A 56,878-nucleotide genomic window follows, 5' to 3' on the forward strand; every position below is an offset into this window, starting at 1 on the left:
GCAGGCTGGTCAGCGGCTCGACGTCGTCCTCGAGAAGTCCCTCGTTGCTGATCGACCGCAACAGCGTCCGGCACGCAAACACCCCGAACACGTTGACTCCGACGATAAGAAGTACGCCACAGATAGCCAGCACGACATCGGTCGCAGCCAGCCGCGCTCCCAGAATGACGATTGTCGCGGTGGCGACCACCCACATGAACACCAGCAGGCGAATCGAATGGAACAGCGAGATGAAACCGCCCAGGACGGCAAACGCGGTTGATCCCAGCAGACCGACCAAGGGATCGGTCTGCACCAAGCTGGCAGCCGCGATGCAGATGGCACCGGTAACGACGCACGTTTCCGACGCGACCCGTGAGGGCCAACAATTTCTCAACCACACCGCGGCCATCACGAGGCAGCACACCGCGACGCCACTGGCCACTGCCCGGCCCAATAATCCAGAGGGGCCGACGGGACTCATCATCAGAAGCGAGGGAATAGCGCCGCCCGCGATAATCACGACGGCGATCACTCGACACGTTCTTGCTTGCGCACCCCGCGCCGCTAGAAACGCTGTGAGCCAGTAGTAGTGATCGCGGCTGCGTTCTTTGCGCCCGCCTGTGGTCAGCACCGGTCACCCCTCATGGATGACACCCGGGACCACGGCATTGGCCAATGTTAACGCCTCGCGAACAGTCGTGAGGGTCGTAGCTGACGAAGATTACGTGCACCTCACGACCATCCTGAGTTGGCGCAAATTCGCCGCGTTGCCTGGTTTGGTTCGGCCCGGGGAAAGAGCCACTCCAGCAAGGGGAAACAGCCGCGTTCCGCCGCTTGCTAGATGTGCGCACAGACACTGATTGCATCAATGCGTTAACCGTCCGCTACGCAAGATGATCGCCGTCAAAATTGCCCCGATGAGAAACAGCACACTCGCGATGTGAAAAGCCACGGTATAGCCGTGGATCGCGCCCGCCGCCGCGACAGCGGGTGTCGGCGGTTGGTGGTGGTGAATGTAGCGGTCCAGCACTGTCGTGAAGATCGTCGACAACGCCGCAGTGCCGACCGTTCCGCCGATCTGCTGACTGGTGTTGACCATGGCCGACGCGACACCGGCGTCCTCCGTGGCGACTCCGCTCGTCGCGGTGGCCACCGCCGGCGAGAACGCCATGCCCATGCCGAGACCCAGCAGGATAATCGGGCCGAGAATCTCGCGGGTATAGGTCGCATCGACACCGAGCCGGCCGAGCCACGCCATACCTGCTGCCGCCACGACCATGCCGGTCGGGATGATCGGCCGTGGCCCCACGCGGCGCATCAACACAGTGTTCGCCAAAGCGGCGGCCAGGCCGATGCCGGCGGCCATCGGCAGGAACGCCACGCCGGTGGCAAGCGGGCTGTAGAGCAGATCGCGCTGCATGAAGTACGTGAGAAACAGGAACGCCGCGAACATCGCGCAGAAGGTGACGGCAATGGTCAGGTAAGCGCCACCGCGGTTGCGATCGGCGACGATCTGAAGAGGTAATAGCGGCGCTTGTACCCGCATTTCGACGACGACGAACGCCAGGATCAGAACCGCTGACGCGGCGAGCATTGCGACGGTCAGCGGCGCGGTCCAACCGTCCGTTTCGGCAGTTGACAATCCGTAGACCAGACAGAACAGGCCTCCGCTCGCGCATATCGCACCGGGCCAGTCGAGCCCGACCCGGCGCTGTCGCGGCGCGGCTCTCACGACGAAGAACGCACCGATCGCAGCGGGTAGCGCCAATGCGATGTTGATGTACAGGCACCACCGCCAGGACAGCCATTCCGTCACCGCACCGCCGAGCAGCAATCCGACGACGGCGCCGCTGGCCGCGATCGCCGAGAACACGGCGAATGCCCTTGCGCGATCCTCAGGTTCGGTAAACGTGATGTTCAGGGTGGACAGCGCCGCCGGGGCGAGAATCGCGGCGAACACGCCTTGGCCCGCTCGCGCGGCGATCAGGATCGCAAACCCACCGGCGGCACCACCCGCAGCCGACGCCGCCGCGAATCCGAGCAGTCCGATGATCAGCGTCCGGCGAACACCCACGCGGTCGGACAATCGGCCCCCGAGTAGCAGCAGGCTGCCGAAGGCCAGCGAGTAGGCCGTGATCACCCACTGCCGGCTCGCGATATCGAACCCGAGATCGTCCTGAGCAGACGGCAGAGCGATGTTCACGATGGTGATGTCCAGGACGACCATGAGCTGCGCCGCCCCGATGACGCCAAGAACCGACCACCTCCGAGTGGGTACCGAAGCTGCTGCCGGCTCCGACCCGCGTCGTGGCGGCCGCCATTCATCGGGACGACCGGAAAGTCGATGAGTCATGTTCTCCCTGTCGGCTGGCGGCGCAGAACGCCCGCGTCCGCGCTCATCCGACGACTGAGCTCGTGTCCCCTTGAGTGCCCGCACGCCGCAGCCGGGCAGGCCGCAGCCTACGGGCAATCAGGAGTCGACATAGTTGATTCGGAAACTATTAGGCGGCCGGTGCAAGCACCACCGCCGAATTGTGTCCGCCCATGCCCAACGACGTTTTCAACGTGAGCGCACCGGGTTTCAGCGGTGTAGGGCCGTCCAGCAGCCGCGGATGACCTGGAGCCACCGTCGGCGGTGCGGGCACGGTCCCGTGGTCGTAACCGAGTGCGGCCGCTGCGAGTTCCACGGCTGCCGCGGCTCCCTGGCAGTGCCCGACCATCTGCTTGATCGAGTAGATGCCCGGTGCGCCACTCAGGATCTCATCGACAATCCCGGCCTCCGCGGTATCGCATTGCTGGGTGCCTGGTCCGTGAGCGTTGAGATAGGAGATCTCGTCGGTGGAGGTGTTCGCCGCACTCAAGGCGTTCCGGACGCACGCGTCGACATAGGTGCGCCCGGGGTCGACTGATGTGAGGTGGTGAGCGTCATGTGTCATGTCGCCACCGAGCATCTGGACGTAGGGCCGCTCGGCACTTCGTGACAAAACGAACGCGACGGCCGCTTCGCCCGCCGGGAACCCCCGACTGCCTTCTTGGAACGGGCGGCACGCGTCCAGTGGTTCGACGTCGACCACGCCGACACCGAGGCGCACGAAATGCTCGACGTTTTCCGGTGTCAGCGACAAATCCGTCGATACGAACACCACGTCGTCGACGAAGCCGCTGTCGAGCCACATCTTCGCGGTGATCAGCCCCGCGTTGCCCGACGAGCACATCGCCGAGACGTTCATCGCGGGCCCGTGGAAGTCGTATTCCTGCATCAACATCGACACCGGCGTCGACGGCATCAGGGTCAGGTAGTCACGAATCCTGCGGTGCGCCGCATCCTTGAGATAGAAATCGCGCCAGCCCTCGACCTCTGAAATCACCACGGCGTGCAGGAGGCCAACCCTGCGGCCTGGCACCCAGCCCCGCTCGGCTGCGTCGGTCAGGGCTTCGCGGGCGGCGCCACGCATCGCGCGCGAGAACCTGCTGAGCCCATCGAGTGGATTTCCCTCATCGGAAACCTGCGCGACCCAGGCATCCTCATCACCCCGCGAACCAAACCCACCAACCAGTTTTGCGGCAGGCTTGCCGCTCAGCAGGCCGTTCCACAGCGGCTCGGTGCCCCAGCCGTACCCCGTGACTGCACCGATTCCGGTAATGGTCATCGGTCCTACCATGATTTGTCGCCTTTCTGTTTGGACATTGCTGAGAAAGTTCCCTTTCAATTAACGCTTATTCAGCCGGAGTTGACCAGGCAAAATGTCACAGGTGGGACAGTTGGACCAGTGAGGACGCATGGGGTTAAGCTGCGTGAACCGCCAGCTAACTTTGAAGTGAGGGCCGTGGATGGCGCCCGGGGCTGACGACGCGGGCACGAGCGACGCGTCGCCCTTACCGCTCGATCCAATCGAGGAGCGGTTCCGGCGGCTGCTGGAACACAGCCCGGACCCGATGTGTGTCCACGCCGACGGGCGCGTGGTCTATGTGAATCCCGCCGGTGTCAGGGGAATTGCGGCGCAGAGCGCCGATGACCTGGTCGGCAAGATGATCACCGACTTCGTCCACCCCGACTCCATCGCACCGATGCTGGGCCGCATCGCCTCCCTTCATCAGGAGGGTGACAGCACCCCGGCGGCCGAAGCGGTGATGCTGCGCCTGGACGGCAGCCCCGTCGACGCCGAGGTCGTTTCGGTGTTGACGAGTTGGGACGGCAAACCTGCCTACCAGGTGATCTTCCGCGACCTGACGATCGAAAAGGCCGCAGAAGCCGCCTTGCGATATCAGGCTGCGCTCGTCACTCACGCCACCGACGCAATCGTCGCGACGACGTTAGCTGGCATTGTCACCAGCTGGAATCCGGCGGCCGAAGCGATTTATGGCAGGTCGGCGGCGCATGCACTTCAGCTGCCGATCAGCGAAGCGGTCGGCGCCGACGTCGATCCGGCCGCCGTGATCGCCGACGGAGGCGTCGAGCACGCGATCCATTACTCCGCCGAAGGTACGGCGCTAATCGTTCGGGTCGCCGCGGCCGCCATGGACGACGGTTACGTCCTCGTCTGCTCGGACCAAACGGCACTGCGACGCGCCGAGCGGCGGTTCCAGACCGTCGTGGACTCACTCGTCGAAGGCGTGGTGGTGCTCGACGCGGATGGTCAGCCCGAGTGGATCAATCCCGCTGCCCGCCGCATCCTCGGCCTCCCGTTCATCGGGAAGCTGCAGAGTTACGAAAACCTCTCCAAGGCGTTCCCGTTATTCGACGTCGATGGGAACGCACTCGAGGACTGGCATCCGTTCTTTGTGAGGTCACTGACCACTGGACTCGTACCTCGACACGTGATCGTCGGCTACGACCGATCCGACGGCGAGCGACGCTGGCTTTCGGTCAGCTCCCGCCTGCTCGACCCGTCGGAAACGGGCCAGCAGGCACTCCTCGCGTCATTCACCGACATCACCGACCAGCGCGACGCCCAGCTTCAGCTCAAACACCAAGCCCACCACGATTCGCTCACCGGACTTCCGAATCGCGCGTATGCCGAGGCACAGGCGACTCGGGCACTCCAGGCCGACCCGCCGACGCTGGCCGCGGTGATGTTCATCGACCTCGACAACATCAAGACCGTCAACGATGCGTTCGGCCACTACGCGGGAGACGCCGTGATCAAGACCGCCGCGCAGCGGTTGCGATCGACGCTGCGCTCCGAAGACTTGATCGCCCGCCACGGCGGTGACGAGTTCGTCGCGCTACTTTTCGGCAACGCCGACTACGCCGCACTGGAGCGCCTTGCCGAGCGCCTGCACGCCGCACTCGCCGCGCCATTGGACGTCGCAGGCATCGCGTGCAGTCTTACGGCCAGTATCGGCGTGACTGAGGTGGCGCCCGATGATCCGCGAGATGCGGCGGAGATCCTGCGTGATGCCGACGCCGCGATGTACAAGGCGAAGGTGTACCGCGCCACCACACATTTCATGTCGCCGTGAAACACGTCGGGCACCGACCGCCTTTCCTCCACTTAACTAACTAGGTTTACTCTGTCCCTAGCGTTCTGCAGACAGGGGATCAAGCATGGACCTCACGTGGTCGTCGGCCGATGCGGCCTTTCGCGACGAAGTGCGGGAATTTCTGGACGAGAAGCTGACACCGGAACTGCGCCGGGCCGGTCGCCTCATGACCAGCGTCTACGCCGATCACGAGGCGAGCATGGAGTGGCAGCGGATCCTGCATGAACGCGGCTGGGCGGCACCCGCGTGGCCCGTCGAGCATGGCGGCTGCGACTGGACCCTGACCCAGCACTACATCTTCAGCAGGGAATCCCAGCTGGCCGGAGCGCCGTCGCTATCACCGATGGGCATCCGCATGGTCGCGCACGCCCTGGTCAAATTCGGGACAGACAAGCAGAAGGACTTCTTCCTGCCCCGGATCCTCACCGGCGAGGTGTTCTTCTGCCAGGGCTACTCCGAACCGGAAGCCGGCTCCGACCTGGCGGCCCTGTCGATGGCGGCCGTCGACGACGGCGACGACCTCGTATGCACCGGAAGCAAGATCTGGACGACGCACGCCGGTGAGGCAAACTGGATGTTCGCGTTGGTGCGGACGTCGAAAACCCAGAAGAAGCAGCAGGGCATCACCTTCGTTCTCATCGACATGACGACGCCGGGCATCCAGATTCGGCCGCTCGTCATGACCTCCGGCGAGGAGGTGCAGAACCAGGTCTTCTTCGACGAGGTCCGCGTGCCCAAGGCGAACGTGCTCGGCAAGATCGACGACGGCTGGACGGTCGCCAAGTACCTGCTGGAGTTCGAGCGCGGTGGCGGCGCGTCGTCACCGGCCTTGCAGGTGATGGCCGACGAGATCGCCTCCGTTGCCGCCGATCAGCCCGGACCCGCGGGCGGTCGCCTGCTCGATGACGCCGCGTTCGCACGCAAGCTGGCCGACGCCCGGATCCGCACCGAGGTGCTCGAGATCCTCGAATATCGGGTGCTCGCCGCCGTCGCCGAAGGCAAGAATCCGGGTGTCGCGTCGTCGATGCTCAAGGTCATCGCGACCGAGTTGAGCCAAGCGCTGACCGAACTCGCGATGGAAGCGGCCGGACCGCGCGGACGGGTTTACCAACCGCACGCGACGTGTCCCGGCGGCCCGGTGACCGAATACGAGCCGCCCACCGACGGCTACGTGAGCGGTGACGAGTGGCAGGCGGTCGCGCCATTGCGGTACTTCAACGATCGCGCCGGTTCGATCTACGCCGGCAGCAACGAGATTCAGCGCAACATCTTGGCCAAAGCGGCTCTCGGACTTTGATAGGGGTCATCCGATGGACTTCAACTTGAGCAAGGAACAGGAACTGCTGCGCGACGGGCTGAGCAAGTTCCTGTCAACCAGATACGACCTCGAGAAGAGCCGCGCCGCGGCGAAGACTGGGGCCGGCTGGCAGCCCGACATTTGGCGTGGCCTCGCCAACGAACTCGGCATCCTCGGCGCCGCGCTGCCCGAGGATGTCGGCGGGATCGGCGGCGGCCCGGTCGAGATCATGGTGATCGCCGAGGCACTCGGGCATGCGCTGGCGGTGGAGCCCTACGTGGACACCGTCGTGGTGGCGGGCGGATTGCTGCACCGTGCGGGCGGGCCCGTGGCAACGTCTCTGCTCGAGAAGATCGTCGAAGGCAACGCGGTCGTCGCGCTGGCCGCGGCGGAGGCGTCGTCGGGCGAACGCTGGCAGGACGTGTCTACGACCGCAGAGCGTGACGGCGACGGTTGGGTCCTTCGCGGGTCGAAGATCGTCGCGATGAGCGCGCCGTTGGCGACGCATCTGCTCGTGACTGCCCGAACAGATAACGGGATCTCGCTGTTCGTCGTCGATTTGGAGGGGACTCCCCCGGGTATCGAGATGCATCCGTATCGCACTGTCGACGACCGGCGCGCCGCCGACATCGTCTTCGACGGCCTGCGCCTGCCGGGCGACGCGCTGCTCGGTGAGGACGGTCAGGCCTGGCCGTCGATCGCCGCGGCACGCGACGAAGGCGCGGTGGCCGTCTGCTCGGAAGCGGTGGGCGGCATGCGAAAGGTGTTGGCCGACACCGTCGAATACGCCAAACAGCGCCACCAGTTCGGACAGCCGATCGGCAGCTTCCAGGCGCTGCAGCACCGCATGGTCGACATGTACATGGAACTCGAGCAGGCTGTCGCGGCCGTCTACCTCGCAGTCCTCAACATCGAGGCCGAGGCCGAGGTGCGCTCGCGCGCGGTATCGGCAGCAAAAGCCACGATCGGGCGCGCCGCCCGCTTCATCGGTCAGCAGGCGGTGCAGCTTCACGGCGGTATGGGAATGACGGAAGAGCTTGCGATCGGCCACTACTTCAAACGGCTGACCGCGGTGCAGTTCGAGTTCGGCTCGACGGACTATCACGTGACCCGCTACGCAGAGCTCACCCGCTCCTGACGCGCGAACGTGGGTTACCCGCACACGTTCTGCGTTGAAAGTGTGCGGGTAACCCACGTTCGGCGCCGTTTCGTAGGGTGACTGCGTGAGTTCACGCGGATGGATGTTGTTCCTCGCGATGAGCATCATCTGGGGTGTCCCCTACCTGCTGATCAAGATCGCGGTTGAGGGTGTGTCGGTTCCGGTGCTGGTGTTCACGCGGGTGGCCGTCGGCGCCGCAGTCCTGCTTCCGCTGGCGTTGTCGCGGCAGACGGTGACGATCGTGCGAAATCATTGGAAGGCACTGGCGGGTTTCGCGTTCTTCGAGATCATTGCCGCGTGGTGGCTGTTGTCGGATGCCGAACGTCACCTCACCAGCTCGATGACGGGTCTGCTGATCGCGGCGGCGCCGATCATCGCCGCCGTGCTGGACCGTCTCACCGGTGGTGAGCGGCTGGGCCCCAAACGAATCCTCGGTCTTGTCGTCGGCATCGCGGGTGTCGCGGTTCTCGCGGGGCCGCACATCGGCGGCAGTAGCTGGCCGATCGTCGAGGTGCTGCTGGTGGCGACGTGTTACGCGATCGCGCCACTGATCGCCGCGCGCCATCTGGCCGACGTCCCGGCACTCCCGATGACCGCGGTGTGTCTGGGCTTCGCAGCACTGGTGTACGCGGCGCCGGCCGCCGCGACATGGCCAGCTGAAATGCCCTCGACCCAAGTGCTTTTAGCGCTCGCCGGCCTCGCCGTCATCTGCACGGCATTGGCGTTTCTCGTGTTCTTCGCCCTGATCCGCGAGGTCGGAGCCGCACGTGCGCTGGTGTTCACCTACATCAATCCTGCGGTGGCGTTGGCCGCCGGGGTGATCGTGCTGAACGAACCGCTCACATTGTGGAACATCGGCGCATTGCTACTCATCCTGATCGGGTGCGTGCTCGCTACCCGCCGCCACGAGGCTGCCGGCGTCGCTATTGAGCCGACGCAGCCTGCGCCGCGCTGAACTAGTTTTTTCGCGCCTGGTCGACGTACGCGGTGATCGCGTCGGTCAGCGCGCGCAACTCACGACTGACGTCGACCGGATCAGGCACCGCCATCGTCGCGACCATGGCGCCCATCAACGTCGTCCACACGAGATTGCCGACCGCGTCGGCGCGCTCGGGTTCGAGTCCCTCGGCGACATATCGACCAAGATCAGTGAGAGTCGCGAAGAGATCCAGCAGGTGGCGCTGGTCGACATCTGCCCGACTCGCGCGAGTTGCGATCAGAATCTCCAGTGCCGCAATCGAAGTCGGGCTGAGGAACGCCTCTGCGACCGTATTGACGAGGAGTTCGGTCCTCGCGCGCCCCACGCGCGTGCCCAATTTCGGCTCGACGTCTCGCAGTTTCGCCAACAGCTCGCTGAAGCCGCTGTCGACGACGGCCATCAGCAGGCCGTCGCGGTCACCGAAGTGGTACTGGATCACTCCCCACGTGACACCCGCGCGTTCGGTGATGTGTTTGGCACTTGCCGCGCCGAAGCCCTCCTCGAGTACGCAGCGCACGGTCTCGTCGATGACCACCGCCCGAGTGCGGTCCGCGCGAAGCTGCTTGCCGTTGGCGGGACGACGCGGTGTGACGTTGGAGGTCATGGTCGTCCAGATATTACGGCGGCAGAGGCGAACGCCGGTGAGACAAAGCGCTGCACCATCTGTCGTTCGACGACGGCGTCGTTGACGGGCCAGTACATCAGCGCAAGCACGATACGGACGATCCACTGGGCGGCTTGAGGGTCGTCCTCGGCGAGGCCGTTGATGTCACGGGCGAACCGCGCGACGACCGGAGAGTCGGTAAACCACGATATTTCCTGCGCCTTCACCGAGGTCATCATCAGCCGCCCCAGCGGATCAGAGCGAATCTCCCTGAGCGCCACCAAAATCGCGGTGACAATTCGTTCCGAACCCGTCAGATGGTCCGAGGCTTCGCGGACCGTGTCGATGATCCGGGCGGCGACGCGGATGAGGACGGCCTCACGAATTTCGTTCTTGCCGCCGGCATGGCGGTAGATCGTGGCGCGCGAGCAGTGCACTCGCGACGCGAGCGCGTCGACGTCGAACGCGTCCAGTCCCCCGCTGGCGATCATCTCGGTGGCGGCGGCATAGATACGCTCTGCAGCCGCGGTTCGGCGGTCGTCGCCCACCAGCCAGTCCGTGCGAGCCATGGAACGGATGATCTCACGTTGAGACAAAATCGATTGTGCATCTCAGGGAACCTGCTGGTACGGACTGCGGGGTGAGACAGCCCCTACGAACCCTCGCGACCTGGCGTTTCAACTTCACGCGTCGCCGTTGACGCGGTGAACACTGCACCTTCAGCCTGGAGAAATGACGGTGCAAGACGGCCAGCTTGGGCTGGCTTTGTTCGACGATGAGTACATCCAGGATCCGTATCCCCTCTACGAGCGGATGCACGCCGACGGCCAGGTACATGCAATCGGCGACTCAGGGTTCTATGCAGTCTCCGGTTGGGATGCCGTAAACGAGGTCATCGCACGGCCGGAAGATTTCTCGTCGAATCTGACCGCAACGATGACCTACGAGAACGGGAAGGTGGGCCGGTTCGCGTTCAGTGAGCTCGGCAGCGAGTTGCAAGCGCTGGCGACGGCCGATGACCCCGCCCACGCTGCCCACCGCAAGCTGCTGCTGCCGCAACTCGCCGCGCGGCGGATCAAGTCGGTTGAAGACTATGTCGGCGAGACCGAGGCCCGACTGTGGGACGAGCACGTCCACGACGGGCGTATCGAGTGGATGTCGGCGATGGCCAACCACCTGCCGATGATGATCGTCACCCGCCTCATCGGCGTCCCCGATGTGGACACCGAGCAGCTGATGCGATGGGGTTACGCCGGCACCAAAACGGTCGAGGGTCTGGTCAGCCAGGAGGAACTCAACGAGGCGGGCGTCGCTGTCATGGAGCTCGCCGTCTACATCAACGAGCACTTTCAACGGGCCGTCGACGACCCGCCGGACAATCTGCTCGGTGATCTCGCAACCGCTCGCGCCGCAGGGGATTTGACCGATGCGACTGCACTGAACATCATGGCGACGTTGTTCAGTGCCGGCGGTGAGTCCACCGCGTCGCTGATCGGGTCCGCCGCACACGTGCTGGCTTCACGGCCCGCCATCCAGCGGGAGGTTCGCGACGACCCGGATCTATTGGGAGCGTTTCTGGAGGAAGTCCTGCGCTTCGAGCCGCCCTTCCGGGGGCACTATCGGCACGTCGTCAACGACACTGCTCTTTTGGGGGTCGACCTACCCGCCGAGTCCCGCCTGGTGCTGCTGTGGGGCGCGGCGAACCGCGACCCGTCACACCTCCCCGATGCCAACGAATTTCGCCTCGACCGGCCAGGCGGCAAGGGACACATATCATTTGGTAAGGGAGCCCACTTCTGCGTGGGTGCCGCGCTCGCACGGCTGGAGGCGAGAATCGTTATCGGCCAACTCCTTGAGCGCACCTCATGGATCGATCCGGTCAACACCGGAAAGTGGCTGCCCAGCCTGCTGGTCCGCCGGCTCGAGAGGCTCGAGCTGGCCGTGAAATAGCCCTCAGAGTTTGAAGCGGCCCGCGAACCCGCGCAACGGCAGATCAGCGCTCGTGATCAGCCCCGGTGGCGCGTCGACCACCGACGAGATCGCACTCAAGGCGGGCATTCCAGTCACCGTCATGCCGATCGAAGCGAAGCTCGCCGGATCGGACAGATCAACTCCCGGCTTCGGGAAGATCATGTGCTTGTTGTACACACAGGGATCGCCTTTGATCTGAGTGATGTAGCAGCCCTTGATATCCCAACTCGGATCCGTGTGCGGAGTCATCTGCCATTCCAGGTGCGTCTCGACCCTGGGTACGCCGTCGACGATGCCCTGGTACTTGATGTAATTCCCGCCGAGCGAACCCTTCGGCAGCACGTACCAGCCGAGATCGACGTCCTTGGTGCACGCCCCCAGCTCAAAGCTGAACTTGACCTCGTCTAGTTTGAGGTCGAAGCAGTCCGCCATCATGAGGACGCTGTCCGCGAACACGCGGGTGTACTTCTCCAGCTTGGCTGGGATGCTCGGATCGTCCACGGGCAGGCCGTAACCGACCTCGATCCAGGTGTCCTTCGAGTGATGACACGAGACGTCGACGGACTCGATGGTGGTGACGTTCTCGATCTCGGCGACGTCGGCCGAGCACACGACTCCGAGGATCTGGTTCAGACCCGGATTCATCCCCGTGCCGTAGAAGGTGGATCCACCTTTCTCGCATGCCTCCCGGAGCAGCTGTGAGACAGGCTTTCCCGAGGGATGTGGATGGTTCGTGTCGCGATGCCAGCCGGTGATCCAGTCCGCGGTGGTGACGATGTTGATGCCTGCCTCGAGGACCCTGACGTAGAGATCCTCGTCGGGGAACACCCCGTGGAAGGTCAGCACGTCGGGCTTGGCGGCGATGATCTCCTCGATCGAGCCGGTCGCCGTCACCCCGTTGGGTGCCAGTCCTACAAGCTCGCCGGCGTCTTTACCGACCTTTTCCGGTGAATAGCAGTGCACACCGATCAGTTCCAGATCTGGCCGGTCGGCGATTCGCTTGATCATCTCGCTGCCGACGTTGCCCGTCGCGACCTGGAACACGCGGATTGCGCTCAATTCTTCTGCCCTCTCTCGGAAGCGGATTGGAGTTCGGCGGCGCTGCCGCCGAGGCCGTCGGGATAGAACTTCAAGGCCCACTTACGGATTGCGGTGAACCCCTCCTGCTCGGCATTCGCCAACGCGGGCGGATCCGAGTAGCGCTGGTGCTGCCAGATGTGGATGTCCTGGGTGAACTGCCGGATCACTTCGTCACCGAATTCGCGGGCCTTCAACTCAGTCCGTTCGTCGTCACGGCCCGGCGTCCGTCCGATGTACACCATGAAGCGAACGTCAGATGTGCGGTCGTCGACCGGTGTGACCGCGGAAATAGTCCGATTATCAATCATCCCAAAGCTTTTCGTCACCGCGATACCTAGACCGCCGTTGATGGCCTCGACCCTGCTCTTGACGTCCTCGATGCTCTGCCGGTCGTCGCCTTCAAACGTGATCGTGAAATCGACGTAGGAGACGTCGCCGTCGAAGTCGTGCCGGGTGAACACGGGCACGATTGGCGTCTGGTGGACGAACTTGAAGTGGGCGAAGTCGACGCCGTTCTCGAGGACGTACTGCGGGTGCAGCTCCAGCGCTTCGCGGTAGAGCCGCTGCTGCGGGTAGTAGTCGGCGGCGCTGCTGCCGTCGCCGAAACTCGCGAAGATGTCCGGCGCATCAAAATACGGATCGCGCCGTTCGATGTCGTGCCAGATGTACACGGACTCGTTGCGCTCGACGGTCGGATATGTGCGGATGCGCCTGCCCCGGTTCGGCCGGTCCTGATACGGAATGCACACGTTGCGGCCCTCGTGGTTCCACTGCCATCCGTGGAACGGGCATTGGATGACCTCGCCCTGGACATGACCACCGTGACCGAGGTGTGCGCCGAGATGCTCGCAGTACGCATCCATCACGGTGAGCTGACCGGACTCGGCCCGCCACGCGACCATCTCGGTCCCGAAGTACGTCATCCGGTGTACGTCGCCGATCTTGATCTCGTCAGACCACGCAACTTGGAACCAGCCGGTCGGCTTCATCGACAGGGGTGGCTTGGCCATTCGAAAATCATAAAACACTCAATGTAAAAATGCGACGGCGTCTGTCTGCCGCTCAGCGCGGTTTAATGGGCCGTGCCCAATCGAGTGCAGACCCTTCTCGGCGTCGACTACCCCGTCGTCCAGGCGCCGATGACGTACATCGCGCGTGCGGAACTGGCCGCGGCGGTCTCAGAGGCCGGCGGGCTGGGGATGATCGAGACGCTGACTCCCGAGGGCCGTGCGGACCTCCTACGGGTGCGCACGCTGACGGACCGCCCCGTCGCGGCCAACCTGATGATCCAGGGCTGGAAGGGCGACCCGTCCATCGTCGACACGCTGGCCGCGGCGGGTGTGCGGCACGTGTTCACCTCCGCGGGCGATCCGGCGCTGTTCACCGCCAGATTGCACGACGCGGGGATGACCGTGGTGCACGTCGTCGGATCGTTGCGTGCGGCGCTCAAAGCGGTCGACGCCGGAGTCGACGCGTTGGTCGTCGAGGGTGTCGAAGGTGGCGGCTTCAAGTCGGCGCTGGGGGCATCGACGATGGTGCTGCTACCGCTCGTCGCCGCCCATGTCGATCTGCCGATCATCGCCGCAGGCGGGATGTGCGACGCGCAGTCCGCCGCGGCATCGTTGGTCCTCGGCGCGGAAGGCGTTCAGATGGGCACGCGAATGCTGGCCAGCCGGGAGTCGTTGGTGCACAACAACTTCAAGGATGCGATTGTCGCCGCCAACGATGCGGGCACCGTATTGCTCGATATTCCGGGCAACCCTACGATGCGCGTGCTGCGCACGGGCCTGGCCGCACGGGTCGCCGAGCACGATCCGAGTGCGAAGCTGCTCGGCAAGGTCACCGAGCTCTACTTCGACGGTGATATGGATGCCAGCGTCGCGAACACCGGCCAGGTGTCATCTCGCATAGGCGATCTTCTGCCGGTGGCCGAGATCGTCCGCCAGACGTGGATCGAGATCGAAGAGGTGTTGGACGCGGCGCGATACCGCGCCGGTTAAGCGACGCTCTCGAGCAGACGCGGTCTGGTCGCGGCGTCCGCAGGAATGGCAGGGGTTGTCCGAGTCTTGCCGAGCCGCGAGGTCCGCGAGTGAAGTGCGATCAGAGAACCCGACCGAACGACACCCATCGGACCGGGACCCGCGAACCGTGCGATGCCTGATGCCCGCAACGCCAGACCTGCCTTCGCCTGGCGGTAACCGACCCTGATGCCGGCGGCGCACACGATCAGCAGACCGCCGAGGCCCGGCACGGCGATCGCGGCGAGAGCCGTCAGTGACGCGGGCACCAGGACCGAGGTGACCACGTTGTCGAGGAAGGAAGTGGTTGCGGAATCAACACCCGCCGGGGCCGGCGCCACACCGGACACAGTCATGTCGTTCTTCAAGCCGGTCGTCAAGACTCCAGCGGGGTTGGAGGCACGGATAACGGAGCCGAACAGCGGCGCCTCCGCGGTGGGGACGGCAAGCGGCGCCTGCGACGCCTCATGGCCGCGCAGCAGGACGTCGACGGGGATGCGCATCGTCGTCCCGGCAGCGCCCCCGCCGATCAGCGGCGGCTGGACGCCCCCAGGATTGACACCGAGCAAGGCGACCAGGTTCCCCGGCACCTTGGCAACCTCGACGACGGCTCCGACCACGCCGCCGACCACCACCGCCAGCGACGCGATGACGTCGGTGATCGGCGTATCGGACGACGGCAGATTTGCGAGTGTGAACCCAGCCTGCCCGAGTGCCTGCACCAACAGCGTGCCCGCGTTCGAGAACGGCACTACGACCGCCTTGGTGATCGGGTCCGGCTTGGTTTGATCCTGTCCGGTCGCGAAGGTGCTGTTGTTTCCCCCACCGAAGGGAGCGAACGAACCCTTATCACCCGCAGGTGTCGGCGCCACCGGTGCGGAATTCGATCCCGAATGCGGCGTGCCCGCGAACGACGGAGGTGAAAACGTTTGTGTCAGAGGCTTTTTCGCGACCAAGTCCGGCGTGAGGCCAAGCTCGATCTGGTCGAGATCCAACTTGGCAAAGCTGAGGTCAGGATCGTCTTTAGGTTTGGTGGACGTATTCGTCTGCGCTTGGAACGTTGAGGTCGGCCCGTCGGCCGGACCTATGGTCGTCGGCCCGGGGCCCAGACTTGTCGTCGTCGACCCCGTGGCCGAAACCGTGGTCGTCGGCCCGGTGGTGGTCGCGCCCTCGACCGAATCGTCGTCGGTCAACTGATTGCCGACGGTGCTGGTGGGACCGGTAGAGGTGGAGGAGGTCGTGGACGTGTCGTCGCCCGTGGTGGTGACCCCGGGGGTGTTGGTGGCCGCACCACCCGCGTCAGCCTGATCGGCGAAGGCGATTGCCCCTCCGCTGTTGCAGACAAGGAGGCCGATCGAAAGCGCGCAAACACCCGCCGCATTGCGCAGCTGCGTGGTGACGATGATGCCCTCCATTCAGCAAAATGACATGCTGATTCCGCAGGACATTGTCGCACAGAGATGCCTATGTGAACTAGAAATCTGACCCGCGGAACCTGGGCTGGTTCCGGCGCATCGTGCCTGCGTATGGACGCCGTGCTCGCACTCGATGTCCCTCCCACAGCGCCTGCCCGAGCGGACTCAACCGACCGCCCCACCAGCTCAGCCCCGCCACCAGCGGTTTTTCCGATTCGCCAGCTAATCGACAGCTGTCAACCATGCAGGTCAGTCCTTCATTGAAGTCGCGCGCCACCGGTCAAACATCGACACCGAAGAACTTCTTTTCGCGTAAACCTGTCCCCTTAAGTTTCGGTAGGTCGTCGCTTTACCCCCGTCAGCGGACCCCTTAATTCAAGATCGATCGTGATCGCAGTGGCGCCAACGCTATTCACAGACTGCATGTTGAGACCGGCGAGCAAATTAGCGCACTTGTCAGTTCGTCAACGGGGCCGCACGATTGTGCGGTGCCGCGCACCTCACGTGTACTCGTTCTCGGCTCCGGATTCGCCGGGCTATGGGCCGCCCTAGGAGCGGCCCGACGCCTCGACGAGCTCGGCGCTGCACAGGCAGCGGTGGAAATCACCGTCGTCAGTTCACGACCGTTTCATGACATTCGGGTCCGCAATTACGAGGCCGATCTGACTGCGTCCCGAATCCCGTTGCAGGACTTGCTCGATCCCGTCGGCATAAATCACATCACCGCCGAAGTGTCCGGTATCGACCCCGCGCGGGCCACTGTGAGCACCACGGACGGCGCGACATTGACGTACGACCGCCTGGTCGTAGCCCTCGGCAGCAGGGTCGCCAAGCCTGATCTGCCCGGACTGGCCGAGTTCGGCTTCGACGTCGATACCTACGACGGCGCGATGAGGCTGCAGGCACACCTTCGCGGGCTGGCCGACCGTGTGGCGGACCCCGCGAGCGCGACGGCAGTGGTTGTCGGCGCGGGGCTCACGGGCATCGAGACCGCCAGCGAGCTGCCGCGGATGATCTCGGATGCATTGGGGCCGGAGGCCACGCCGCGGGTGATCCTCGTCGATCACAACCCGCATGTCGGCTCGGACATGGGCGCGTCGGCTCGTCCGGTGATCGAGGACGCCCTCGCCGCCAACCAGGTCGACACGATGACGGGCGTCGGCGTCACCGCAGTCGACGAACGAAGCGTCACCCTGGCATCCGGGGAGGTGGTGGTTGCCGCAACGGTGGTGTGGTGTGCGGGAATGCGGGCCAATCCGTTGACGGCGCAACTCGGAGTGGAGTGCGACCGCCTGGGCCGACTGCCGGTCGACGACTACTTGAGGGTGAAAGGCGTCGACGGGGTATTCGCCGCAGGCGATGTGGCGATGGCACGTATGGACGACGAACACATGTCGGTGATGTCGTGTCAGCACGGTCGGCCGATGGGGCGCTACGCGGGTTACAACGTGATCGGCGATCTGCTCGGCGCGCCCATGCTGTCGTTGCGAATCCCTTGGTACGTCACCGTTCTCGACCTCGGCCCCGCCGGCGCGGTGTACACGGAAGGCTGGGATCGCCACGTCGTCAGCACCGGCGCGGAAGCCAAGGCGACCAAACAGGTGATCAACGGGGAACGCATCTATCCCCCGCTCACCGGCGATCGCGCGGCGCTGCTCGCCGCTGCCGCGCCGGAGTTGCAGGCCGCTCCCGCCTATGGGAATTGGCGGCCCGCCGCCGCAGGCGACTGACGTTCGTTATTTGCCCGTGCGCTCACGGTGTTTGCACCCCGGCCAGCAGCACGGCCGACGCTGACCTTCCTCGAGTTCCTCCTGGGTGCGGCGGATGCGCCGATCCCGGGTCTTCTCCTGTTTGGCGTCTTCGACCCAGCAGATGAACTCGTTGCGCGCCAGCGGCGTGATGTCCTTCCACGCGGCGAGCGCCGTGTCGTTGGCGATCAGCGCCTGGCGCAGGTCTGTGGGCAGCTTGTGCACCACCCCGCCGGGCACCCGCTGGCTACTCATGGGGCCACGATATCGAAGATCGCACTGAGACAGCGGGATCGCGCCAGTACAGTTCTGACGAGTCTTGTCAGGCAGCAGTGCCGGCGCCCGAACCGGCGCGGCGCCTAAAGCCACAAACGAAAGGTAGGCACCGTGAAGAAAACCGCTGTGGCCCTTGGCATTTCCATGGCTCTGCTATCCGGGTGCTCGTACGCCAGCGTCGGAGCCGGCGAGCAGGCCGTCGTCGTCGACGGCTATTGGATGATCCCTACCGATCCGGTCGTGAGAGGCTGCATCGAGCCGGAGAACTCTCAGAACGAGATCACGAACCACGTGTATCGCTATCCGGCTCGGCAAATCTCCTGGGATGCGACGGGCGATCCCGGTTCTGAGCGCGGACCCTACGTCGTGGTGTCCAACGCCAAAGCACCCGCGGACATGAACGTCCCTGTGGTGGTGACGTTCGATCTGACGACGGACTGCGAGAAGCTCAAGCAGTTCCATCGCGACTTCGGGACGAAGTACAACGGCTGGCTGAACGACGACGGCACGGTCAGCGACGGATGGGTCGAACTGCTGAACTATGTGATCGGACAACCGTTGCAGGACACGCTCAATGGTGTCGCGCAGAAGTACACATGGCAGCAGATCTGGAACGACGAACAGGCTCGCCTGGAGTTCCGCAATGCGCTCCTCACGTCGCTGCCGAACGCCAGTAAAGCGCGCACGAACGGAGTGGACTTCTTCACCAACTTCCAGGTGACGGTGCTCAAGCCGACGCCGGTCAACCCTGAATTGAAGGCCGCTATCGAGCGCGAACAGGCGGCGATTCAGAACGCGCAGGCAACACAGGCGCAGGGTGTCGCCGAGGCTGCCGCCAAGAAGGCCAAGGCGGAGGCCGACCTCGACGCGGCAATCGCCGAGACGAAGGTGGCCGAGCAGGAGGCGCTGAAGCGCGCCGCCGAGGTCAAGGGCTACCCGTCGGTCGAGGACTATCTGCGCGCCGAGGCGATCAAGCAGGGGCTCAACCCGTACCAGCCGACCTATGTTGTCCCCCAGGCAGGCTGACGCCGCGCGTCGCAAAGCCGGTTGCGTCACCGAGTGCCTATCCTCAGCGCATGGTCGACGCAACGGATCGCGGCCCAGTGTTTGACGGTCTGAAGATCGGCCGGCCCGCGACCGGCGCCCTGATTGACGCCGGATATCGCTCCGTCGCGGATCTGCCCGCGGATCTCGACGGACTGCTGGCCCTCCATGGCGTCGGCCCGAAGGCTGTGCGTGTGCTCCAGCAGGCACGGACGAGCTGAGGTGGGCGACTCGACTGAAGACCCCGTGGTCATCCACACCGATGGCGGATGCCGACCCAACCCGGGTCCCGGCGGCTGGGGGGCGGTGCTGCGGCACCGCCAGCACGTCCGCGAGATGTGCGGCGGCGAGCCCGGCATCACGAGCAACAACCGAATGGAGCTGACGGCGCCGATCATGGCGCTCGAGGCGCTCACCCGGCCGGTCGTCGTGCACCTCTACACCGACAGCACCTACGTCCGGAACGGCATCACCAAGTGGGTCCTCGGCTGGGAGCGGAACGGCTGGATTACCGCGGCGAAGCAGCCGGTGAAGAACGTCGACCTGTGGCAACGACTACAGGCAGCGTGCGCGCGGCACCGGGTCGAGTGGTTCTGGGTGAAGGGGCATGCGGGTATCGCCGACAACGAGCTGGCCGACGAGCTGGCCACCCGCGGGATGCACGAGGCGATGACTCAAGGCGCGGTCTGCTAACTTCCTGGCGTGATGTCCTCAGCTGCGCATGCAGTCGCACGGTTGTTCTTGCTGGCGGTTGCCGCCGTTGCCGGCATCGGCCTTCTCGCTGACCCGGTCAGTCAGACCCCGGTTCGGCTGGCCAGTGAGGCGAATCCCCTGGTCGGGGCGCCGTTCTACGTCAACCCGAACTCGGCGGCCATGCGGGCGGCGAACGCCGCCGAGCCGCCGAACCCGCAGTTGAGGGCTGTCGCCGACACTCCGCAGGCGTACTGGCTCGTCCCGGGTTCGTCGGCATCGACGGTTGCGAAGTACACCGGTGACGCAGCCGCCGCGGGCGCGATCCCCGTCTTCTCGATCTATGGAATCCCGCACCGCGACTGCGGCAGCTTCGCCGCGGGTGGCATGGGGTCAGGCGATGCCTATCGCGGGTGGATCGACGACATCGCCGGCCAGATCGGTGGCTCGCGCGCGGCGATCGTCCTCGAGCCCGATGCGCTGGCCATGGCCGACTGCCTGTCTGACGATCAGCGCCAGGAGCGCTACGACCTGATTCGCTATGCCGTCGACGCGCTGACGCGCAACCCGGCCGCGGCTGTCTACGTCGATGCGGGACACCTGCGTTGGCACAGCCCCGAAGAGATGGCCTCCAGGCTCAGCCAGGCCGGCGTCGAGCATGCTCGGGGCTTCAGCCTCAACGTCGCGAACTTTTTCACCACCGAAGAGGAAATCGGTTACGGCGAAGCGATTTCGGGCCTCACGGGCGGCAAGAACTACGTCATCGACACATCTCGCAACGGCAACGGAGCGGCGCCGGACTCACCGCTGCACTGGTGCAACCCGGACGGCCGGGCACTCGGAGTTGCGCCCACCACCGCGACTGCCGGTCCGCACGCTGACGCCTATCTGTGGATCAAGCGTCCCGGGGAATCAGACGGCACCTGCGACAAAGGCGATCCGCCCGCTGGCACGTTCGTGAATCAGTACGTCATCGAGTTGGCCAGTAACGCCGGCCGGTAGAGCATCGAGTTATGCTCTGGCGCTGCGTTGGCTGGCCACCTCTTGCCATGCTCGATGAACCGGGCAGTCGTCGAACCAGCAGGATGGCCCACGTCGCGACTCGGGTCCGGAACCGACGGTGACAACCCGGAAGTACGTCGGATGCCCGCGGTCGCAATCCTTGCCTGTGTACTCGTTTCGTCTTGCCACTGTCACCTCCTGAGCACTGCGCCTCATCGGGTGAGCCCGTGCAGTCACACGCAATACCCCGCCGGGTTGCGGGCAAACATGTATGCGCCGTCGCGCCGCCTTATCCGCTGAAACTGCGGAGAGATCGTGTTTTCGTGCGGATCCGCGATCTGTTCGCAGTCTCGCGCCTACCGCCAGTCCAAGATCGCAGTTGCCTGTTCGGGCTCGAGCTCGGCCGCCGCAGCACAGCCGAGGGCTGGGGCATCACGAGCAACATCTCACACCCCGGCGTCGCCCCGACCAGCCTTCTCGCGGCGCGCCCCGAGCTCGGACGGGCCGACGACACCATGGGTGTGCGATTGATCCGCTGGCTCTCGCTTCGAGGTCTGATCGTCGGGACGGTGGACAGCGCGCGGCTCCCGGCTCTGATGGCCGCTGTCTCGCCGGATGCGAAGGATGGCGTCTTCTACGGACCTCAGTGGCCCGGGAACGTCGGCGGCCCTCCCGGTGAGCAGAAGGTGTGGAAGCCGTTGCGCAACAACGAGAACGCCGCACGCATGTGGAACGTGTCGCAGGAACTCACGGGAGTCAGGTTCGGCTGACTACCGGTTCACGTCGACTCGTCCGGGGTGCTCGAAACGAGAAGCCATACGAGAGTGGCCAATCCGGTGAAGATGCCCTGCACTGCGAACAGGAACGCCAGATACTCGTGCCAGCCGGACAGCACGTCGTCACAACCCTGCCCGTCCCAGGGCAGCGTGGACAGTGCTCCGACGAGGCCAACTGCCAACACCGTCACGGTGGCCGCCGTGGCCGCGCGCTGGCCTGCATCGGTCAGCGTCCGGCGGAAATAGTTGAACTCGATACCGAGGGTGAGTAGGAGCACCGGCAGCACACCGACGATCTGCTGGAAGAACACCGGGCTGATCGCGCCCTCGCACAGCTGCGACAGCACCGCCATCTGTTGGGACACATCCATTTCGGCGACGAGCTCCGCGGTCGCCGCGTCGAGCGTCCGCATAGTGTCGACGTTGAAGTAGTCGACGTACGCACTCGCGGCGAGATAGCAGAGGTAGGTGCCCAGCACCAACGGCACAATCGCGCGCACCCGTTGCCAGTCTGTGGGCAGAGCCACCCGACGTGCCGTGCTGAACAGTGTGAGCGGGTCAGAGTTCAGCGACGCCGCCGTCGTCCAGCCCATGGCGACGGCGTAGAGAGTGGCGGTCACCACGTCGACCTGAATCGAATGCACGGGAAACAGCCGAAACACGTCGACGCCCAGCAGGACGATGACGCCGGCCCACCACCAGCCCCATAGCCGCGACGCGTCGCCATCGCCTTTGGTGATGACGCGCTTCATCAGTCCGACAACACCCAAGACCGCGGCGTCCACGGCGATCACCGCAACCCGCCACGCGGTCTGCCCGCCACCCCCGATGGCGGGGAACACCCCCGACACCACCTGCTCGCTGTAGGAGAACACGAACAGCATCAGGAAGACGACACCGAACACCGCTCGGTCCCCGCGTTGGCGCAGTGCGAGTTCAGTCACGACCGGGCCTCCACGGGGATGCGTTGATCGGGCGCGCTGACAACGAGCAGCCACAGCAGCGTTGCCAAACCGGTCGCGATGCCCTGGACCGCGACGACGAAAGTCAGATATTCGTGCCAATAGCCGAGCACGCCGCCACATCCACTGCCGACCCACGGCAGCGTCGACACCGCGAGCAGCAGCCCGATAGCCATCACGGCGACGGTCGCCGCCGCGGCGGCACGTTGAGCGGGCTCCTCGAGCGCGCGCCGGAAGAAGTTGAACTCCACACCGAGCGTGAGCAGTAGAAGCGGGATGACTGCGACGACCTGCTGGAAGAAGGCGGGACTCACGGCGCCCTCACAAAGGGTCGCGAACGCACCGAGTTGCTCGGGCAACGGCATCGCGGCGACTTCGGCCTCCATCTCCGGGTCCAACACGCGCACCGTGTCCAGATCGAAGAAGTCGTCGAACGCGGTGGCGGCGATATAGCAAGCGATGGTGCCGACCACCAAAGGAACTACGGCGCGTACACGCGCCCAATCGGTCGGTGCCGCGGTGCGTCTCGCCGCGCTGAACAGTGTGAGCGGATCTCCGTTGAGCGACACCATCATGAGCAGCCCCATGAGCATCGCCAAGGCAAGCGACGACGTGAGGTCGATCCACAACGGATGATCCTCGGGCAGCAGAACCAAAAACACGTCGATACACACGACGGCGGCAAACGAGCTCCACCACCACTGCCACAGTCGCGGTGAGTCACCGTCGGCGCGGGCGATGGCGCGCTTCAGCAGTCCCACCAGAGCCAACACCGCGACGTCGAATCCGACCAGTCCCAACAGCCAAGCCACGATTTCGTCGCGACCTGCCGCCTCCAGGATCGCGAAGACGTAATCCTCGCTGTACGAGAACGCGAACAACAGCAGAAGCACGACCGCCATCACGGCGCGGTCGCGCCGATGCCGGGTCAGTACATCGGAATGTTCGGTGTCGGATTCAGCGTCCGGTTCGACGTCCAACCGCACCACCCAACCAATCACCTTCGGGGAGGCGAAGACGACCTCCGGGTGCACTCACGCTAGTCGTATCGGTTCGCTCTCCCTTGGGTTTTGCGACGATATGGCAGACATCGCTGACCAGCGGTGGATTGGCGCGTGGACACCCGCCGGGATGGCGGCGGTGGACTGACTGTCCAGTCGCGTGTCGTCATCGACGTGCCGCACTCGCTCGCCCATCGGATGACGGATGACCGTCAGTGAATTCGCGCGCTACCGCCGAGCCCGATTTCGAGGACGCTGCCCGTGACGACACCTGGATCTGTGACCAGATAGAGCAACGCACGGCTCACATCCTCCGGTTCAATCCAGGGCTGCGGTATCGGATTTGCCCTCATCATCCGCTGCACCAATTCGTCAGGAACATCGTCGGCGCCGACGGGTTGCACCATCGGCGTGTGAACGGTGGTGGGGCACATGACATTCACGGTGATGCCCTCTTTGGCGACTTCTAACGCCAACGACTTCGCGAGGCCGATGACTCCCCACTTGGTGGCGTTGTACGGCGCCAGTTCAGGGATTCCCATTCGGCCACCCATCGACGAGGTCACGACGATCCGCCCGAAACGCTGCCGCCGCATGACGGGAACAGCGGCGCGCAGGGTATTGAATACGCCCGTCAAGTTGGTGTCCACGAGCTGGTGCCACATCTCGTCGGTCACGTGTTCAAGCGGTCCCGTGCTCACGACTCCGGCATTGGCGACGACAATGTCGAGACGTCCGAAGCTGCTTACGGTTTCCTCGACAGCGGCGGCCACCGCACCGGCATCGCGGACGTCCGTGGCGATCGAGAGACAAACGGAGCCGAGCTCCTCGACGAGCTTCACCGTCTCGCGGAGGTCATCTTCGGTGCCGAGCGGATAAGTCAGGTTCATCGGCCGGGGCGCATCCGCGATTACGACGATCGCCCCTTCGGCCGCCAACGCCAACGCATGCGCGCGACCCTGCCCACGCGCGCCGCCGGTGATTAATGCGACCCGGCCGTCCAGCACACCCATGCTCTAGTGAAGACCTTGCGCTCGGAGGTCAGCAAGCATGGCCGTGATCGTCGCGAGGATCTCCGCATCTGGGCTGTGGAAGCGCCTTCCCAGCCGCTGGACACCAGCGTCTATGCGCTGGAGAAGTGCGCGATAGGCGTCACCGGCGGCCTCCGCGTAGCCGGCGGCGGCCTCCGCCACAGACTGATCGGAGTACCGGGTGGATAGCGTGGCCAATTCGTGGGTCAGATCCTTGGCCTGCTCTTGCGCCTTCCCCGTGAGGCTGCGCGTGAAGTCGAGATCGGGCACGAACGGCGACTCGACGTCGTCAGCCAGTACCACTTCCAGCACGTGACAGATCTGGTAGAGCATGTCGATAGTGCTTTCGACAGACCAGATTTCGGCACGTAGCTCCGGGGGCGGAACGGGAATCGTCAACAGTTGAGTCGACACTTCGCCTCGCGCCCATCGCTCCATATTCACGGCGTGAGCCTCCCAGCGAGCGACTTCCGCTTCTGCGGCCTCTCTCGCCGCGGCGACCTCGGCCTCGGCGGCCTCGCGCGCGGCGGCCACGTCACCACTTGCCTGCCCACGCGCCGCTGCCACCTCAGCGGCGGTGTCCGAGCGCAACTTTTCCAACTCGCGGCGCACACGCTGGACGGCCTCCTCGCCCGTCGTCCGCTCGGTTGTCCGCTCGGTGCTCCGTTCGACGGCACGCGCCTCCGCCGCCCGAACCTTCTCTTCGGCCGCTGCCACCTCAGCCGCCGCAGCAGCGCGCACCCGCTCGATTTCGGCGTGCAGTTGCTGCACCGTCTGCTCACCGGCCGCGCGCTCGGTCGTCCGTTCGCTGCTCCGCTCAGCGGCACGCGCGTCCGCTGCACGAACCCTCTCAGCGGCCGCCGCCAGCTCAGCCGCCGCATCAGCGCGCACCTGCTCGATCTCGGCCTGCGCCTGTTGCACCGCCTTGTGGTCGGCCGCCCGCTCCGCCCTTCTTTCAGCGTCCTTGCGCTTAGCCTCAGCCTCCATCGCGCGGACCTGCTCACCCGCCGCCGTCGCAACGCGTGCTGATTCTCCGGCCTCGGCCCGAGCGAGTTTGGCCGCCGCCTCAGCGTCGAGCCGGCCCTGATGCGCTACTCGTGCCTGCTCCTCGGCCACCCGGCGCAGATGGTCGGCCTCGACGAGTTGCATCGCCAGCGACCGGCGTGGCACCGGCGGCCCGTTGCGTTCGCGATATTGGGCGAGTTCGCGCTCACTCATCCCCGCCAATGCGACTGATTCAGCCCTGGGATGCAACCCCAACCGCTCCGCGGCGGCGACCGACTCCGCGGCCGCGCGTCGCGTCAGTGCCGCCCATTTTTCGACGTCGAGGTCCTCGATGTGTTGGCGAGTGGTCGTCATCGGCGACGCCGCCCTCCACTGCCCGGCGCCACCGCAGCGGAAGGCGTTTCGGTGGAGGGGTTTTCAGCCGAGACAGTCGGTGGCGTGCTTAGTCTCTGGGGCGCCGGTGCAGGTCTATTCTCGCGCGTCCCATTGGGCGGCCGCGTGGTCGTTGTCCCCACGACATCCGAAACTGGACCGGCCTGCTGCGCCAGAACCAACAAGAGTTGCTCCTGATACACCGCCACAGCCTTGGCGAGCGTCTCGTCGCCGAGTCGCTCGGCATCACGGAGCAGCCCACCCAACAACTCCAGGGTCACCGCGGGCCCAAGGCCCAGGGTGGCACCCTCGCTCGCGGCCGGCTCTATCCCGGCGGTGTCAACCACCCATTGCCACCGCTCCCAAGCCAGGGCGCCTTCTGCGTCGTGACGAGCCTGTTCCTGACGACTTTCGTCTCTATCGCGCTGCTGTTCGAAACGCTGACGCGCGCGTCTCGACGCGTAGAGCACTGCGCACGCCGCGATAACCGCTGCCAACAGTGCCACGAGGCCGGCAAAGCCAGGCGAGACCACGAAGTCGCGTGCTGGTAGATCTCCGAGAATGCCTACTGGCGGTGCATGGTCCACCTAGTCAGTCTCGCACCCTGTGGTCACATGCCGTAACGGAGATTCGAAGCAACTCGTCGGGTCGAATGCCCACGAATGTGATCAACTTTGCTGGTCGCGTTTAAACGGTCCAGGAAGGGGCATGGGTGCATCATCGACCACGCAGGCCGGGAATCGGAGCCACAAGTTGAACGTCAGAAAATGCTTCCTTCTGGTGGTCACGTACCTGGCCGCGGCACTCCTGTTCGCAGCGAATGCTCCAGCTGAGCCACGGCAGAGAATCCCTGGAGCCGACGCCGCCATTGCCAGGGCCGAAAGTCTGCTCGGTACAGACGAATTCGGCATTTACGGATGTGAAGCTCTGGTGGCGCACGCATTCGGCGTGTCTCAGGCCGAATACGGTTGGGACGGCGCTGCGGAGACCATGTACCAAACGCTCCTGGAGCAAGGAAAGATCCACATGGACCGGAACCCGCCGCGTGGGGCGCTTGTCTTCAGCAGCGGATTCGTCGGTGCCCACATCGACATCGCCCGGGGCGATGGAACGTACGTGTCCGGCGGTGTTCAGGGCTTATCGCCGGGATACGGCGACGGGAGCAACATCCAGATCCTGCCCACTCCCAGTGTGGGTGACGACAACTACACCTACCGCGGCTGGAGTCTGGACTTCCCGAGGTCGGAGTCGCCTGAAGCGTCCCGCTAAGAGATGCGAGCGGGAAGGGCAACAGTTTCGCCCGCCACATCGATTGCGACCTTGCCGCGGAGTGCGTACGACCGCCTGTGTTCCAGGAGTTCGTGAGCCTCGCCCATTCGAGCGAGCGGAAGAGTCGCACCGATGATCGGTTTCACGAGACCGCGCTCGACCAGCGTGGTGAGCGCATCCAGCTTTCCTCGGTTCTGTCGCGTGAAGACGAAGTGATAGGCGGCGTTGCGGCCCCATGCCTCGATAAGGTTCTGCGGCTGCGCGATGTCGACGATGCTGACGACACGTCCGAAGTCGTTGAGTACCAGCGGGCTTCGGGTGAGCGCGTCGCCGCCAATGGTGTCGAAGACGACGTCGACCCCCTTACCCCGCGTCATCTCAGCCACGGCATCGACGTAGTCCGTCGACGTGAAGTCGATTGCCGCATCCGCTCCGAGTGAACGCACGAACTCATGGTCGCCGGCTTTCGCGGTGGTGATCACTCGCGCGCCGATCGCCGTCGCAACCTGGATCGCGATCGTGCCTACACCGCCCGCGCCGCCGTGGATCAGGATCGTCTCCCCCACGGTGAGCTGCGCTCGCGTCACCAGGGACTCCCAGACCGTTCCGCCGACGAGCGGCAGGCTCGCCGCCTCGAGGTGACTGAGGTTCTCCGGCTTCCGGCCGACGAGTTCGACGTCGGCGACGTGCTGCTCGGCGTACGAGCCGGGGCCGCCGAAGATCCGGGGCGTGTAGTACACCGCATCGCCGACGCCGAACTCGGTCACGTGGGATCCGACTTCCTCGATGACACCGGAGATGTCGTGCCCGATGATCGCCGGAAGCGGCACATGCTCCACGTAGTCGCCGCGACGGATCTGATAGTCGAGCGGGTTGACGGCCGTCGCATCCACGCGTACCCGGACCTGGCGGGGTTGGACGTCAGGTACCGGGACGTCGCGCAGCTCGAAAGCATCGAGCCCGCCAAAACGGGTGAGCACAACGGCCTTCATCGAATCAGTCATATCGGTGCTCCTCATCGTGATTCCGGGTGCGCGATGGCCGGGACGGGCGGTCTCTCAATGAACCGCGCGCACCATCCACGCATTCCGGCGGCGGCAATCGGAACTTTCGAGGATCGTGACAGCTTGCAGCGGTGTGCTCGTTCCACGAATGCTCGGTCGCAACCAGCTTGTTCGGGAACTGCCTGTTCAAATGGGTGGAGCTAAGGGGATTCGAACCCCTGACCCCCACACTGCCAGTGTGGTGCGCTACCAACTGCGCCATAGCCCCTTGTTGTGCTCATCGAAGTTACACCACCTGCGGTGGGCCTTCAAAATCGCTGGTCAGGGCACTTCACCCGAGCCCTCCGGCCCGAGCGGTCGAGGCGGTGTCGGCTCGGCCGGTGACCGATCGTAGGTCTCCGGGGCAAATACCCAGCCGATCGCCGCAAGGAAGAGGACCGCGCCGCTGACGCCGAAGGCCCAGCCGAACGACAGATGCTGGGCGATCAGGCCAACGACCAACGAGCCGCCGATCGATCCGAAGTCGACCATCATCTGGAAAAGGGCGACCGGTCCCCCGCCCCGGGACTTGTTCCCGACGATGTCGGCCACGGCCGCCTGCTGAGGCGAGATGAATATGCCCGTCGCCGCACCCGAGATGTACGCGGTCGCCAGAAAGATCACCAGCGACGTCGTCACCCCGAGCAGGCTCGTCGAGATCGCCGCGGCCATCAGTCCGACGACGAGCAGTTTGCGCCGCCCGATCCGGTCGGACAGATAACCGCTGGGGATCACCACCGAGACGTTGCCGATGGCGAACGTCGCCAGTGCCAGGCCCGCGATGCCGGTTCCCCGGCCGAGTCCCTCCACGATGAACAACGGCACCAGTGCGATCCGCAGCCCGAACGCCGCCCAGCCCGTCGCGAAATTGGACAGCAACGCAGCAAGGTAGGCGCGGTGCCGCAACACTTCTCGTAGCGTGACGGCAGGCTCATCGGATTCCTCCGGATCCGCCAGCGTGCTGCCCCGCAGGCTGAAGAACACCACCGCGGCCGCGATGAGCAGCGCCGCGCCGTAGATCGCGAACGGCGCCGCAAGGCCCAGCCCCGCGGTGAGGCTGCCGAGCACCGGTCCCCCGACCGATCCGATGAGGAATCCCGACGAGAACAGGCCCGCCACGCGACCGCGTGCGTCCTGCGGCGAGATCCGAATCATCAAGGCCAGCGACGACACGGAGAACATGGCCGATCCGAGTCCGCCGAGCGATCGAAACAACAGCAGCTGCCAATAGGTCTGCGCGAACGCACACACCGCGGTCGACACCGCGACGATCAGCAGGCCATTGATGTAGACGCGGCGCTCCCCCAGGCGCTGCACCAGCCAACCAGCGGGCGGCGCGGCCACCAGCCGCATGACCGCGAACGCCGTGATGACGAAGGTCGCCGCGCTGATGCTCACCCCGAAATGGCGGGCGTACTGCGGCAGAACCGGAGAGACCACTCCGTAGCCGAGCGCGACCACGACGTTGGCCGAAACCAGCAGCCAGACCTCGCGCGGAAGCTTCGGCTTCCCGGCAACTGTCGAACAGTCACCCTCCGCGTCAGAGCTCACGCAATGACTTTATTCACTACTTCCTTGGCCGCTTCCTGCACCTCGGCAAGATGGTCCGGCCCGCGGAACGACTCGGCGTAGATCTTGTACACGTCCTCGGTGCCCGACGGACGCGCCGCGAACCAGGCATTCTCTGTCGTCACCTTCAGTCCGCCCAACGGCGCGCCGTTCCCCGGCGCCGTCGTCAGCTTGGCGGTGATCGCTTCGCCTGCCAGCTCGGTGGCACTGACCTGTTCGGCCGACAGCTTGGCAAGCCGGGCTTTCTGCTCACGATTGGCGGGGGCATCGATACGGGCATACGTTGGCGCACCGTACTTTTCCGCCAATGCGTCGTAGCGCTGCGACGGCGTCGATCCCGTCTTCGCGAGGATCTCTGAAGCCAGCAGCGCCAGGATGATGCCGTCCTTGTCGGTGGTCCACACCGAACCGTTACGCCGCAAGAACGACGCCCCGGCACTCTCTTCACCGCCGAAACCGATAGTCCCGCTGAGCAATCCGTCGACGAACCACTTGAAGCCGACCGGAACTTCGACCAATTTGCGGCCGAGCCCGGCGACGACCCGGTCGATGATCGACGAACTGACCGCCGTCTTACCGACCGCGGTGGACGCGGGCCAGTCCGGGCGGTTGGCGTACAGGTAGTCGATCGCGACGGCGAGGAAGTGGTTCGGGTTGAGCAGTCCGCCGTCGGGCGTGACGATGCCGTGCCGGTCGGAGTCCGCGTCGTTGCCCGTGGCGATCTGGTAGCTGTCGCGGTTGGCGATCAAGGACGCCATCGCGTTGCGCGAGCTGCAGTCCATCCGAATCTTGCCGTCGGTGTCGAGTGTCATGAACCGCCACGTCGCGTCGACGAGCGGGTTCACCACGGTGAGCTTCAGGTTGTGTTGCTCGGCGATGGCGCCCCAATAGTCGACGCTCGCGCCGCCAAGAGGATCCGCGCCGATGCGGATTCCCTCGGCGCTGATGGCGTGCAGATCGACGACGTTGGGTAGGTCCGCGATGTAGGCGTCGAGGTAGTCGTGACGCTCGGCGGTCTTCAGGGCACTGGCCAGCGGGATGCGCTTCACATCCTTGAGACCGTCACGCAGGATCTCGTTGGCCCGCTTGGCAATTGCGCCGGTGGCATCGGTGTCGGCGGGTCCGCCGTTGGGCGGGTTGTACTTGAAGCCACCGTCACGAGGCGGATTGTGTGACGGCGTGACCACGATCCCGTCGGCCAGATCGCCATCACGACCGTCGTTGAAGGTCAGGATGGCGTGGCTGACGGCGGGAGTCGGGGTGAAGCGGTCCGCCGAGTCGATCATGGCCACGACGTCGTTGGCGGCGAGCACCTCCAGCGCCGACGCCCACGCCGGTTCCGAGAGCGCGTGCGTGTCACGTCCGATGAACAGCGGCCCCGATGTGCCCTGCGCCTGCCGGTACTCGACGATGGCCTGCGTCGTCGCGACGATGTGTGCCTCGTTGAACGCCGCATCAAGGCTGGAACCGCGATGGCCCGACGTACCGAACACCACCTGTTGGTCGACGTTGTCGGGGTCAGGTTCGACGGTGTAGTACGCCGTGACGACCTGCGCCACATCGATGAGGTCTTCGGGTTGCGCCGGTTGACCGGCGCGGGGATTGGCGGCCATATGCCCCAGTCTGCTCTGTTTCCGCGCGACGCATCGAGGCGACGACAAGAATTCACGCGTCAGGGGCTCAGAGCGCCCACACCAATGCAAATCCCAGCGCGCAAGCGGCGACCGACAGCACCAGGGAAATGACCGCGTTGAGCAACGCGAGCCCCTTCCTCCCCTGCTGGACCAACCGCACCGTCTCGAAGCTCGCCGTGCTGAATGTCGTGTAGCCGCCGCAGAATCCGGTGCCCACGACGGTCTGCCAGGTACTGGACTGATCGTGGAACAGCACCGCCCCGGCGAGCACGCCGAGCAGCATCGATCCGGTGATGTTGATGACGACGGTGGCCAACGGGAACGGGGACTGCCACCGCTGTTTGGTCCATGCGTCAAGCAGGAAGCGCGTCACGGCGCCGGCGGCTCCCGCGATAAACGTCAGGATCGGAATCAACATGCGCGCGCGCTCCCGCGGCGGATGTTGGACATGACCACGATGCCCAGCCAGGCGGTGAGCACGCCTCCCACGACGCTGAGCAGGCCATAGCTGATCGCGGTGCCGAAGTGGCCCTGCCTTCCCAGCAGCACGATCTCCAGCGCAAAGGTGCTGTACGTGGTGAAGGCCCCGCAGAACCCGGTGCCGGCGCAGAGGCGGGTCCACCGCCGCCACCCCGAGTCATCGCCGAGCCGGGCGAGTCCTTCGAGTAGGCCGCCCAGAATGAAGGCGCCGGTGAGGTTGATCAAGAAGGTCGCCCACGGCCACGAGGCGCCGTCGTGCGGCAGGGCCTTCTCGACGTAGTAGCGCAGCGCGGTGCCACCTATGCCGCCGGCGAAGATCCACGCCATCGCCGATGGCCGCAGGTGAAGTGGTCGAAGCGGCTTGGCCGGCGCGTCGGGATCGGTGAGCAGCTCGGCGTGCGGGTCGCTCGACGCCGGCGGCGCTCCCGCCGCGGGCGAGTAGTCGTCGTCGTCCGGGCGCTCGACGCCAGGCGGTTCTGCGGTAATTTGGCGGTACCTAATCCATCGCTATGACGACAGGAACTATCAGCCAGTTTGGCGGTTCGAGCGACGAGCTCGGGCGAGATCCATCACCACTGCGAAGGACTGTACCGCTCTAGCTGCGGATATCGCGGTTTCGCGGCCGACGCGACCATCGTCACACTCCAGGTAAGGCTAGCCTCACCTCGGATTCCCGTGTACCGTCCCAGGCCGTGACCTCGTCTAATCCTGAAGCTGTGAGCGCTGCTCTCACCGAGATCCTGCGCGAAGACATGAATGTCGATATTCGCCGGGTTACCCGAGAGTCCAGACTGATCGACGACGTCGGCCTCGACTCAGTGGCATTCGCCGTCGGAATGGTGGCCATCGAAGACAAGCTCGGCGTGGCGTTGTCCGAAGAGGACCTGCTGTCCTGCGACACGGTCGGCGACCTTGAAGCGGCCATTCTCGCCAAGGTCCCCGCGGCCCAGTCGAACTCGTGACCGTACTGGCCGAAGCGCTCTCGGCCGCGATGCGGGGCGCCCCGACCAAGCTCTCCGTACTCGACCCCGACACCGACAACTGGGTTCACCATCCCTGGCAGGAGATCCACGCGCGGTCGGAGAACGTCGCCGACCGCATCGTCGACGACGGGTCCACCGCAGTTGGCCTGGTCGGCGAGCCGAACGTCGAGTTCCTCGCCGCGATCCCGGGCGCCTTCTTCGCAGGTGCCGGCCTGTCGATCCTGCCCGGGCCCATCCGCCGGGCCGATCCCGTGCAATGGGCCCAGACCACTCTGGACAGATACCGCGGCATCGGAGTGACCACGGTCTTCAGCCACGGCACCGAGTTGGAGCTGTTGCGCGAACAAGCCGACGACATCGTCATCCACAACCTCGTCGATGTCGCTCACGCGCAGCGTTCGACCACCTTCGAAGGACCCCGGACCGCAGACGTCGCCATCCTGCAGGGCACCGCGGGATCGACGGGAACGCCACGCACGGCTCAGATTTCACCCACAGCCGCGCTGGCCAACCTCCGCGGACTGCTCAAGCGGATCAACATCGACGAAAAGTGCCGTCTGCAAAGCTGGTTGCCGATCTACCACGATATGGGCCTGACGGTCATGCTGGTATCGACGCTGGCGCAGGCAGATCTTTGGCATGCGCCGACAAAGTCGTTCGCGGGCAACCCATTTTCCTGGCTGAACTGGCTGGACGAAAGCAAGGCCACGATGACAGCGGCGCCCAACATGGCGTTCAACATCATCGGCAAGTACGGCAGCAACCTCTCTGGTCTCAACCTCAGCAACCTCGGTTACACGCTCAACGGTGGCGAGCCCGTCGACTGCGACGGCTATGCCCGTTTCTCCGCCGAAATGGCCCGGTTCGGCTTCAACCCGAACTCCCTTTCCCCATCCTACGGACTCGCCGAATCCACCTGCGCGGTAACGATTCCCGAGCCTTTCTCGGGCCTGCGAATCGACGAGGTCAGCGTCATCACCGATGCGGGTGAGTCCACTCGCAGTTTCGCCGTCCTCGGCCACCCGATCGATGGGATGGAGCTGCGGGTGAACACCGAGCAGCCGCACTCCACCGAGGTGACCGGTCGTGCGGTCGGCGAGATCGAGATCCGTGGCACATCGCTCATGAACGGCTACTACGGACACGCACCGATCGATCCCCAGGATTGGCTGCCCACCGGCGACCTCGGATACCTCACCAACGATGGCCTCGTCGTGTGTGGCCGCGCAAAGGAACTCATCACGGTGGCCGGACGCAACGTGTTCCCCAACGAGATCGAACGCATCGCCGGACAAATCGACGGTGTGCGTGACGGTTGCGTGATCGCAATCGGCACGGGTGAGGCGACCGCACGACCAAGACTGATCATCACCGCGGAGTTCAAGGGCGACGACGAACCCGCGGCGCGTAGTGCGGTAGTCGCCCGCGTAGCGTCGGAATGCGGTGTGGTCCCCGCCGATGTGGTGTTCGTGAAACCCGGCGCGCTGCCGCGCACGTCGTCGGGGAAGCTGCGCCGGCTGGAGGTCAAACGCAACCTCGAGGGCGCCAGCCGATGACCGCCGACGTCGCACCGGAAGATGACTACAGCGAGCTCCTCGACCGCGTCCTCGACGACCGGGTGACGAAGTGGACAGCCGAGGCCGAAGAGACCGAACGCTTTCCCCGCCAGCTCATCGAATACCTCGGCGAATCGGGTGTATTTGCCGCCAAATGGCCCCAGGGACAACAGCATTCTGACGTCGCGAAGGTGATCACGCTCGCGCGGAAGCTCGGCACGTTGGGGTCGGCCGGCATCGGCGTCGGCGTGGGACTGCATGACTCGGCGATCGCGATCCTGCGCCGCTTCGGCAAGTCGGACTACCTGCGCAATATCGCCGAGCAGGCCATCCGCGGCGAGGCCGTGCTCTGCATCGGCGCCTCCGAGCAGTCCGGCGGATCCGATCTGCAGATCGTCGGCACCGAAGTCCGTTCCGTACGCGACGGTTTCGAGGTCAAGGGCATCAAGAAGTTCGTCTCGCTGTCCCCCATCGCCGACCATGTCATGGCGGTGGCACGCAACGTCGACCACGATCCCAACAGCAAGCACGGCAGCGTGGTCGTCATCGCTGTTCCCCTGGCGCAGTGCGATATTCAGACGCCGTACCGGAAGGTCGGTGCCGGCCCACTGGATACCGCGGCGGTACACATCGACACCTGGGTGCCCGCCGACGCTCTCGTCGCCCGCGCAGGTATCGGCCTGGCCGCGATCTCTTGGGGGCTCGCGCAGGAGCGGATGTCGGTGGCCGGTTTGGTGTCGACCTCGGCTCAGCGCGTCATCGGAATCACGCTGGCCCGCATGATGACCCGCCGTCAGTTCGGTCACACTCTGTATGAGCACCAGGCGCTACGGCTCCGTTTGGCCGACCTGCAGGCGCGTGTCGACATGTTGCGCTACGCGCTGGACGGCATCGCCGTATCGGGCAAGCTGGATCTTCGTGCGGCTGCGGCCATGAAGGTCAATGCGGCTCGCCTCGGCGAAGAGGTGATCAATGAGTGCATGCACATCTTCGGTGGCTCGGGTTACCTCGTCGACGAGACCCCGCTGGGTCGGTGGTGGCGCGATATGAAGCTGGCGCGCGTCGGCGGCGGTACTGACGAAGTGCTGTGGGAATTGGTCGCCGCGGCAATGAAGCCAGACTACGACGGCTACGCCGAGTTCAACCAGCTGCCCTGAATCTCAGCCCACCTACTTCTTGGCGAGGTTGACCAGGAACTCGATCGTGCCCGTCGGCTCGACCTTCACAAAGCCGGCGAAATCCGGTGGCGTGACGTTGAAGTCGGTCCAGGTGACCGGGACAGAGCCCGCGACGACAATGGTGTCGCCGGCGCGTTGCACGTCCACCTTGGCCGTCATGTCACGTGAGACACCTTTGACCGTCAGGCTCACCGGTACATCGAGAGTCGTCGAGGCACCGCTTTCCGGCACCGACGCGACGTCGACGGGTCGGGTCACGCGGAGCTCAGCAGTCGGGAATTTGGTTGTATCGAGGATGTCCCCGCCACGAAACTGGTTGTCGCGCGCACTTTCCGGCGAGGTGATCGATCCCACGTCGACCGTGAACGTCGCCGATTCCAGCTTCGAGTCAGCGACCGCGGCGTCGCCGGTGACTTTCGGGGTCCGGCCGTTCACGGTCAGCGGCGAGCCGCGCAGGATCTCGTCGACGCGATAGCCCGCCTGCGTTCGCTTGGCGTCGTCGTCTGGGCCGGGCACTACGGTCCACGTGCCGTCGACATCGGTAGTCGCCGCCTCCGTCTGGCCGGGCAGCGTCAACTCGGCGTCAGCCTCACCGGCGATGAACTCGCGGTAAGCCCACGGCCCGGCCGCGAAGCCGACGACGGCGCTAACGATCAGGACGCCGAGCACCCACAGCACAGCCTTCTTCATGCTGGAAAACGCTAGCCGATATCGGGAGCGTCCGACGGTGAACGTGGTAGCGCATACAGCGCCATTCGCCGATTCGACATGTTGTGCTCACCAAGGAACACTCCGCCTGCGTACTCGCACACCGCCCGCGCTCCGGCGTTGCGGTGGTCGGGGTCGAACATGATGCGACGGCAACGAGGTTCGAGCTCGAAGATGTTGGCGACCAAGCGTGGCAACATGATCGGCGCGATCCCACGGTTGACGAACCGGATCTCGGCGATCGCCGCGTGCAGGCCGATGTCGTACGGATCCGCGTCGTAGCACGGGGCGATGGAGTCCTTCGCCGCCCGGTACAGCTCGACGTAGACGAAGGGTTGACCGCGAAAAGCTCCGATGAACGGCCGCGAGTAGTCGCCGTCGAGTTGCGCTTGCAGGTAACACTGCCAGCGATCCGGCGGCCACGCGTACTCCCACGCCTCCACCAGGTGCGGGCGATTCATCCACTCCGAGATCATCTCGGCGTCTGCGGCGGCATCGACAAGCCGCACGCCGTACGGATCGTCCAGGGCAGGAGTCGGCGGTGCACTCACAGCGCGGACCTCGTCGGATATCGACGTCAGCTCGCGGGGCAGGACGGGTGATGGGGCCTCGTCAATCTCGGTCATCGCTCGACGAGCCTACCCCGAGTAACTGAGGGTAGGTTTACCTACCTCGACTCGCCGGCCCATGTTTTGCCCGCTCGCGTTGGGGGGAGCCTCAGAGCATGTACGAAGTGGTGGAACGTGAACTGAAGTGGGAGGTCGACGAGGAATTCGTGCTTCCAACCCTCGATGACATTGTCGAGGGTGCGGACGTCAGCCACACGACCCTTCAGCTGACCAGTTCTTACTACGACACGGCCGACGGCGACCTCGGGGCGCACGGCGTCTTGCTGCGTCGGCGCGACGGAGACGACGACACCGGCTGGCAGTTGAAGGTGCCTGACACAGAGGGCCGCGTCGAGATTCGCACCTCACCGTCGGAGACGCCCCCGTCCGAGCTCACCGAGATGCTCACTGGGATGCGGCTCGGCAAGCCGTTGGTCAACATCGCGACGATCCGCACGGTGCGCGATCGCTATCGCATCAGCGAGCCCAAGCGCAACCGCGTGTGCGTGGAGGTCGACGTTGATCAGGTGCGCGCCTCCGTCGAGGATCGATTGCTCGCATGGCGCGAGGTTGAGGTCGAGCTGGGTCCGAAGACGAAAGCCATTCCATGCGAGTTGGCCGATCGGCTCGCCAGGTCCGGTGCGAAGCCATCCCAGTATCCGTCGAAGCTGGCGCGCGCCGCTCACCCCGACTGGTCGGCGCCCCACGGTGACACGCCGGCCGCTGCTGAAGCGATCGCAAAGTACTTAGACGCGCAGATCGACGATGTCTTCGCCGGCGATCTGGGCCTGCGTCGCGGCAGCGACCCGATCCACGACACCAGGGTCGCAATCCGCCGTCTGCGCAGCACATTGCGGGTGTTCGGCAAGCTCTTGGAAGCCGAGAATATCGCTGGGGTCGAGGATGAGCTCAAATGGTTCGCGACACTGCTCGGCGAGGTCCGCGATCGCCAGGTCCAACGGCGTCGCTTCCGGGAAGCGCTCGCGGAGTTACCGCCGGAACTCGTGCTCGGCCCCGTCGCCAACAGAATCAACAACGACCTCCAGTCGGGCCAACTGCAGGCGCGACAACGAGTCACCGAAGCGATGGACTCGCCGCGCTATCTGGCCCTGCTAAAGACGTTGCAGCAGTGGCGCGTCGACCCGCCGATCGCCGACGGCATCTCCCTGAAAGCTCTGACCAAGAGAGCCCACCGCGCCGAGCGCAAGGCAGACCAGCGGCTGGTCGACGGCATCGAATCGGGTGACGACGTACTGCTGCACCGTGGAAGGAAGGCCGCCAAACGGGCCCGCTACGCCGCGGAGCTGCGCCGGCCGCTGGACGCGAGCGCAAAACGAACAGTGAAGTACTACAAACAATTTCAGCGTGTTCTCGGCGATCACCAAGATGGCGCAATCGCGGCCGAGACCCTACTCCGGCTGGCACTGATCGCGGGCACGACCGTCGGTGAGAGCGGCTTCACCTTCGGGATGCTGTATGCCCAGGAGCAGCACGCCGCTGCTGAGGCGAAGCGGAAAGTGATCGAGCTCCTCGGCTAACGAAGCGACGAAAGCCAGTATTCGGCCAGTGCCGACACCCAGTCTCCGGCGGCTCGCGCGTGGTCGGGCGGGCCGTCGACGATGACGAGTTCGTCGACACCAAGGTCCGCCAGTGCGGCGGCATCGTCGATCTGCAATTCGCGTAGCGCCACAGTCACCCGCAGCTCGCTGCGGTTGCGGCCGAGTTCGGCGCACTGGTCGCCGAGGTACGCGATCCGTTCGGCCGCTTCCGCCACCCCCGCGAGGTTGAATCCGTACCAGCCGTCGCCCCAGGCCGCGACCCGGCGCAGCGCCGCGTCACTGTTGCCTCCGAGGACGATCGGGATGGACGCGCCGTTGGCGGGTTTGGGATTGACACGCACCGACTCGAACGCGACGAACTCCCCGTCGAATGAGGCGATGTCGTCGCGCCACAGCGTGCGCATCGCTGCCACATACTCTTTGGTGCGCGCGCCACGTCGTTCGAACGGGACACCGAGCGCGTCGAATTCCTCGCGCGACCACCCGATGCCGACACCGAGGGTCAATCGGCCCGCGCTCAAAGAGTCCAGCGTCGCAGCCTGTTTGGCCACGACCACCGGATTGTGCTCGGGCAGCAGCAATACCCCGGTCGCGATCCGTATCGACGATGTCGCGGCGGCCGCGAAGCTCAATCCAATCAACGGGTCGATCCAGTCCGCGGTGGACGGGATCGCGATCTGGCCGTCGTCGGAATACGGATAACGAGATGTCGATCGGTCCACCATCACGACGTGCTCACCTGACCACAGGGTGGCGAAGCCGGCGCGTTCCGCTCCAGACGCGACCGCGTCAATGACAGCGCGATCGGCGCCGGCACCGATGCCGAGGGCGTGCAATCCCAGTTGCATCCGGCGATGGTCTCACGCCTAACCGCCGGAAATCATACGAACAGTTCGTCGATTGTTTTCTGCTCCAACTCAATCCACTTGGCGACGCGCTCGCGGACGTGTTCGACTTCGTCCTCGTCGAAGTGCCGTGCCTCGTCCGGTGTGATCCGGCAGATGTCCATCGGGCCGCCGACGCTCGGCGACGAGGTGTCCAGGGTGTCGAGGACCCGCAGGGCGGCCACGACGCCGTAATCGACGCTGCGCTTGGCCATCTGGAAGTGTGCGAGCAGCGCATAGGCCTGCTGGGCCATCGGCGAACCACTGCCCACTGCCTGGAAGCCCGTCTCTTCGTGGTGCCCGATCAGACCATGCGGGTCGATGTCGACGATGAACGGTTGTCCGTCGGAGTAGCCCGCGGCAAGCATGTACGTCGAGGGCGTCGCGCCCGGCTTTCCGCCCGGAACGTCGGAGATGAAACTGCTGTAGTGCTGCTCGAGGACAGGCACGACGCGCTGTTGTAACGCCCGTCCGACGTCGGGAGCCTCGACGATCGCGTCCGCCTCGGCATCGAAAATCTGCTCGAGGTCGAACAACACGGCGCGGGAACCACTCCCGCCCCACGCAGCGTGCTTGCCGAGTGCGTGCAGCTTCTGCGCCGGATAGCTCACCTGACGCACGGGATCGGTGATCTGCGAGTCTGACGCCATCACCAGCCCATCGGCACAACGCATTGCAAGAACGACCGTCACACCTCAGGTCTTACCCAGATCCGGCGTTCGTCACGCTGCGCCGTGTCATCGTGAAGGGATGAATGTCGACCGAGTGGCAGAGCTGCAGCGCTGGCAGGACTCCGGCGCGATGTGGGAGGTGCTGGCCCGCAAGTCGGACTCGGTCACGGTTGCGCTGTTGCGGTGTGACGGCGGTGAAGAGATGGACCGGTTCACGTCCGACGACCCGCGCCTTCTGGCATTCATTGGAGAGCGGCACAACAGCGAGGGGTCCTGAAATAACACGAAAGCCCCGTCCAAAATGGACGGGGCTTCCGCGGCGTGTCATTTAGAACGGAGCGGTCCTGAAACCGCCTTCCCACTGAACGCCCCACGCGTTCAGTTCGCTGTTCCACTCGACCTGAGCCCACGGCGCATACCAGGGCGGCGGTGGTTTCGGCGGCGCCCACACCGGCACCACAAAGTCGCGATGTCCCGGCGGCGGAAGGAAGCCCTGCCCCGGCGGCAGCGGGTTTCCTGGGCCGCCGACATTCACTCCAGGACCGGGAACCCACGGCGGTCCCGGCTGCCATTTCGGATCGGCGTTGGCGACACCCGCGCCAACCCCGAGTGCACCGGCCGCAAGAGCGCCGGCACATACCGCCGTCAGCACGCTCTTCTTGACATTCATCAGGTCACTCCCTTGATCGACATATCCGCAACACGCCGATGTGCTGCACTTTGCGACCCCCAACCTTGCTGGTCTACCCCGCGACGACCGCCGACTAAACGCCTGCTCGGCGCACCAATTCGACGAACGCCGCCGCCGCCGCGTCGACCTCATCGCAAGCGTCGGTGGCGACCAGGTCGAGCAGGAGGCCGCGGGCCACAGCCAGGCCCAGCCGCATTGTCGCGGGGTCGACCGCCTGGGCGGCGTCATCGGCCAGCCAATTGTCGACGGCGCCCGGCAGCATCGTCGCGAATGGCTGCTCGCCTTGCACGCCGCGTGCGTAGCACTCGAAGAAGAGGCGCTCGAACGGACGCAGCTCCGGTCGGCGCAGGTTGGCCCACATGGCGGCAATGGCGTCGGCTGGTTCGGCGGGCAGCTCGCTCATGGTCGACATCTGGCGGCGTTCGACCTCGCCGACTATCGCCAGCAGCAGTTCGTTGCGCGACCCGAAATGGTGCAACAGCATCCGGTGACTGGTCCCGACCGCGGCCGCCACATCGCGCAGCGACCGATCACCGATCCCGCGTGCAGCGAACTCCTCGACCACCGCATCGAGCAGTTCTTGACGGCGCTCGAGGTCAGGCGGTCGGGCCATTGAGGTGGTGTGACTCGCTTTGCGCTTTCAGGCCTGCGGCCTCCAACGCGAGGTATCGGCGCGTCATCCGCCGCATGAGCAGGCCGACCAGTGTCCCGACAGGGCCGCGCTGGTCGATCCGCTGGCGTACTCGGGTACAGCCGTCGGAGACTGCCTCGATGTCGTGGCTCGCTGTGGTCAGCCCGCCGGGCGAGCGTTGCACCCACGTCCATGACCTGCCCGGTTCGACGTCCGTGACCTCCCAGACGAGCTTCGGCATGCGGGGCTGTTTGATCTCGAACCGCTTGCCCACTGCAATTCCGGGCCCATCGAGGGCGGCCAGGCTGGTGACCGAGGCCGTCCATTCCGGCCAGCGCTCGACGTCCCTGAAAACATCCCAAACAACTGTGGCCGGTGCGTCGATGTCGATGCCATCGTCGGTAATCATGTACCAGACGGTACATGATCTAGCGCCTCGACGAAAGGTTCCAGCGCCCTTCAAACCCATGAAAGTGCGTGCGGAAACCTAGGGACCGCCATACCGTCGAGCAACGGCTGACTCCCTCAGTTGCTCTACGGAAGGGCCCCACTCCCTTGGCTACAAAGTCCTCGGCAATGACGCTCACAGGGTATGGACGTTTCATCGGCAGGATCGGCGCGCTGGCGGTGGCGCTGGGGATCGGGGTCGCCATTGCCGACAGCCCGGGCATCGCATGGGCCCAGGACGGAGCCTCGGACTCGTCGCCAGGAGGCACGGACTCATCATCAGCAGGCGCGGGAACGTCGAAAACCGACTCCACCGGAGCGTCAGGTTCCGCAGCGACGGGTGCATCGGGTGCGAACACCGGTGCCGGCGACGCGGACAACAACGACCCCGAGGACGACGACGCTGACGACAACCACGCTGACGACGAGAGCTCGGGCGATAAGGACGCTGAAGACAACGACGCTGACGACGAGGGCTCGGGCGATAAGAATGGCGACGCCGGGCAGGCAGGCGACAACGCCCAGGACGACGAGGAAACGGCGAACGACAGCGACGAATCCGCTGGGCTGAACCCGCCGACGAGCTCCGAAGACGAGCAGAGCCGCAGGACCGGCGAAACGCTCACGCACAAGGACCGCGCCATACTCAGCGACCACGTCAACACTCCGCGGCAGGCGTTCACGGGCCTGAGGACGGCAACCACGAAATCGGCGGTTGACGGCGAACCCGTACCGCATGATGCGCTGCGCACCGCCGTGGTGGACGATACGCCGTCCATCACAACTCAGACGTTGTCCTTCTCGAACGCCCCCGAGCCGTCGAAAATACCGATGCAGGTGGCCTCTCTCCCCACGCCGGCGACCACCCACATCAACGGGATGGTCGGTACCGTCCTGTCCGCCTTGGGATTCGACGCGCAGGCGGCCAGCGGCCCGGCCGCACCACTGCAGTCTCCAATGTTGTGGGCCATGCTGGCTGCGGCGCGTCGTGAGATCGGGCATACCGCATCGTTGCCCCCCGTCTCCTCGCCCGGAGGGACGGTCGCGGCACTGGTTGCCGAGGACGTGGCAACCACCGCCGTCAGCCCGCTGGCGACCCCGGAGCAATTGGAAGCCGAACGCCTAGCCACTCAGACGGCAAATTCCTTTCCCGTCGCATTGATGAAACTTGTTCTGCGACAGCAATTTCTGTCGGCGGCCCACAATTTGTATGGGCCCGGCGGAGTAGATGGGGAGAACATGGCCGCGCTTGACAGAGCGGTCAACGAGTATGCGATGGGTGCCGCGTTTCAGCAACTGCTGCTCGACTCGATGAACCCAACGGTGGTGACACAAGTCGCCCCACCGCATTCCTGGTTCGGCCAGAACGTCCCCGGATCCCGAATTCTCTACGACAACCCGGACACCATCTATCGCTTCATGGGCGTCAACGGTGCGTCGCAATATGAGATCAGAGGCCAGTTCCACGATTGGGAGAACAAGGACGCGCGGCCTTCCAATATCACCTTCAGTGTGCTGGAGGGCCTGGCAGGAACGACGACGACGGTGCTGACCGTCGACGACGAATTCGAAGTCGATGCAGACGGAAATTTCGTCATCACGGTAAGCATGGAGCCTGCCAACGGACGGCCTAATCACTTGCAGCTCACCAAGGGCTCCACGATCATTGCGGCACGCGACACCCTGGGCGACTGGAACAAGGAAACCCCGATGAGCCTGTCCATCGAGCGCGTTGGCGGTCCGCCCGATAGCTTGTTCGCGCAAATTGGCGGGTTTGCATTTCTCGGGAACTTCGTCGTCGGCAACCCGCTGCTCACCACCCTGGTGTCATTGATTCCGCCACTGCCGCACATGCCGCCGGTGTTACGCGGCGTGTTCAGCGCGGCCATCCTGATCGTTCGGGGCGGAAACGAACAGGCGAAGTACATGGCGCTGGCGACGAACGATCCGGAGACCGGCGAAGCTCGCGCGGTCAACACCGTCAGTCAGCCTGCCAGCAACGCGGAGTTCCTGGCTAATCAGCTCCAGAGCAACGGGCACTTCCAATTGGAAGATGATCAGGCCCTCGTGCTCACCATCGATCCCGGCGATGCCGGGTACTTCGTGGTGCCGACCTACAACATCTGGACCATCACCGACAACTACTGGGATGAGCCTGCCAGCCTGAATATGGAACAGGCCCGCGAAAACGTCGATGAGAACGGCGAGCCCACCGGTACCTACACAGTCGTGATTTCTCCAACGGATCCTCTTGCTGCGAACTGGATTTCAACGAGCGGACTGAACCAGGGCACACTAGCGATTCGGTTCCAAGACATCGAACCGAACTCGTCGAACCAGCCCCGCATCGTCGATCAACAGGTGATGACCCACGACCAGCTACGCGAATTCCTGGCCGAGGAGGACTTCATCACGCAACAGGACCGTGACGAGCAACTCGCGTTGCGCCGAGACGGCTTCGACAAGCGCTGGACGTAGTCTCAGCGCATGGAAAGCCCCTCCGCCGACGCCGTATTCAACCGGCTCAGCCGTCGCGAGGTCGCGCTCGACCTTGTCGAGGCGGTCGAGGACGAGGTCGTCGATTCCGTCGGTACCGTGGCCCTGCCGTCGGCAGAGCCGACGCTGCTGCTGCAGAAAATGGAGAACAGGCTCGTCCGGCATCATCTGGCCAAACCGGAGGTGTTGAGCGACGAGGAGCTGCGCAGGTTGCGCTACATCCTCAACTTCGCCCGGCTGGCCGACTTCGAACCGGGGGCCGCGGGGCCCGCTGGCAGTCGTGGACGCGGCGACGTCTCGGTGGGCGACGAGCTGGCGCCGTGGCGCGCCAGGGTGGCCGATGCGCTCTACGGCCCGCTTCGCGAGGAGCGTGACCCGGCAAAGGCTTTGGCGAAGGCACGCGATGTCCTTGCCGGATTGACCGACGACCAGGACGAGCAGCGCCGTCAGCTGATCGACGGCCACGGGAACGACTTCTCCGCCGCCGAACTGGACGCCGAAGTCGGATACAAGAAACTCGTCACCGTGCTGGGCGGTGGTGGCGGCGCGGGGTTCGTCTACATCGGCGGCATGCAGCGGCTGCTGGAGACCGGCCAGGTGCCCGACTACATGATCGGCTCGTCGTTCGGGTCGATCATGGGCAGTGTGGTGGCCCGTACCCTGCCGGTGCCCATCGAGGAGTACGTCGCGTGGGCCAAAACGGTGTCCTATGGCGCGATCCTCGGCCCCGAGCGGCTTCGTCGCAGACACGGGCTGGCCGGGCTGTTCTCGCTACGTTTCGACCGGTTCGCCGAGGCACTGTTCCGCCGCGAGGACGGCGAACGTATGCGGATGTCGGACTTGGCGATTCCGTTCGACGCAGTGCTCGCCGGTGTGCGTAGGCAACCGTATGCGGCGCTCCCGTCGAGGTTTCGCCGTCCGGAATTGGCGGCGCTGCAGATGCGGACACTTCCCTTCCTGCCGATCGGCATCGGGCCGCAGGTCGCGGCGCGGTTGTGGCAGGTGTCGGCATTCATCGACCTGCGCGTCGTCAAGCCAGTCGTCGTCGGCGACGACGAGCTGACACGCGAGTTCAACGTCGTCGACGCGGCGTCGTTTTCGTCGTCGATTCCCGGTGTCCTGCACCATGAAACAAGCGACCCGCGGATGGTTCCGCTGCTCGACGCTCTCTGCGAGGACAAGGAGGTCGCGGCGCTTGTCGACGGTGGTGCCGCCAGCAATGTGCCCGTCGAACTGGCGTGGAAGCGGGTGCGCGACGGCAGGCTGGGCACCCGGAATGCGTGCTACCTGGCATTCGATTGCTTTCACCCGCAATGGGATCCCCGTCATCTGTGGCTCGTCCCGATCGCCCAGGCCGTCCAGTTGCAGATGGTGCGAAATGCACCCTATGCCGACCATCTGGTGCGCTTCGCGCCGACATTGTCCCCGGCGAACCTCGCGCCGTCGGCGGCGTCGATCGACCGCGCCTGCGCGTGGGGACGCAAGAGCCTCGACAAGGCCATTCCCGTGACGACCGCGCTGTTGCAGCCGACGTGGTGGGAAGGTGACCGGCCGGCCGTACCCGGGGCCGAGTCCGACGCGCACCCGACATCGGTGGCGTCACCGATGAGCGCGGTGATGGCGGCGATCCAGGAGCCCGCGAACCGCTTGGCGCGGTGGCGAAACCGACGCCTGACATGATGCGGATCGCCGTCTGATGACAGACACTGTCGCGGTGATCGGCGCCGGACCCGGTGGGCTCGTCACGGCACGGTGGCTGTGTTCGCAGGGCTTCGAGCCGACAATCTTCGAGCAGCAATCCAAACTGGGCGGACAATGGACCGGCTCGGGTCTCACCGGTGTGTGGCCCGCGATGTACACCAACACCAGCCGGGTGTTGACGGCCTTCGGCGACCTCGCGCACGAAGGTGATCAGACGTTCCTGTCCAACCATGACGTCCTCGCCTACCTCAACCGGTACGCCGACATGTTCGGTCTTCGGGCCCGCATCCGGTTCGGACAACGGGTGGACGGCATCAGCCGCATCGGTGCCGGATGGCACATCACACATGACGGAGCCGATGAGCCGTTCGACCGGGTCGTGGTGGCGTCCGGCAGGTTTCGGTCCCCCGCCATACCCGACGTGCCGGGTATCGAGACGTTCACCGGCTCCGCGGGCGCGATGTCGACGTTCGACTACCGCGGGGCGAAACCCTATGAGGGTAAACGTGTTCTGGTGGCGGGCTGCGCGGTCAGCGCGCTCGATATCGCCACGGAACTGGCACGCCTCGGCGCGGCGCGCGTGGTCGTCACCCAGCGGCGGCAACGCTACGTCCTACCCAAGTTCGCCGCGGGTGTCCCATCCGACCACCGGATCTTCACGCGCTACGGAGTGCTGGCGAACGAGACCCTCCCACCGGTAGAGGTCGACCGCCAGCTGAAGGAGATCGTGGTGGAAGCCAACGGGAGCCCCGAGCAATACGGCGCACCGGCACCGGATCCCTCGCTGTTCGCCGCGGGTGTCACTCTCAATCAGGGCTATCTTCCGCTGGTGGCCGAAGGCCGAATCACTGTGCGACCGTGGATGACATCGGTCGACCGGACGCAGGTGACCTTCGCCGACGGGCAGGCCGACGAGTTTGACGGGATTCTTTTCGGCACCGGGTTTGCACTGGATCTGCCGTTTCTCAGCGACGACATCCGCGCCACACTCGACGTCGACGCGGTGCACCTGGACGCCGACCGATTCACCTTCCATCCGGATCTCCCAGGTCTGGCGATGGTGGGCATGTGGGATCAGTCCGGCGGATACTTTGTGCCGCTGGAACTTCAGGCCCGGTGGATCGCCTACGAGTGGGGCGGTGCGGTTCCGGCCCCCGATGAAGGTGCGCAACGGGAAGCGATCGCCGGATACCGCGCGAGGCGTGGGTCGTCGCAGAAGACCCGAATGAACCTAGTGGCATTGATCTTTGCGCGCGCTGCCGGTGTGGAACCGCGTCTGGAGAACTGGCCCGATCTGCGCAGAGCACTGCTGTTCGGTCCGCTGGCGCCGAGTTGTTTCCGGCTCGAGGGCCCCGACGCACTGCCCGATGCGCAGGCACAATTCATGCGCGACGCCGCAGCGTTCGGCGCGATCACGTCCAACGAGATGACCGAGCGCGAGAACCGCTATTGGTCGCAGGTGTCGGGCCGCTAGGCATTCTGTGTGGGAACACCGATGGCCTTCTGCTCCATGTAGGCGTACAGCCCACGGAGCCCGCCCCCCTCACGGCCCAGTCCGCTCTGTTTGAATCCGCCGAACGGGGCATCGCCAGGGACGCAACCGTTGATGGCAATCTGCCCGGTGCGAACGCGGCCCGCAACGGCCACCGCACGGTCCACGTCGCTACCCCACACCGCGCCCGAGAGCCCGTACTGCGAGTTGTTGGCGATCGCGACCGCGTCGTCGTCGCCGGTGTAGCGCAGCACCGACAACACCGGCCCGAACACTTCTTCCTGGGCGATCATCGAGTCCGGGGTGACGCCGGTCAAGATCGTCGGCTCGAAGTAGAAACCCTTGTCCAGGCCGGGAGGTCGGCGACCGCCCGCCACGACTGTGGCCCCTCCATCGACCGCCGCAGAGACGTGCGCCTCGACACGGTCCAACTGGGCACGACTGATGAGCGGGCCCATCTGCGCGCCCGGATCCGTTGGATCACCGATGTTTACCCGTTTCGCCATTTCCACGAGCCTGTCGACGACCTCGTCGTGTAGCGATGCGGGCAGCAGCAGCCGGCTCTGCAGGATGCACGCCTGACCGGCATGCAACGAGCAGGCCTCGAACAAGATCCGTTCCAGCAGTTCGTCGGTCACCTCGACATCGTCGAGGAAAACGACCGCCGACTTGCCGCCGCACTCGAGGAGGATGCGCTTCATGGTGGCGGCCGCGGCGGCCATGATCTCCCGGCCGACCGCTGAGCTGCCGGTGAAGCTGACCATGTCGATCCGCGGGTCGGTCGTGAGCAGCTTGCTCGCCTCGATGCCGCTCGGCGTCACGACGTTGACAGTGCCCGGAGGAATATCGGTGTGCTCGTGAATGATTCGCGCCAGGGCAAGGCCGGCAATCGGCGTCAGTGGCGAGGGTTTGAGCACCACGGTGTTTCCCGCAGCCAGCGCTCGGCACACCTTCATCACGTTGAGGGTGTGTGGAAAATTCCACGGAGTGAGGATCGACACCACGCCCTGGGGCTCGTAGCGAAGCACCGTGGTGCTGGCCGCCCCCGGCGCGCTGATGGGTTCGTCGCCGAGCTGTGTGGCGAGTTCGCCGGAACCTCGCGCGGTGAACGCCGATCCGTCGACCTGGATCGCTCGTTCGTTGGCCACACAACCCCACTCGGCCTGCGACAGAGCGAAAAGCTCGTCGGCGTACTCGGTGAGTGCGGTACCCAGTTGCGCGAGGCATCGTGCGCGTTCCTCGGCCGACGTATGGCCCCACGGCCCCGAGTCGAATGCCCTGCGGGCGGCAGAGATCGCGGCGTCCACGTCAGCCAGACGCGCGTCCGGAGCCTGGGCAATCACGTCTTCCGTGGCAGGCGAGATGTCGTCATATCGGCCCGCCTGCGGTTCGACCCACTGCCCGTCGATGTAGAGCGGGTGGGAATCGATCAGACCTCGCGCGTCGGCCATGTCAATTGCTCCTCTCGGGTTCGATCACCCACGCGCCGCGGCGCAGCACGCCTGCCACCTGGAGGTCATCGTCGAGTACCACCAAATCGGCTGCGCCACCGGTGAACAGTCCCGCGGCAGGAAGACCGAGCGCGCGCGCCGGGTTGATCGACGCCTGGCGCACCGCGGCCAGCAACGCCTCGTCAGGAACAAGCCCGCTGTGCCGCACGGCGAAGCGGAACTGGTGGTCCATGGTCGCGGTGCTGCCCGCGATCGTCTGCATGCCCGCGACGCGCGCCACTCGGTCGGCGACCTCCACCGCCAGCGGTCCCAGCTGATAGGTGCCGTCGCTCATGCCAGCCGCCGAGATCGCATCGGTGATCAACGACACCCGATCGGGGCCCGCACTACGCGAAACATGGCGGTAGAGCGCCGGATCGACGTGTACACCGTCGGTGATCAGTTCGACGGTCACGCGGGGGGCTTCCAGAAGCGCAATCACCGGGCCGGGCTCGCGGGTGTTGATCGGACGCATCGCGTTGAACAGGTGCGTACCCACCGTCGCGCCCGCCTCGATCGCCGCGCGGGTCTGGTGGTACGACGCGTCGGTGTGTCCCACCGCGGCCACCACGCCTGCGTCGACGACCCGCTCGATCGCCGCCAGTGCCCCTTCGCGTTCCGGCGCGATCGTGATCATGCGGATCGTTCCCGCGGCCGCCTCGAGCACGCGGTCGATCTCGGCGGGGTCGGGGTCGCGCATCAAGGCGGGCTGATGTGCACCGCACCGCACTGTCGACAGCCAGGGGCCCTCCAAGTGGATCCCATCGATCAGGCCGTCACCGACGTCGCCGCTCAATTCGCTTACCTGATGGAGTAATTCGTCGGGAGATGCGGTGACCAAGGACGCGACCAACGAGGTGGTGCCGTGTCGACGGTGAAAGTCGACGGCCGTCGTCGTATCCGAACGCACGGCCGCCGAGAAGTTGGTCCCTCCCCCGCCGTGGACGTGTGTGTCGACGAAGCCGGGAACCACCGTCACGTCGCCGAGAGCTCGATCTGCCGCACGCGGTGGCACACCCGCACCGACCGCATCGACAACATCGCCGGATACTTCAATCCACCCGGGCCGCAACAGCTCTCGGCCAGTCACTAGAGTCTCGGCGGTGAGCAGCACTCAGATGCCCTGCCAATCCGGTTTCGAGCGGTTGATCTCGCGGTAGTAGTCGACGAGCTGGAGGCGTTGCGCCGCCGCTCCGTCGAGCAGCACGGTGACATGCGGGTGCAGCTGCAAGATCGTCGCGGGCCACATCGCGCTGACCGGACCTTCCACCAGCTGGTGTACGGCTTCTGCCTTCCGCCGGCCCGTGGCTACGAGGATCAGGTGCCTGGCCTCCAGTATCGTCGCCAGCCCCTGGGTCAGGCAGTGCGTCGGTACCGCATCGACGTCTCCGCCGAAGAACCGCGCATTGTCCATCCGGGTCTGTCTGGTCAGTGTCTTGATTCGGGTCCGTGACCCCAGCGAGGAGCCGGGCTCGTTGAACGCGACGTGCCCGTCCGTGCCGATACCGAGAATCTGCAGATCGACACCGCCGGCGTCGCGGATCGCGTCCTCGTACTGGGCGCACGCCTCCGGGATGTCGGGCGCGAGCCCATCGGGGCCGTGTACGGCACCTGGAGCGAAGTCGACCTTGGAGACGAACACGTCCTCGATGACGTTGCGGTACCGCTGAGGGTGGTCCTCGGGCAGCCCGACATACTCGTCGAGCGTGAAGCCACCTGCCCGACGGAAGGAGACCAGGCCGCTGCCGAAGCGGCGCGCGAGCTCGTCGTAGATCGCCAGCGGCGAGGATCCGGTGGCCAGACCCAGCACCGCCTCCGGTTTGCGATCGAGTAGCGCGACTATCGCACCGGCACCGACAGAGCCAATCTCGTTGGCGTCCTGCAGGATGATGACTTCCATCTATGTGTTCGCGATGAAAAGTTCTGCGCCGGAAGGGATGTGCGCACCCTCGAGGACCGCGTCCGACGGAACAATGTTGCCCGCCTCGCGTTCGTCCATCACGACGACGGGAGCGATCGGGTTCAGCCCTTTCGCCGCGACCGACGCCACGTCGTAAGTGATGACGACCTGGCCCGCCGTGACGTCGTCGCCTTGACTCAGATGCGTCGTGAACCCGTCTCCGTTCAGCTGGACCGTGTCCAGGCCGAGGTGGACCAGCACACCCACATTCTCCGGTGTCATGACGATATAGGCGTGCGGCATCAGCTTCAGTAGTCTCCCGCTGACCGGGGCGACCGCCTCGATCACCTCGTGCGGAGGGTCGACAGCCGCGCCGTGGCCCACCATGCCCGCCGAGAAGACCGGATCAGGGACGTCGGCGAGCGGAACCGCGCGGCCGCCGACCGGCGCGAAGACCTGAGTGATACCCACGTCGAGACTCCTTCTGCTCGTGCGCACTAACAATACGAGCGTGCTGGAAAGAGGGGCTGGACTTCGGCGCTTCCTCTAAGCTTCCGCTGAGCTCCGGCGGCTGGCGGCGGTCGGGCAGAGGAGGTCTGGACTAGATGAGCGACACATCGAAAATCGCAGGTACACAGGAGAAGTCGGGCCTGAACTTCCGCGGGTTTGCGCAGTTGCAGCGGCTGGGCAAGAGCCTGATGCTGCCCATCGCGGTACTTCCGGCAGCGGGCATCCTGCTCCGGCTCGGCCAGCCCGACCTGCTGGGCAAGATCGAGACCCCGGTCATCGGCGACTTCTTCAAGGCGATGAGCGCTGCGGGCGACGCGCTCTTCAGCAACCTGGGCCTGCTGTTCGCGGTGGGCGTGGCGATCGGCTTCGCCAGGAAGGCCGACGGCTCCACCGCACTCTCAGCAGTGGTCGGCTACCTGGTGATGGAGGCGGTCTTCAAGACGATGTCGCCGATCGTGCTTGCCGGTGAACTCGACAAGGCCGGCGAACAGGCCCAGATCAACTACAGCGTCTTCGCGGGAATTGTCATCGGTCTGTTGACAGCATGGCTTTTCGACCGTTACCACACCATCCAATTGCCGTCCTACCTCGGCTTCTTCGGCGGCAGGCGATTCGTTCCGATCGTGGTGTCGCTGGCCAGCTTGTTCATCGCGTTTGCGATGAGCTACTTCTATCCGATCTTCGATGCGGGCCTGACCGGCCTCGGCGAGTTCATCGGTAGCGCAGGGGCACTTGGCGCGTTCGTCTACGGGTTCGCCAACCGCATGCTGATCCCGTTCGGACTGCACCACATCCCGAACTCGTACGTGTGGTTCCTGTATGGCGACTACCAGCCACCCGGTGGTGACGCCGTGACGGGCGATATCCCCCGCTTCACAGCGGGCGATCCGACCGGTGGCGCCTACACGGCGGGGTTCTATCCCATTCTCATGTTCGGGCTGGTAGGGGCGGCATTGGCGATGATCCACGTCGCGAACAAGAAGCAGCGCAAGGTCGCGGTCGGCATCTTGGCCGCGGCGGCGTTGACCGCGTTCCTCACCGGGATCACCGAGCCGCTCGAATTCGCGTTCATGTTTGTAGCGTTCCCGCTCTACATCATTCACGCGGTGCTGACAGGACTGTCGCTGGCGATCGCGTACTTGCTCGACATCCATCTGGGCTTCTCGTTCTCCGCCGGACTGATCGACCTCCTTCTTTTCAGCACCGCGCCCGCGGCGAAAAACGTTCCGCTGCTGATCGGGATGGGCCTGGTCTTCTTCGTCGTCTACTACCTGCTGTTCCGGTTCGCGATCACCAAATGGAACCTGCGGACACCGGGCCGCGAGCCCGAGAGCGAGTTCGAGGCGGAGGAACAGGCCAACCTCGGCGAGAGCACCGATTCGTCGACCGCGGTGTCGGTAGGCAGCGCAACCGCCACGCTCGCCGCACCCGCGCGGACCGACAGCAAGGCCGAGCAGGTCATCGCGGCGTTCGGCGGGCGGGAGAACCTCGTCACCGTCGACGCCTGCATCACGCGCCTACGCGTAGAGGTGACCAACAAGGACAAGGTGGACCAGGACCGCCTGAAGCGCCTCGGCGCCGCCGGCGTCGTCGAGGTCGGCAACAGTGTTCAGGCGGTGTTCGGCACCGACGCCGAGGCGCTCAAGAACGACATCAACGAGATCATCTGAGCGATTTGTGTGCGTTTTGGAGCGGTGAGCGCTCCAAAACGCACACAAATCACGAGTACTTGTCGATCAACTGCTGCTTGTACAACTTTCCCGCATCCGTACGCGGAAGGTTCGCCTCGAACGAGATGGACCGGGGACATTTGTAGTGGGCCAGCCGATCTCGCAGCCAGGTGATCAACTCGGTGGCGAGCGCTTGGTCCCCGCGGGCGGGGTCGGCCAATTGCACGATGGCCTTGACGGATTGACCCATCAGGTCGTCAGGTAGTCCAAAGACCGCCGCATCCACCACGAGCGGATGGCTGATCAATAAGTTCTCCGTCTCCTGCGGATAGATGTTGACGCCACCCGAGATGATCATGTGGTTGCGACGGTCGGTGAGATAGAGATAGCCATCGCTGTCGACGTAACCGACGTCGCCGACCGTGACCCAACCCTGCCGGCTGCGCGATCCCGCCGTCTTGGCGGCGTCATTGAGGTATTCGAACGGATACCCGCCCTCGTAATAGATTTCGCCGATCTCACCGGTCGGTACTTCGTGCCCGTCTTCGTCGAGAATGTGGGGCACGCCCAGTATCGGTTTGCCGACCGAACCCGGTCGTTGGAGCCAGTCTTCGGCGCGAATGAACGAGATGCCCGCACCTTCCGATGATCCGTAATACTCGTCGACGATCGGACCCCACCAGTCGATCATCTGGCGTTTGATCTCGGGTGGACACGGTGCGGCTGCGTGGACGACGCGCTGCAGGCTTGACAGATCGTAGCGCCGTCGTGTCTGCTCCGGCAGACGCAACATGCGGACAAACATCGACGGTACGAACTGTGCGTGTGTAACGCCGTACCGCTCAATGCTTTTCAGCGCCTGCTCGGGGTCGAACCGCTCCATGACCACCGTAGTCGCCCCGACGGCCTGAGCGGCCATCGTCCACATCGCAGGCGCTGTGTGATAAGTCGGGGCGGGACTCAGGTAGACCGAATCGGCGGTCACACCGAGGGCTTCGAACACCGGCGTCGACAAGCTGGGACGCGCGGAGCTCAACGGACGCCGAATACCCTTGGGCCGCCCCGTGCTGCCCGCGGAGTACTGCAGCAGCAACCCATCACTCTCATCGGCGATCGACGTCGCCGGCTCGGCTGCGACACATTCCGGATAGCGCTGCCAGCCGTCGAGGTCGCTGTCGGCCAGGACGGCGACCAGCCGCGCGACCGGCAGCTGCTCACAGACCGAACGCATGGCCCGCGAGGAGATGACGGCCTTGGCTCCGCTATCGGACACGATGTAGGCGGCCTCGGACGCGCTGAGATGCGTGTTGATCACCGTGTAGTACAGCCCGCTTCGCCGCGCCGCCCACATCGCGGCGTGAACGTGCTCGTTGTTCTCCATCAGGATCGCCACCGTGTCGCCTGCCCGAAGGCCCGCGCGGCACAGAAAGTGGGCCAGGCGGTTGGCCCGCGCCTCAAGTTCGGCGAAACTCACCACCGTCGCTGACGGGTGAAGCACCACAGCGGGTTTCGTGGACCCGATGTGATTGCGAAGCTGCATGGTCCGCGCCGATCAGCCCGTCGCGTCGCGGAACGCCTCGACGAGCGACGTCATGATTCCGAGCGCCCGATCCGGGTCGGCGGTCACCGAGGCCGGGAACCGGACGTCGGTGACTCCTGCCGCCGCAAGCGCGGGTACGGCGGCTGCCGACTTCGCGAAATCAACTGTTCCGTCACTGTTCTTCGCCGCCCGCGCGACGCCCTGGACCTGCAGATCGCTGGGATCACCGCCGAACTCGATGACCTTGTCCTTCATGGCTGCGATCGCACCCGGAAGGTCCGCGTACGCCGAACCCCAAGGGATCCAGCCGCTTCCGAACCGCGCGATGCGGCGCGCCACCGCGTTGTTGACGGTGCCGCTGATCCAAACCGGAACACCCCCGGTTTGCACCGGTTTGGGCATCTGGTGAATTCCCTCGAACGACAGTTCCGCCGACGAGTAGGACGCCCGCTGTCGAGTCCACAGCGTTTGACACACCTCGAGCGTGTGGTCGAGCAGTCGTCCGCGGTCCTCGAACGACAAACCCGCCGCTTCGTACTCCTCGCGCTGCCACCCGACTCCGACTCCCAGGTCCACCCGACCGCCAGAAATCACGTCCAGGGTGGCGAGTTGCTTGGCCAGCACGGCGGGCCTCCGCAACGCGGCCAGCAGGATCGCGGTGCCCAGCCTGATGCGGCTCGTCGTGGCCGCGATCGCAGTCAGCACGACCAGCGGTTCGAGCCAGGCTCCGTCGGGCCCGGTCGGCTGCCGGCCACCGGCCTGGCCGCCGATCGACGGATCTGAATACGCCTCGAGATTCTCGCCGAAGACGAGGTGGTCGGACACGACGAGCCGGTCGACTCCCGCCGTATCCATGGCCTGAGCCAGGTCTAATGTGGCTCGCCAGTCGTGGTGTGGAGCGTCGGTGTACGTCGTCAAGTACAGCGAAAGTTCGGGTGTGCGTGTCGTCATGCCTTCTCCGATGACCATGGTCTGTCCCACTGGTCTATCACCGCTGCCGCCGACACTGGTTTGCGGGACACGACGTGGTGGCCTCCAGCCGGCCAGCCGACAGTCAGAAGCGTCGCGATCTTCCAATCGTCCGGGATGCCGATCGACGCGCGTAGTTCCGGTTCACAGTGGCCGTGCCACAAGGTGATGGCCGCCCCGAGGCCCTGAGCGCGCGCAGCGAGCAGAAAGTTCTGCACGGCGGGAAATATCGATCCCGCCTGTTGCATCTCGGTGGTGCCTCGCTGGGGCTGCACGCAGAACAACACGAGTTCCGGAGCGCCACCGCCGACGTGCATGTGTTCGGCCATGGCCCGAAGAACACGGGACTTCGGGTCGTCAACATCTTCTGCGACCGTGGGCAACCGATAAAAATCCTTCATCACCTCCCACGTCTGCCTAGCGGCAGTGGTGATCACGTCACGAAGTTCCTGGCTGCGGATGACCACGAATCGCCACGGCTGACCGTTCCCGCCCGACGGAGCCCACGATGCCGCCGAGAGGCATATCTCCAGTACGTCATCGGGTACGGGTTCCTTGCGATACCGCCGGACGGCAGTCGCCGATTCCATCACGGTCCACAGGTCATCGGAGACCCGCGGCACCGCGTGACGGCTCACGCGTTCGCCATTCGCGGTAGCACACCTCGCCAGGTGCCACCGCGCATCGGCCCGGTGACCAGCGGCAGATCAAGGGTCGACAACAGGCCCGGCGGGGCGGCCATGACCGCTGGAATGGCATTGAGCTCGCGCATGACGGTGGCATAGGTCAGGCCGCGCATGTTGTTTCCGCGGCCGTGCATCTCGATGTCCACGGTGTAGGTCGGCAGACCGTCGACGATCACCCGGTAACCACCGAGCGGCGACGGATGCCGTGGCCAGTCCGGCGCGGATCCCTCGCCCATGCGGGTGATGTGTTCGAGCACGACACGCTCTTCGCCGCCCACGATTCCCGCGAGCTTGAATCGCATGCCCCCCATGGTTCCCGGCTCGACCCAGCCCGACGCCACCTCGTAACGCTCCGTGGCCAACCATTTTTCGATCGTCGTCTCGACGCGATCCAAGGGCAGCCCGACGCCGTCGGCTACCAGGTGGACGGTCGGCGCCCACAGCGCGGCGAGGCGATCGGGATCGAAGAGCGGCGCCGGGTGTTCGGGGGGATGCGCGAAGCCCATGAACTCGAACATGATGTGGGGCTGGTTGATCGGGCCGTAATCGAGTATCTCGAGCATGGTGATCTTGTCGACCTGGCTCGACATTCCAGTCATCGTCAGCGCGATGAGGTC

54 protein-coding genes, 1 tRNA gene, 1 pseudogene and 1 riboswitch (2 of these 57 only partly in view) are annotated in these 56,878 nt (G+C 65.1%); of the genes and pseudogenes, 22 read left to right on the forward strand and 34 right to left on the reverse strand.

Annotated elements, in window-relative coordinates; translation table 11 throughout:
• The 3 genes from ACIA48_RS08720 to ACIA48_RS08730 all read right to left on the reverse strand — a co-directional run.
• Nucleotides 1-295: the beginning of a GGDEF domain-containing protein gene (locus ACIA48_RS08720; protein ID WP_396729763.1), read on the reverse strand. The gene continues 527 nt to the left of window position 1, outside the view; only the first 295 of its 822 coding nucleotides appear in the window; the start codon lies at nt 293-295; the stop codon falls past the left edge of the window.
• A gap of 552 nt (nt 296-847) precedes the next feature.
• Entirely contained in the window at nt 848-2,335 is a 1,488-nt protein-coding gene (locus ACIA48_RS08725) for an MFS transporter (RefSeq protein WP_396729765.1), read from the reverse strand.
• A gap of 148 nt (nt 2,336-2,483) precedes the next feature.
• Entirely contained in the window at nt 2,484-3,644 is a 1,161-nt protein-coding gene (locus ACIA48_RS08730) for a beta-ketoacyl synthase N-terminal-like domain-containing protein (RefSeq protein ID WP_396729767.1), read from the reverse strand.
• 169 nt (nt 3,645-3,813) lie between these two features.
• Between ACIA48_RS08730 and ACIA48_RS08735 the strand changes: the two genes are divergently transcribed.
• From ACIA48_RS08735 to ACIA48_RS08750, 4 genes are all read left to right on the forward strand, one after another.
• Complete coding sequence (locus ACIA48_RS08735; RefSeq protein ID WP_396729769.1) at nt 3,814-5,445, forward strand: diguanylate cyclase domain-containing protein; 1,632 nt, start codon at nt 3,814-3,816, stop codon at nt 5,443-5,445.
• 85 nt (nt 5,446-5,530) lie between these two features.
• Complete coding sequence (locus ACIA48_RS08740; protein ID WP_396729771.1) at nt 5,531-6,763, forward strand: acyl-CoA dehydrogenase family protein; 1,233 nt, start codon at nt 5,531-5,533, stop codon at nt 6,761-6,763.
• A gap of 13 nt (nt 6,764-6,776) precedes the next feature.
• On the forward strand, nt 6,777-7,901 hold the full coding sequence (locus ACIA48_RS08745) for an acyl-CoA dehydrogenase family protein (protein WP_396729773.1): 1,125 nt from the start codon (nt 6,777-6,779) through the stop codon (nt 7,899-7,901).
• 85 nt (nt 7,902-7,986) lie between these two features.
• Nucleotides 7,987-8,877: a DMT family transporter gene (locus tag ACIA48_RS08750; RefSeq protein WP_396729775.1), complete on the forward strand. Its 891-nt coding sequence runs from the start codon at nt 7,987-7,989 to the stop codon at nt 8,875-8,877.
• 1 nt (nt 8,878) lies between these two features.
• On the opposite strand, the gene ACIA48_RS08755 is transcribed toward ACIA48_RS08750, so the two are convergent.
• Nucleotides 8,879-9,505, reverse strand: a complete 627-nt coding sequence (locus ACIA48_RS08755; RefSeq protein ID WP_396729777.1) for a TetR/AcrR family transcriptional regulator — start codon at nt 9,503-9,505, stop codon at nt 8,879-8,881.
• The gene (locus ACIA48_RS08760; protein WP_396729778.1) at nt 9,502-10,074 is read right to left on the reverse strand and encodes a TetR/AcrR family transcriptional regulator; all 573 of its coding nucleotides are present in this window, start codon (nt 10,072-10,074) and stop codon (nt 9,502-9,504) included. The genes ACIA48_RS08755 and ACIA48_RS08760 overlap by 4 nt, the downstream gene beginning before the upstream one ends.
• A 163-nt stretch (nt 10,075-10,237) precedes the next feature.
• Here ACIA48_RS08760 and ACIA48_RS08765 point away from each other — a divergent pair, with 163 nt between their 5' ends.
• Nucleotides 10,238-11,455 carry a cytochrome P450 gene (locus tag ACIA48_RS08765; RefSeq protein ID WP_396729780.1) on the forward strand — a complete coding sequence of 406 codons (1,218 nt, stop codon included), beginning with the start codon at nt 10,238-10,240 and terminating at the stop codon, nt 11,453-11,455.
• A 3-nt stretch (nt 11,456-11,458) separates the two neighbouring features.
• On the opposite strand, the gene ACIA48_RS08770 is transcribed toward ACIA48_RS08765, so the two are convergent.
• A complete protein-coding gene (locus ACIA48_RS08770) occupies nt 11,459-12,535 on the reverse strand; it encodes a dihydrodipicolinate reductase (protein ID WP_396729782.1) in 1,077 nt (358 codons plus the stop codon).
• On the reverse strand, nt 12,532-13,566 hold the full coding sequence (locus ACIA48_RS08775; RefSeq protein WP_396729785.1) for a Rieske 2Fe-2S domain-containing protein: 1,035 nt from the start codon (nt 13,564-13,566) through the stop codon (nt 12,532-12,534). The genes ACIA48_RS08770 and ACIA48_RS08775 overlap by 4 nt, the downstream gene beginning before the upstream one ends.
• Nucleotides 13,567-13,638: 72 nt before the next feature.
• Between ACIA48_RS08775 and ACIA48_RS08780 the strand changes: the two genes are divergently transcribed.
• On the forward strand, nt 13,639-14,556 hold the full coding sequence (locus tag ACIA48_RS08780; protein ID WP_396729788.1) for an NAD(P)H-dependent flavin oxidoreductase: 918 nt from the start codon (nt 13,639-13,641) through the stop codon (nt 14,554-14,556).
• On the opposite strand, the gene ACIA48_RS08785 is transcribed toward ACIA48_RS08780, so the two are convergent.
• On the reverse strand, nt 14,553-15,989 hold the full coding sequence (locus tag ACIA48_RS08785) for a hypothetical protein (protein ID WP_396729790.1): 1,437 nt from the start codon (nt 15,987-15,989) through the stop codon (nt 14,553-14,555). The two genes, ACIA48_RS08780 and ACIA48_RS08785, sit on opposite strands and share 4 nt — an antisense overlap.
• Before the next feature lie 488 nt (nt 15,990-16,477).
• Here ACIA48_RS08785 and ACIA48_RS08790 point away from each other — a divergent pair, with 488 nt between their 5' ends.
• On the forward strand, nt 16,478-17,719 hold the full coding sequence (locus ACIA48_RS08790; RefSeq protein ID WP_396729792.1) for an NAD(P)/FAD-dependent oxidoreductase: 1,242 nt from the start codon (nt 16,478-16,480) through the stop codon (nt 17,717-17,719).
• Nucleotides 17,720-17,725: 6 nt separating this feature from the next.
• On the opposite strand, the gene ACIA48_RS08795 is transcribed toward ACIA48_RS08790, so the two are convergent.
• Nucleotides 17,726-17,992 carry a YdeI/OmpD-associated family protein gene (locus ACIA48_RS08795; RefSeq protein WP_396729794.1) on the reverse strand — a complete coding sequence of 89 codons (267 nt, stop codon included), beginning with the start codon at nt 17,990-17,992 and terminating at the stop codon, nt 17,726-17,728.
• Between the two features lie 132 nt (nt 17,993-18,124).
• On the opposite strand from ACIA48_RS08795, the gene ACIA48_RS08800 reads away from it, so the two are divergent.
• The 5 genes and pseudogenes from ACIA48_RS08800 to ACIA48_RS08820 all read left to right on the forward strand — a co-directional run.
• The gene (locus ACIA48_RS08800) at nt 18,125-19,039 is read left to right on the forward strand and encodes an SPFH domain-containing protein (RefSeq protein ID WP_396729796.1); all 915 of its coding nucleotides are present in this window, start codon (nt 18,125-18,127) and stop codon (nt 19,037-19,039) included.
• Nucleotides 19,040-19,089: 50 nt separating this feature from the next.
• Complete coding sequence (locus ACIA48_RS08805) at nt 19,090-19,278, forward strand: helix-hairpin-helix domain-containing protein (protein WP_396729798.1); 189 nt, start codon at nt 19,090-19,092, stop codon at nt 19,276-19,278.
• A 1-nt stretch (nt 19,279) separates the two neighbouring features.
• Nucleotides 19,280-19,750, forward strand: coding sequence for a ribonuclease HI (rnhA, locus tag ACIA48_RS08810; RefSeq protein ID WP_396729800.1), 471 nt, complete (start codon nt 19,280-19,282; stop codon nt 19,748-19,750).
• Nucleotides 19,751-19,762: 12 nt separating this feature from the next.
• Nucleotides 19,763-20,749: a glycoside hydrolase family 6 protein gene (locus tag ACIA48_RS08815; RefSeq protein WP_396730723.1), complete on the forward strand. Its 987-nt coding sequence runs from the start codon at nt 19,763-19,765 to the stop codon at nt 20,747-20,749.
• Between the two features lie 351 nt (nt 20,750-21,100).
• Nucleotides 21,101-21,519, forward strand: a pseudogene (locus ACIA48_RS08820) (short chain dehydrogenase); the annotation flags it as partial.
• An 8-nt stretch (nt 21,520-21,527) separates the two neighbouring features.
• Here ACIA48_RS08820 and ACIA48_RS08825 read toward each other — a convergent pair.
• From ACIA48_RS08825 to ACIA48_RS08840, 4 genes are all read right to left on the reverse strand, one after another.
• Nucleotides 21,528-22,469, reverse strand: coding sequence for a hypothetical protein (locus ACIA48_RS08825; protein WP_396729802.1), 942 nt, complete (start codon nt 22,467-22,469; stop codon nt 21,528-21,530).
• The gene (locus ACIA48_RS08830; RefSeq protein ID WP_396730725.1) at nt 22,466-23,389 is read right to left on the reverse strand and encodes a hypothetical protein; all 924 of its coding nucleotides are present in this window, start codon (nt 23,387-23,389) and stop codon (nt 22,466-22,468) included. The genes ACIA48_RS08825 and ACIA48_RS08830 overlap by 4 nt, the downstream gene beginning before the upstream one ends.
• Before the next feature lie 311 nt (nt 23,390-23,700).
• On the reverse strand, nt 23,701-24,501 hold the full coding sequence (locus ACIA48_RS08835) for a mycofactocin-coupled SDR family oxidoreductase (protein ID WP_396729804.1): 801 nt from the start codon (nt 24,499-24,501) through the stop codon (nt 23,701-23,703).
• 3 nt (nt 24,502-24,504) lie between these two features.
• Nucleotides 24,505-25,878 carry a hypothetical protein gene (locus ACIA48_RS08840; RefSeq protein WP_396729806.1) on the reverse strand — a complete coding sequence of 458 codons (1,374 nt, stop codon included), beginning with the start codon at nt 25,876-25,878 and terminating at the stop codon, nt 24,505-24,507.
• A 798-nt stretch (nt 25,879-26,676) separates the two neighbouring features.
• Here ACIA48_RS08840 and ACIA48_RS08845 point away from each other — a divergent pair.
• Nucleotides 26,677-27,165, forward strand: coding sequence for a hypothetical protein (locus ACIA48_RS08845; RefSeq protein ID WP_396729809.1), 489 nt, complete (start codon nt 26,677-26,679; stop codon nt 27,163-27,165).
• Here the strand turns inward: ACIA48_RS08845 and ACIA48_RS08850 are convergent.
• The 6 genes from ACIA48_RS08850 to crcB (ACIA48_RS08875) form a co-directional block, all read right to left on the reverse strand.
• Entirely contained in the window at nt 27,162-28,169 is a 1,008-nt protein-coding gene (locus tag ACIA48_RS08850; RefSeq protein ID WP_396729811.1) for a zinc-dependent alcohol dehydrogenase family protein, read from the reverse strand. The genes ACIA48_RS08845 and ACIA48_RS08850 overlap by 4 nt on opposite strands.
• Nucleotides 28,170-28,364: 195 nt before the next feature.
• Nucleotides 28,365-28,437, reverse strand: a tRNA-Ala gene (locus ACIA48_RS08855).
• 53 nt (nt 28,438-28,490) lie between these two features.
• Nucleotides 28,491-29,759: an MFS transporter gene (locus ACIA48_RS08860; protein ID WP_396729812.1), complete on the reverse strand. Its 1,269-nt coding sequence runs from the start codon at nt 29,757-29,759 to the stop codon at nt 28,491-28,493.
• A complete protein-coding gene (pgm, locus tag ACIA48_RS08865) occupies nt 29,756-31,390 on the reverse strand; it encodes a phosphoglucomutase (alpha-D-glucose-1,6-bisphosphate-dependent) (protein ID WP_396729815.1) in 1,635 nt (544 codons plus the stop codon). Before pgm ends, ACIA48_RS08860 begins: the two co-directional genes overlap by 4 nt.
• 67 nt (nt 31,391-31,457) lie before the next feature.
• Nucleotides 31,458-31,826 (reverse strand): fluoride efflux transporter CrcB, encoded by a 369-nt coding sequence (crcB, locus tag ACIA48_RS08870; protein WP_396730727.1) that lies wholly within the window; start codon nt 31,824-31,826, stop codon nt 31,458-31,460.
• On the reverse strand, nt 31,823-32,218 hold the full coding sequence (crcB, locus tag ACIA48_RS08875; RefSeq protein WP_396729817.1) for a fluoride efflux transporter CrcB: 396 nt from the start codon (nt 32,216-32,218) through the stop codon (nt 31,823-31,825). Before crcB (ACIA48_RS08875) ends, crcB (ACIA48_RS08870) begins: the two co-directional genes overlap by 4 nt.
• Before the next feature lie 182 nt (nt 32,219-32,400).
• Nucleotides 32,401-32,474: riboswitch (Fluoride riboswitch) on the reverse strand.
• A 109-nt stretch (nt 32,475-32,583) separates the two neighbouring features.
• On the opposite strand from crcB (ACIA48_RS08875), the gene ACIA48_RS08880 reads away from it, so the two are divergent.
• From ACIA48_RS08880 to mbtN, 3 genes are read left to right on the forward strand one after another with little or no spacing between them, the layout of a single operon-like run.
• Nucleotides 32,584-32,853, forward strand: coding sequence for an acyl carrier protein (locus ACIA48_RS08880; RefSeq protein WP_396729820.1), 270 nt, complete (start codon nt 32,584-32,586; stop codon nt 32,851-32,853).
• Between the two features lie 5 nt (nt 32,854-32,858).
• On the forward strand, nt 32,859-34,430 hold the full coding sequence (gene mbtM, locus ACIA48_RS08885) for a long-chain-fatty acid--ACP ligase MbtM (protein ID WP_396730729.1): 1,572 nt from the start codon (nt 32,859-32,861) through the stop codon (nt 34,428-34,430).
• Complete coding sequence (gene mbtN, locus ACIA48_RS08890; RefSeq protein ID WP_396729823.1) at nt 34,427-35,587, forward strand: mycobactin biosynthesis acyl-ACP dehydrogenase MbtN; 1,161 nt, start codon at nt 34,427-34,429, stop codon at nt 35,585-35,587. Before mbtM ends, mbtN begins: the two co-directional genes overlap by 4 nt.
• A 12-nt stretch (nt 35,588-35,599) precedes the next feature.
• Here the strand turns inward: mbtN and ACIA48_RS08895 are convergent, their stop codons facing one another.
• Nucleotides 35,600-36,298: a YceI family protein gene (locus ACIA48_RS08895; protein WP_396729826.1), complete on the reverse strand. Its 699-nt coding sequence runs from the start codon at nt 36,296-36,298 to the stop codon at nt 35,600-35,602.
• Between the two features lie 11 nt (nt 36,299-36,309).
• A complete protein-coding gene (locus tag ACIA48_RS08900) occupies nt 36,310-36,942 on the reverse strand; it encodes a GNAT family N-acetyltransferase (RefSeq protein WP_396729829.1) in 633 nt (210 codons plus the stop codon).
• A gap of 98 nt (nt 36,943-37,040) precedes the next feature.
• Here ACIA48_RS08900 and ACIA48_RS08905 point away from each other — a divergent pair, with 98 nt between their 5' ends.
• Nucleotides 37,041-38,462, forward strand: coding sequence for a CHAD domain-containing protein (locus ACIA48_RS08905; protein WP_396729832.1), 1,422 nt, complete (start codon nt 37,041-37,043; stop codon nt 38,460-38,462).
• Here the strand turns inward: ACIA48_RS08905 and ACIA48_RS08910 are convergent.
• Nucleotides 38,459-39,331, reverse strand: coding sequence for an LLM class F420-dependent oxidoreductase (locus ACIA48_RS08910; RefSeq protein ID WP_396729835.1), 873 nt, complete (start codon nt 39,329-39,331; stop codon nt 38,459-38,461). The two genes, ACIA48_RS08905 and ACIA48_RS08910, sit on opposite strands and share 4 nt — an antisense overlap.
• A gap of 32 nt (nt 39,332-39,363) precedes the next feature.
• Complete coding sequence (locus ACIA48_RS08915; protein WP_396729837.1) at nt 39,364-40,059, reverse strand: proteasome protein; 696 nt, start codon at nt 40,057-40,059, stop codon at nt 39,364-39,366.
• Between the two features lie 58 nt (nt 40,060-40,117).
• Between ACIA48_RS08915 and ACIA48_RS08920 the strand changes: the two genes are divergently transcribed.
• Nucleotides 40,118-40,315 (forward strand): hypothetical protein, encoded by a 198-nt coding sequence (locus tag ACIA48_RS08920; protein WP_396729839.1) that lies wholly within the window; start codon nt 40,118-40,120, stop codon nt 40,313-40,315.
• A gap of 51 nt (nt 40,316-40,366) precedes the next feature.
• Here ACIA48_RS08920 and ACIA48_RS08925 read toward each other — a convergent pair whose 3' ends face one another.
• The 3 genes from ACIA48_RS08925 to ACIA48_RS08935 all read right to left on the reverse strand — a co-directional run bounded on the left by ACIA48_RS08925 (nt 40,367) and on the right by ACIA48_RS08935 (nt 41,769).
• The gene (locus ACIA48_RS08925) at nt 40,367-40,708 is read right to left on the reverse strand and encodes a hypothetical protein (RefSeq protein ID WP_396729842.1); all 342 of its coding nucleotides are present in this window, start codon (nt 40,706-40,708) and stop codon (nt 40,367-40,369) included.
• 94 nt (nt 40,709-40,802) lie between these two features.
• Complete coding sequence (locus ACIA48_RS08930; RefSeq protein WP_396729845.1) at nt 40,803-41,342, reverse strand: TetR/AcrR family transcriptional regulator; 540 nt, start codon at nt 41,340-41,342, stop codon at nt 40,803-40,805.
• A complete protein-coding gene (locus tag ACIA48_RS08935; RefSeq protein ID WP_396729848.1) occupies nt 41,326-41,769 on the reverse strand; it encodes an SRPBCC family protein in 444 nt (147 codons plus the stop codon). The genes ACIA48_RS08930 and ACIA48_RS08935 overlap by 17 nt, the downstream gene beginning before the upstream one ends.
• Before the next feature lie 167 nt (nt 41,770-41,936).
• Between ACIA48_RS08935 and ACIA48_RS08940 the strand changes: the two genes are divergently transcribed.
• The 3 genes from ACIA48_RS08940 to ACIA48_RS08950 are packed head-to-tail and all read left to right on the forward strand — an operon-like array spanning nt 41,937 to nt 47,478.
• Complete coding sequence (locus ACIA48_RS08940; protein WP_396729850.1) at nt 41,937-44,285, forward strand: hypothetical protein; 2,349 nt, start codon at nt 41,937-41,939, stop codon at nt 44,283-44,285.
• Nucleotides 44,286-44,294: 9 nt separating this feature from the next.
• Complete coding sequence (locus ACIA48_RS08945) at nt 44,295-45,983, forward strand: patatin-like phospholipase family protein (protein ID WP_396729852.1); 1,689 nt, start codon at nt 44,295-44,297, stop codon at nt 45,981-45,983.
• A 16-nt stretch (nt 45,984-45,999) separates the two neighbouring features.
• Nucleotides 46,000-47,478 (forward strand): flavin-containing monooxygenase, encoded by a 1,479-nt coding sequence (locus tag ACIA48_RS08950; RefSeq protein WP_396729854.1) that lies wholly within the window; start codon nt 46,000-46,002, stop codon nt 47,476-47,478.
• Here the strand turns inward: ACIA48_RS08950 and ACIA48_RS08955 are convergent.
• From ACIA48_RS08955 to ACIA48_RS08970, 4 genes are read right to left on the reverse strand one after another with little or no spacing between them, the layout of a single operon-like run.
• The gene (locus tag ACIA48_RS08955; protein ID WP_396729856.1) at nt 47,475-48,947 is read right to left on the reverse strand and encodes an aldehyde dehydrogenase family protein; all 1,473 of its coding nucleotides are present in this window, start codon (nt 48,945-48,947) and stop codon (nt 47,475-47,477) included. The genes ACIA48_RS08950 and ACIA48_RS08955 overlap by 4 nt on opposite strands.
• A 1-nt stretch (nt 48,948) precedes the next feature.
• The gene (gene nagA / locus ACIA48_RS08960; protein WP_396729858.1) at nt 48,949-50,100 is read right to left on the reverse strand and encodes an N-acetylglucosamine-6-phosphate deacetylase; all 1,152 of its coding nucleotides are present in this window, start codon (nt 50,098-50,100) and stop codon (nt 48,949-48,951) included.
• Nucleotides 50,101-50,886, reverse strand: a complete 786-nt coding sequence (nagB, locus tag ACIA48_RS08965) for a glucosamine-6-phosphate deaminase (RefSeq protein WP_396729860.1) — start codon at nt 50,884-50,886, stop codon at nt 50,101-50,103. It lies immediately after the preceding gene.
• Nucleotides 50,887-51,357, reverse strand: coding sequence for a PTS glucose transporter subunit IIA (locus ACIA48_RS08970; RefSeq protein WP_396729862.1), 471 nt, complete (start codon nt 51,355-51,357; stop codon nt 50,887-50,889).
• Nucleotides 51,358-51,491: 134 nt separating this feature from the next.
• Between ACIA48_RS08970 and ACIA48_RS08975 the strand changes: the two genes are divergently transcribed.
• Complete coding sequence (locus ACIA48_RS08975; protein WP_396729864.1) at nt 51,492-53,066, forward strand: PTS transporter subunit EIIC; 1,575 nt, start codon at nt 51,492-51,494, stop codon at nt 53,064-53,066.
• A gap of 49 nt (nt 53,067-53,115) precedes the next feature.
• Here the strand turns inward: ACIA48_RS08975 and fadD4 are convergent, their stop codons facing one another.
• The 4 genes in view from fadD4 to ACIA48_RS08995 are tightly spaced (at most 44 nt apart) and all read right to left on the reverse strand, a layout consistent with a single transcriptional unit that may run on beyond the window.
• Nucleotides 53,116-54,606, reverse strand: coding sequence for a fatty-acid--CoA ligase FadD4 (fadD4, locus tag ACIA48_RS08980; RefSeq protein WP_396729866.1), 1,491 nt, complete (start codon nt 54,604-54,606; stop codon nt 53,116-53,118).
• Nucleotides 54,607-54,618: 12 nt separating this feature from the next.
• The gene (locus ACIA48_RS08985) at nt 54,619-55,557 is read right to left on the reverse strand and encodes a TIGR03619 family F420-dependent LLM class oxidoreductase (protein ID WP_396729868.1); all 939 of its coding nucleotides are present in this window, start codon (nt 55,555-55,557) and stop codon (nt 54,619-54,621) included.
• Nucleotides 55,554-56,165: a nitroreductase family protein gene (locus tag ACIA48_RS08990; RefSeq protein WP_396730731.1), complete on the reverse strand. Its 612-nt coding sequence runs from the start codon at nt 56,163-56,165 to the stop codon at nt 55,554-55,556. Before ACIA48_RS08990 ends, ACIA48_RS08985 begins: the two co-directional genes overlap by 4 nt.
• A 44-nt stretch (nt 56,166-56,209) precedes the next feature.
• Nucleotides 56,210-56,878 carry the 3' portion of a dihydrodipicolinate reductase gene (locus tag ACIA48_RS08995; protein ID WP_396729870.1) on the reverse strand. The gene runs 444 nt beyond the window's last position, so only the last 669 of its 1,113 coding nucleotides appear in the window; its start codon lies beyond the right edge, outside the window — the gene reads right to left on this strand; the stop codon is at nt 56,210-56,212.

This window comes from Mycobacterium sp. NPDC051804 (genome assembly GCF_044452905.1).
Taxonomy (GTDB): domain Bacteria; phylum Actinomycetota; class Actinomycetes; order Mycobacteriales; family Mycobacteriaceae; genus Mycobacterium.

Bases quoted from the DNA above. Each gene is read 5' to 3' on its own strand.
- ACIA48_RS08725 (WP_396729765.1), bottom strand. From the start codon at position 2,335: ATGACTCATCGACTTTCCGGTCGTCCCGATGAATGGCGGCCGCCACGA.
- ACIA48_RS08730 (WP_396729767.1), bottom strand. From the start codon at position 3,644: ATGGTAGGACCGATGACCATTACCGGAATCGGTGCAGTCACGGGGTAC.
- ACIA48_RS08735 (WP_396729769.1), top strand. From the start codon at position 3,814: ATGGCGCCCGGGGCTGACGACGCGGGCACGAGCGACGCGTCGCCCTTA.
- ACIA48_RS08740 (WP_396729771.1), top strand. From the start codon at position 5,531: ATGGACCTCACGTGGTCGTCGGCCGATGCGGCCTTTCGCGACGAAGTG.
- ACIA48_RS08745 (WP_396729773.1), top strand. From the start codon at position 6,777: ATGGACTTCAACTTGAGCAAGGAACAGGAACTGCTGCGCGACGGGCTG.
- ACIA48_RS08755 (WP_396729777.1), bottom strand. From the start codon at position 9,505: ATGACCTCCAACGTCACACCGCGTCGTCCCGCCAACGGCAAGCAGCTT.
- ACIA48_RS08760 (WP_396729778.1), bottom strand. From the start codon at position 10,074: ATGGCTCGCACGGACTGGCTGGTGGGCGACGACCGCCGAACCGCGGCT.
- ACIA48_RS08765 (WP_396729780.1), top strand. From the start codon at position 10,238: ATGACGGTGCAAGACGGCCAGCTTGGGCTGGCTTTGTTCGACGATGAG.
- ACIA48_RS08775 (WP_396729785.1), bottom strand. From the start codon at position 13,566: ATGGCCAAGCCACCCCTGTCGATGAAGCCGACCGGCTGGTTCCAAGTT.
- ACIA48_RS08785 (WP_396729790.1), bottom strand. From the start codon at position 15,989: ATGGAGGGCATCATCGTCACCACGCAGCTGCGCAATGCGGCGGGTGTT.
- ACIA48_RS08795 (WP_396729794.1), bottom strand. From the start codon at position 17,992: ATGAGTAGCCAGCGGGTGCCCGGCGGGGTGGTGCACAAGCTGCCCACA.
- ACIA48_RS08805 (WP_396729798.1), top strand. From the start codon at position 19,090: ATGGTCGACGCAACGGATCGCGGCCCAGTGTTTGACGGTCTGAAGATC.
- ACIA48_RS08815 (WP_396730723.1), top strand. From the start codon at position 19,763: ATGTCCTCAGCTGCGCATGCAGTCGCACGGTTGTTCTTGCTGGCGGTT.
- ACIA48_RS08830 (WP_396730725.1), bottom strand. From the start codon at position 23,389: ATGGCGGTCGTGCTTCTGCTGTTGTTCGCGTTCTCGTACAGCGAGGAT.
- ACIA48_RS08835 (WP_396729804.1), bottom strand. From the start codon at position 24,501: ATGGGTGTGCTGGACGGCCGGGTCGCATTAATCACCGGCGGCGCGCGT.
- ACIA48_RS08840 (WP_396729806.1), bottom strand. From the start codon at position 25,878: ATGACGACCACTCGCCAACACATCGAGGACCTCGACGTCGAAAAATGG.
- ACIA48_RS08850 (WP_396729811.1), bottom strand. From the start codon at position 28,169: ATGACTGATTCGATGAAGGCCGTTGTGCTCACCCGTTTTGGCGGGCTC.
- pgm (WP_396729815.1), bottom strand. From the start codon at position 31,390: ATGGCCGCCAATCCCCGCGCCGGTCAACCGGCGCAACCCGAAGACCTC.
- crcB (WP_396729817.1), bottom strand. From the start codon at position 32,218: ATGGCGTGGATCTTCGCCGGCGGCATAGGTGGCACCGCGCTGCGCTAC.
- mbtN (WP_396729823.1), top strand. From the start codon at position 34,427: ATGACCGCCGACGTCGCACCGGAAGATGACTACAGCGAGCTCCTCGAC.
- ACIA48_RS08895 (WP_396729826.1), bottom strand. From the start codon at position 36,298: ATGAAGAAGGCTGTGCTGTGGGTGCTCGGCGTCCTGATCGTTAGCGCC.
- ACIA48_RS08900 (WP_396729829.1), bottom strand. From the start codon at position 36,942: ATGACCGAGATTGACGAGGCCCCATCACCCGTCCTGCCCCGCGAGCTG.
- ACIA48_RS08905 (WP_396729832.1), top strand. From the start codon at position 37,041: ATGTACGAAGTGGTGGAACGTGAACTGAAGTGGGAGGTCGACGAGGAA.
- ACIA48_RS08910 (WP_396729835.1), bottom strand. From the start codon at position 39,331: ATGCAACTGGGATTGCACGCCCTCGGCATCGGTGCCGGCGCCGATCGC.
- ACIA48_RS08920 (WP_396729839.1), top strand. From the start codon at position 40,118: ATGAATGTCGACCGAGTGGCAGAGCTGCAGCGCTGGCAGGACTCCGGC.
- ACIA48_RS08925 (WP_396729842.1), bottom strand. From the start codon at position 40,708: ATGAATGTCAAGAAGAGCGTGCTGACGGCGGTATGTGCCGGCGCTCTT.
- ACIA48_RS08930 (WP_396729845.1), bottom strand. From the start codon at position 41,342: ATGGCCCGACCGCCTGACCTCGAGCGCCGTCAAGAACTGCTCGATGCG.
- ACIA48_RS08935 (WP_396729848.1), bottom strand. From the start codon at position 41,769: ATGATTACCGACGATGGCATCGACATCGACGCACCGGCCACAGTTGTT.
- ACIA48_RS08940 (WP_396729850.1), top strand. From the start codon at position 41,937: ATGACGCTCACAGGGTATGGACGTTTCATCGGCAGGATCGGCGCGCTG.
- ACIA48_RS08945 (WP_396729852.1), top strand. From the start codon at position 44,295: ATGGAAAGCCCCTCCGCCGACGCCGTATTCAACCGGCTCAGCCGTCGC.
- ACIA48_RS08950 (WP_396729854.1), top strand. From the start codon at position 46,000: ATGACAGACACTGTCGCGGTGATCGGCGCCGGACCCGGTGGGCTCGTC.
- ACIA48_RS08955 (WP_396729856.1), bottom strand. From the start codon at position 48,947: ATGGCCGACGCGCGAGGTCTGATCGATTCCCACCCGCTCTACATCGAC.
- nagB (WP_396729860.1), bottom strand. From the start codon at position 50,886: ATGGAAGTCATCATCCTGCAGGACGCCAACGAGATTGGCTCTGTCGGT.
- ACIA48_RS08975 (WP_396729864.1), top strand. From the start codon at position 51,492: ATGAGCGACACATCGAAAATCGCAGGTACACAGGAGAAGTCGGGCCTG.
- fadD4 (WP_396729866.1), bottom strand. From the start codon at position 54,606: ATGCAGCTTCGCAATCACATCGGGTCCACGAAACCCGCTGTGGTGCTT.
- ACIA48_RS08985 (WP_396729868.1), bottom strand. From the start codon at position 55,557: ATGACGACACGCACACCCGAACTTTCGCTGTACTTGACGACGTACACC.
- ACIA48_RS08990 (WP_396730731.1), bottom strand. From the start codon at position 56,165: ATGGAATCGGCGACTGCCGTCCGGCGGTATCGCAAGGAACCCGTACCC.